Consider the following 55,961-nt stretch of genomic DNA (forward strand, 5'->3'; position numbering starts at 1 on the left):
GGCCCAAGGCGCGAAACCGAAAATGAACATCACCCCTGCCGACACCAGCAGGCCGAAGGGCAGGAAGTAGCGCGGGTTGGAGCGGTCGGACACCAGGCCCATGAGGAACTTGGACAGGCCGTACGCAATCGCGATGGCCGACATCGCCAGGCCCAGTTCACCTCGGGTGTAACCCTCGTCGATCAGGTAGGGCATGGCCAGCGAGAAGTTTTTGCGCAGCAGGTAGTAGCCGGCATAACCGAAGAAAATACCGGCGAAGATCTGCCAGCGCAGGCGTCGGTAAGTGCTGTCTATTTTTTCTTCAGGCAGGGGTGCCTGGTGTGCGGCAGGACGAAAGAAAGCAAACATTCAAGAGCTCCAAATTTCTTGTTTTGACTGCGGATGCGAATGTTACAGTTTCGTTACCGAAAATAGCATTGCCTCTTATCCGCAAATACAGGAAATGGGAGCAATCGCATGTTCTCTTACGAACATGTCGCTAATAGATAAGTGATGGTCGGTATCAGGTCTCGAGGCCTAAGGAGATCAACGGTGGGAGCAGGCTTGCCTGCGAGAGTGGTCTCGCAGCTGCATTTGTGTTGGCTGACCCACCGCTATCGCAGGCAAGCCAGCTCCCACATCGGCCACATTTCAATCGGTCAGCGGGTTTGGACCACGACTTTGCCCACCGCCTTGCGCTGCCCCAGGTCATTGATCGCCTGGGCGGCTTGCTCCAGCGGGTACACCTGCGAGACCAGCGGCTTGAGCTTGCCCTCGGCATACCAACTGAACAGTTGCTGGAAGTTCGCCGCATTGTCCTGCGGCTGGCGTTGCGCGAACGAGCCCCAGAACACCCCGACCACTGCCGCGCCCTTGAGCAGCGCCAGGTTGACCGGCAGTTCCGGGATGCGTCCGCTGGCAAAGCCCACCACCAACAGGCGGCCGTTCCAGGCGATGGCGCGGATGGCCTGGTCAAACAGGTCGCCACCCACTGGGTCGTAGATCACATCGGCGCCGTTGCCGTCGGTCAGGCGCTTGATCTCGTCCTTGAGGCTGGCTTCGCTGTAGTTGATCAACTCATCGGCGCCCGCAGCCTTGGCCACGGCCAGCTTGTCGGCGCTGCTGGCGGCGGCGATCACCCGCGCGCCCATGGCCTTGCCGATTTCCACGGCGGCCAGGCCGACGCCACCGGAGGCACCGAGGACCAGCAGGGTTTCGCCGGGTTGCAGGTTGGCGCGCTGTTTCAGCGCGTGCATCGAAGTGCCGTAGGTCATGCTGAAGGCGGCGGCGGTATTGAAGTCCATGCTCGGCGGGATCGGCAGCACGTTATAGCCGGGCACCGCGACCTGTTCGGCAAAGCTGCCCCAGCCGGTCAGCGCCATGACCCGGTCACCGACTTTCAGGTGGCTGACCTTTTCTCCCACTTCACTGACTACGCCCGCCGCTTCGCCACCCGGCGAGAACGGGAAGGGCGGCTTGAACTGGTACTTGCCCTCGATGATCAGGGTGTCCGGGAAATTCACCCCGGCGGCATGCACGTCCAGCAGGATTTCGTTCTTCTTGATCGTAGGGCTTGCGGTCTCTTCCAGCACCAGGGTTTCGGCGGGGCCGAAGGCTTTGCACAGCACAGCTTTCATCGGACTATTCCTTTTGGCATCGTGGCCGATAAGTGTAGGAGGGTACGCCCGTGGGTCAACGAGCATGCCCCGGCCTGATAAGCCGCCATAAGCTTGTACTCAGCCTTGCTAGCGTTATGCTACCGGGCAACCGAATTTGAGGAATGAACTGTGAAAGCGTGGATCCTGTTGATGCTGGCCCTGACCTTGCCGATGGCAGCGCAGGCCGAAGAAGCCAAAGAAGGCGAGGCGCCGAAGGTCAGCTATATCAGCCTGAGCCCGCCGTTCGTGGGCAACTACGGCCTGGACGGCACGGCGAAACTCAAGGTATTCAAGGCCGACATCGCCCTGCGCGTCACTGGCCCCGAGGCTGCCGCAGCGGTCAAAGCCAACGATGCGTTGATCCGTAACCAGCTGGTAGCGCTGTTCACCCAGCAGACCAGCGAGACCATGAGCACCATTGAGGGCAAGGAAAAGCTGCGCCAGGAAGCCCTCAAGCAGACCCAGCAAGTGATGAACGACGAGACGGGCAAACCGGTGGTGGAAGACCTGTTGTTCAACAACCTGATCATCCAGTAACGCGGCAGAACAGGCCTGTTGTGGCGAGCGGGCTTGCCCCGCGTTGGGTGGCGAAGCCGCCCCAAAACCGTACGCCTCGGTTTGTCTGAAGAAATGTGAAACTCGATCAGGGCTGCTGCGCAGCCCAACGCGGGGCAAGCCCGCTCGCCACAACAAGCCCGCTCGCCACGAGAACCGGCTCATAGACGTTACGAGGCCAGGCTTTTACGGAACCTGGCCAACGCCACCGCAAAAAACAGCAAGCCAATCCCCGTCAGCGCCAACAAGTCAGGCCACACCACGCTCACCCCCGCATCCCGAAACAGAATCGCCGCGCTCAGGCTTACAAAGTGTGTCGAAGGCGAGCCCTGCATCACCCACTGCAACCATTCCGGCATGCTGTCCAGCGGCGTGCTACCGCCGGAGAGCAACAGCATCGGGATGATCACCGGGATCGCCAGCAAGCCGAACTGTGGTGTCGAGCGGGCCAGGGTGGCGAGGAAGATACCCAGCGCGGTGCTGGCAAACAGGTACAGCGCCGTCACTAACAGAAACAGACTCAGGGATCCGGCCAGCGGCACGCCGAGCAAGCCTTTGACCACCACCTCCAGCGACAGCCAGGTACACAGCACCACCACCAGCATGTTGCTCCAGATTTTCGCCAGCATGATTTCCAGCGCCGTCAGCGGCAGCACCAGCAGGTGATCAAGGGTGCCGTGCTCGCGCTCGCGCAGCAGTGCGGTGCCGGTCAGGACGATGGCGAGGATGGTGATGTTGTTGACGATCTGGATCACCGCCAGGAACCAGCCGCCCTCCAGGTTGGTGTTGAACAGCGCCCGGGTGGTCAGCAGGGCGGGCGTCTTGCTCGCAGCATCGGTTTGACCGCTGTAGTTGAGCAATTCGCGCTGGAAAATCCGCCCGATGTAGCCCGCGCCCATGAATGCCTGGCTCATCGCCGTGGCGTCGACATTCACCTGCACGCCTGGCTGGCGACCGGCCAACAGGTCGGCCTGGAAGTTTGCCGGCACGTTGATCACGAAGGTGTATTCACCGCTGTCCATGACCTTGTCCAACTGGTTGTAGGCCAGCGGCGCAGGCGTCTGGAACTCCGGTGGTTGCAGGGCTTCGGCCATCTGCCGTGAAAGTGCACTGTGGTCTTCATCGACAAATGCCACGCTGGCGTTGTGCACGCCAATCACCGAGCCGGCGGCGGGCATGTAGATGGCCACGGTAAAGGCGTAGAACAGAAACAGCAGCAGCACGCTGTCGTGACGCAGGCTGGTGAGTTCCTTGAGGCCCAGGCGCAGGATGTGAGAGAGCGTGTGCATCAGGCCTCCTGCTTCTTGAGCATGACCAGGCTCAGCCCGGTGAACCCGACGAAAAACCCGAACAGCGCCAGGCACTGCGGCCACAACTGGCGCAGGTCGAGGGCTTTGGTGAAGGTGCCCACGGCAATATCCAGGAAGTGCCCGGCCGGAAACAGCGTGCCCATCAGGGCGGCCGCACCTTCCAGGGACGAGCGCGGCACGATCAGGCCGGAGAACTGGATGGTCGGCAGGCTGGTGATAATCATCGTGCCGAGGATCGCGGCGATCTGGGTGCGGGTGAATGCAGAAATCAGCAGGCCCATGCTGGTGGTGGCGAGCACGTACAGCAGGCCGCCGAATGCCAGGGTCAGGCCGCTGCCCTTGAATGGCACGCCGAACAGCCAGCGGTTCATCGCCACCAACAGCGCCAGGTTGACCAGGCTCACCGCAAGGTACGGCGCCTGTTTGCCGAGCAGGAATTCCAGGCGGGTCAGCGGTGTGGCGTAGAAGTTGGTGATCGAGCCCAGTTCCTTCTCCCGCACGATGCCCAGGGCGGTGAGCATTGCCGGAATAAACGCCAGGATCAGTGCCATCACTCCAGGACCGATGGCATTCACGCTGACCACGTCCTGGTTATAGCGAAAGCGTGTTTCGAGTTTGACGGCAGCCTGGCTGCTGCGGGGCAGGCTGCTCAGTTCGGCCAGTTGCTGGAGATTGCCCTGGTGCACCGCTTCCACGTAGTTACGGCTGGTTTCCGCCCGAAACGGCATGCCACCGTCGAGCCATGCAGCCACCGTGGGTTGGCGACCGGCGTAGAGGTCGCGCCCGAAACCCGGCGGGATTTCCAGGGCCAGTTTGATTTCCGAACGTTGCAGGCGCCGGTGCAACTCGGTGGCGTCGCGGATGGCGGGTTGTTCGGCGAAATAGCGCGAGCTGCGAAAGGCTTCCAGGTAGGCGCGGCTTTGCGGCGTCTGGTCCTGGTCGTAGACGGCGAAGGCGAGATTTTCCACGTCCAGGGAAATGCCGTAGCCGAAGATCACCATCATGAACATCGCCCCAAGCAGGGCGAACGCCATGCGCACCTTGTCGCGCAGCAGCTCCTTGCCTTCACGACTCGCCACCGCCAACAGACGCGAGAGGCTGAAACCGCGCTTGCTGACCGGCGGCGTGCTGGTTTCGCTGACGGTTTGCGCGGGCGCGGTGGGTTCGGCTTCGCCTTGGGCTTGCTCCAGGCAGGTGACGAATGCGGCTTCCAAGGTGTCGCCGTGGAACTGCCGCTGCAGCGCGTCCGGCGTATCACAGGCCAGCACCTTGCCCGCATGCATCAAGGAGATGCGATCGCAGCGCTGGGCTTCGTTCATAAAGTGGGTGGACAGGAAAATCGTCACGCCTTGTTCGCGCGACAGCTCGACCAACAGCCGCCAGAAATCATCCCGCGCTGCCGGGTCGACGCCCGAGGTCGGTTCATCGAGGATCAGCACTTCCGGGCGGTGCAGCACCGCCACTGCCAAGGACAAACGCTGGCGCAGGCCCAGAGGCAGCTCGCCGGACGGCTGCTCGGCGACGTCACCGAGGTCGAAGCGCTGGATCAGCTCATCGATGCGCGGGCCGCTGTCGGCCTTGGGCAGGTCGAACAATTGCGCGTGCAACACCAGGTTCTGGCGCACGCTGAGTTCGCCGTACAGCGAGAAACTCTGCGACATGAAGCCCACACGCTTGCGGGTGGCCAGGTCCTTGGCATTCACCGGATTGCCCAGCAGCATGGCACTGCCTTCAGTGGCTGGCATCAGCCCAGTGAGGACTTTCATGGTGGTGGTCTTGCCACATCCGTTGGAGCCGAGGAAGCCGAAAATCTCTCCCCGCCCAATCGCGAAGCTGACCTTGTTCACCGCAGTGAAATCCCCAAAGCGCAGGGTCAGGTCGTGGGCTTCGATGGCGATATCAGTGTTGGCGTTTTCCCTCGGCGGGATCACCAGTGGCTGGTTGTTGTGGGCGCTGTCGCCCTGGAAGTGCGTAAAGGCTTCATCCAGTTTGCCGCTGGGTGTCGTCGCCGCCAGGTCCCGGCTCAGGCCATCGGCGATCAGCTTGCCACGGTCGAGCATCAGGCAATGTTCGAACTGCTCGGCCTCTTCCATGTAGGCCGTGGCCACCAGCAATGTCAGTTGCGGGCGCTCTCTGCGCACGGTTTCCACCAGTTCCCAGAAGCGCCGGCGCGACAGCGGGTCGACGCCGGTGGTGGGTTCGTCGAGGATCAACAGGTCCGGGTCGTGGATCAGTGCACAGCACAGGCCGAGCTTCTGTTTCATCCCACCGGAAAGCTTGCCGGCAGGGCGCTCGGCGAAACGGGCGAGGTCGGTGGCCAGCAGCAGGTTGTGCATGCGCTGGTCGCAATCGGCTTTCGACAGGCCGAACAATGTCGCGAAGAAGCGAATGTTCTCGCTGATCGACAGTTCGGGATACAGGTTGCCGCCCAGGCCCTGGGGCATGAACGCGATGCGCGGGTAGAGGCTGTTGCGATGACGACGATCGGCGATGGAGCCGCCGAGCACTTCCAACTGGCCGTCCTGCAGTTTCTTGACCCCGGCGATCAGCCCCAGCAGGCTCGACTTGCCCGCGCCATCCGGGCCGATCAGCCCGCAGCGAGTGCCTGCGGGCAGGCTGAAGGCGATGTCCAGCAGTGCCTGTTGTTTGCCGTAGCGGTGGTTGATCCCGGTCGCGTGCAGCGCCAGGCCGGTCATTGCAGGTTGGCCGGCCAGTCGATATCCGCCGTACGCACATAGCCAGCGCCGGGCATGCCGGGCTTGGCTTGCGGCACGGCGCTGGGTTCGGTCAGGCGCAGTTTGACGCGAAACACCAGTTTCTGGCGTTCGTCGCGGGTTTCGACTTCCTTGGGGGTGAACTGGGATTTGGCCGCGACAAAGCTGATCTTGGCCGGCAGCGGCTGATCGGGCAGGGCGTCGAGCAGCACGCGCGCCTCACTGCCGACGGTCAGGCGCCCGGTGACGGAGGCGGGCAGGTAGAGGTTCATGTACTGGTCCTGCGGATCGATCAGCAACAGCACGCGCCCCCCGGCGCCAAGCACTTCACCGGGCTCGGCCAGGCGCAGCTGGATAATCCCGTCGATGGGCGCGCGCAGGCTGCTGTCATCGATTTCGCTGGTGAGCTGGGCGACCTGGGCCTGGGCGGCGCCAATCGCGGCTTTCACCGAATTGACCTGGGCTTGCGCGGCAATCACGGCAGCATTGCCGGTGTTCTGGCGTGCCTGCTGTTGATCGATCAACTGGCTGCTGGCGAAGCCGCGCTTGTACAACTCCTGGGTCCGCTTGAGTTCCTGGTTGGCGAGCAATTGCTCGCTCTGGCGCAGTTGCACATTGGCCTCGGCGGCGGCGAAGTTTTCCCTGGCGCGCAGCACCTCGGCTTCAGCCTGGGCGCGCTGGGCCTCCAGAGTGCGGGTGTCCATGCGGGCCAGCAGTTGGCCCTTGAGCACTTTGTCGCCTTCATCCACCCGCACTTCGGCGAGGCGCCCGGGGATCTTCGCGGCGATCTGCACTTCAGTGGATTCCAGGCGGCCGTTACCCATGCTCAGGCCTTCGGGCAGGCGGTCCTGGGTGGACTTCCAGTAACCGAAGCCGCCGGCGGCGACCAGTAACAGGATCAGCAACGTGGCAAATAGCTGGGAGGTGCGGTGGTTCGTCGACATGGGTGCATCCTGCGGCGTTAGCGTCCTAGTTTGACCGGTGTTGCCTCAGCGGGCCTTGATACCGGTCAAATGAAGCGCAAGCCTAACCCGGTTACCGTGCAGATGCATGCGCCGGGAACGTGACCGCAGGGTTCTGCTCTATCAGCGCAGTGCGAGTATCGCCGACCATTGCTCGGCAGTGACCGGCATCACCGAGAGGCGGCTGCCTTTTTGCACCAGCGGCAGTTCGGCAAGTGCGGCCTGTTGCTTCAAGTAGCCAAGGCCCAGCACGTTGGCAAACGTTTCGACATGGGCGACGTTGATCGCACTCCACGGATTTTTCTCGGCGCTGGCCTTGGCGTCGAAATAGTGGCTGTCGGGTTCCAGTGCGGTGGGATCCGGGTACGCCGCCGCAACGATTTTGCCGATGCCGGCGATGCCTGGCTCGGGGCAACTGGAGTGGTAGAAGAAGAATTGGTCACCCACCGCCATGGCGCGCAGGAAATTTCTCGCCTGGTAGTTGCGCACCCCGTCCCAGCGGGCTTCGCCAAGCTTTTCCAGGCCTTTGATGGAGAGTTCGTCGGGCTCGGATTTCATCAGCCAGTAGGCCATTTTTGGGCTCCTGAAACAGGCATTGGGAAAGTTGTCAGGCAATTCCATGACAAACCGACAGTCGGTTGGCGCCAAGGTTTGCGTGTTGGTTCACGTTAACGCAGAATGCCGGGATTTTAAGCTTGACGCAGCTGCAACGGACTACTTTGGAACGTTGTTGTCATCGTGTACGAGGTGCCTGAAGGGGGGCAATCGATGCAACGTAAACCGGATTTACTATGGATTTTGGTGATTTTGTTTGGTCTGGGTGTCGTGACCACCGGGTATGCGCAAAGCCTGTGGTCGAACAAGACCGATGCTCCCGTTGAACTGGCTCAACAGCAGCCACAGCCGTTCAAGCGTTAACCCTTCTTTCAAGGCGCCGCTGACTCCAGTGGCGCCTGTGCGATATACCATCCCTTGTCACTGACAGTGCCCGCCAACGGCACGTCCCAGCTCGCCTGCACCAGTCGTTCGACTTTCTGACATTCATGGGCCAGGCCCAGCAGCGTCGGCTTGCGCCAGCTTTGGCGGCGAGCCAGATAGGCCAGGCTGCGGTCGTAGAAACCACCGCCCATGCCCAGGCGTCCGCCCGCGTCGTCGAATCCCACCAACGGCAGCAGCACCAGGTCCAGCGCCCAGACCTTGCGTTGCCGGCTGAGATTGACCCGGGGCTCAAGGATGCGAAAACGGTTGGGCAAGAGTTTCTCCCCAGGCCGCACGCGCTGGAACACCATCTTGGTCCGTGGCCAGGCGCTGAGCACCGGCAGGTACGTGGCCTTGCCCCGGCGCTGTGCGGCACGCAGCAGCGGGCGCGGATCGATTTCACCGTCCGTCGGCAGGTACAAGGAAATATGTTTGGCCCGGCGAAACAGCGGGTGCTGTGCCAGTTGCCGATACAGGCCTTGGGCGGCCCGGCGCTGCTCGCTCGGCGTGAGGGCGCGGCGGGCGTTGCGCAACATGCGTCGAAGTTGCGGACGAGAAAGCGGCGCAGGTTCGGTCATGGTTTTTCGGCTCATAAAACAATGCCAGTCCTGGGACTGGCATTGATTTTGGAATTCAGGCTCCCCGACAGAGCCGCTGTCGACTTAGCCCTTGAACCCGAAAGTTCAAGGTGGAAGAAGCAGTAGGCTTTAAGGCTTTCCGTCTAGCGGACATGCACACCAGCCCAACGTGCAACTTCCAGGGTAGTGCGAATCGGCTCAGGGACATCGCCGACTGGCAAACACGCCAGGGAGTGGGGCGAGTATACCCTAAACCGTCTCGGCAATCAGCCCTTGGGTGCGTCTGAATCGCTGGAAAGCACCAGATCAACACGTTCCAGCAGGTCACGCACCTGCTCGCGCGTCGAGCCGCTGGCCTGCACGTCAGGGCGTTCCTGCTTATGCAGCAAATCGTGGGTGATGTTCAGCGCGGCCATCACGGCGATGCGATCGGCGCCGATGACTTTGCCGCTGCTGCGGATCTCACGCATCTTGCCGTCCAGGTAGCGGGCGGCGCTCACCAGGTTGTTGCGCTCTTCCTGCGGGCAGATGATCGAATACTCTTTGTCGAGGATCTGCACGGTGACGCTATTGCTTGAACTCATGAGTCTTGCTCCAGGGCCTTCAGGCGCGAAATCATCGATTCGACCTTACGCCGGGCGATTTCGTTTTTTTCAATGAGGTGAGCGCGTTCCTCGCGCCAGGTCTTTTCCTGAGCTAATAGGAGTCCGTTTTGACTCTTAAGTTGCTCGACCCGAGTAATTAGCAATTCGAGTCTGGCCATCAGCGCTTGCAGGTCGGTGTCTTCCATTGGGTTCCACTGGATTTGTCTGATGAATGGCAACTGCAGGATAAACGATCTGACGCCCTTGATAGTCTTGGTACGTCTGCCGGTGCTAGGATACAGCGCTCCATTCTAGACATTGCGCCGTCTGGCGCCTAGCTCACCATGCCCATTCAGAACTCCCCGTACGACGCTTTTTCCAAACTGCTGAGCTCCAGCGGCCACCCTTGCTCGCCTGCCGAACTGCACGGCGTGTTGCTCGGTCGCAGCTGCACCGGCGTGGGCTTCGATGCCGACAACTGGCTGGCCGACGTGGCCGAGCTGCTGGAAACCGAACCGACCGAAAACGTGCGTAACGCGCTGATCGGCCTGCAAGAGATGGTCAAGGGCGAATTGACCGGTGATGACGTCACCGTGGTCCTGCTGCTGCCGACCGATGACGCGCCACTCGCCGACCGTGCTGCCGCACTGGGCCAATGGTGCCAGGGTTTCCTGCACGGCTTCGGCGTGAATGCCGGCGGCCTGGACCTGAGCACCGATGCCCAGGAAGTGCTGCAGGACCTGGCGGCCATCTCCCAGGTGCAAGACGCCCTGGAAGAGTCCGAAGACGGCGAAAGCGACTACATGGAAGTCATGGAATACCTGCGCGTCGCGCCGCTGCTGCTGTTCACCGAGACCAAGAAGTCCGCTGAACCGGCCGCCCCCAAGCCGTCGCTGCACTAAGAAAGGACACCCCTCTGCCCATGATCCATATCCCCAAAGCGGAATACACCCGGCGCCGCAAGGCGCTCATGGCGCAGATGGAACCCAACAGCATCGCGATCCTGCCGGCCGCCGCCGTGGCCATTCGCAATCGCGATGTCGAGCATGTCTATCGCCAGGACAGCGACTTCCAGTACCTCAGCGGTTTTCCCGAGCCCGAAGCGGTGATCGTGCTGATGCCCGGTCGCCAGCATGGCGAGTACGTGCTGTTCTGCCGCGAACGCAATGCCGAACGCGAACTGTGGGACGGCCTGCGCGCCGGCACCGAAGGCGCGGTGCGTGACTTCGGCGCCGACGATGCCTTCCCCATCACCGATATCGACGACATCCTGCCCGGCCTGATCGAAGGTCGCGACCGGGTGTATTCGGCCATGGGCAGCAATGCCGAATTCGACCGGCACCTGATGGAGTGGATCAACGTGATCCGCTCTAAAGCGCACCTGGGCGCCCAGCCGCCGAACGAGTTTGTTGCCCTGGATCATCTGCTTCACGACATGCGCCTGTATAAATCGGCGGCAGAAGTGAAGGTGATGCGCGAGGCCGCGCGAATCTCCTGCGCCGCCCACGTGAAGGCGATGCAAGCCAGCCGTGCCGGCCTGCACGAGTTCAGCCTGGAAGCCGAGCTGGATTACGAATTTCGCAAGGGCGGCGCGAAGATGCCGGCCTATGGCTCCATCGTCGCCGCCGGACGCAACAGCTGCATCCTGCATTACCAGCAGAATGATGCGGTGCTCAAGGACGGCGACCTGGTGCTGATCGACGCTGGTTGCGAGATCGATTGCTACGCCAGCGACATCACGCGCACCTGGCCGGTCAATGGCAAGTTTTCCCCGGAACAGAGGGCGATCTACGAGATTGTGCTGGCCTCCCAGGAAGCCGCCTTTGCCGAGATCGCGCCGAACAAACACTGGAACCAGGCCCACGAGGCAACGGTGCAAGTCATCACCGCGGGGCTGGTAAAGCTGGGACTGCTGCAGGGTGACGTCGACGAATTGATCGCCAGCGAAGCCTACAAACCGTTCTATATGCACCGCGCCGGCCACTGGCTGGGCATGGATGTGCATGACGTGGGCGAGTACAAGGTGGGCGGCGAATGGCGCGTGCTGGAAGTTGGCATGGCGTTGACCGTGGAACCGGGCATCTATATTTCACCGGATAACCAGGCCGTGGCGAAGAAATGGCGTGGCATTGGCGTACGTATCGAGGACGACGTGGTGGTGACCAAGCAAGGCTGTGAAATTCTGACCGGCGGCGTGCCCAAGGCTGTCGCCGAGATTGAAGCACTGATGGCGGCTGCCCGATGAGCCGGGTCAACCTGGCGATTATCGGTGGCGGCCTGGTGGGTGCCAGCCTGGCGCTGGCATTGCAGGCCGGGGCCAAGGCGCGGGGCTGGAAGATCGTGCTGATCGAGCCCTTCGCGCCGGGCGACAGCTATCAGCCAAGCTACGATGCGCGCTCTTCGGCGCTGTCGTTCGGGGCCCGGCAGATCTATCAGCGGCTGGGCATCTGGCAGGACATTTCCCGCCGCGCCGAGCCGATCAAGCAGATTCATGTGTCGGACCGTGGGCGGTTCTCCACCGCACGCCTGTCCGCCATGGAGGAGGGGGTCCCGGCCCTCGGCTACGTGGTGGAAAACGCCTGGCTGGGCCAATGCCTGTGGCAGGGCCTGGACAAAGACGTGGTGAGCTGGCGCTGCCCGGCGGAAGTCACGCGCATGGAACCGCTGCCGGATGGCTATCGCCTGACGCTCAATGATGAAACCGTGCTTGAGTGCGACCTGGCGGTGCTGGCCGATGGCGGCCGCTCCGGCTTGCGCGAGCAACTGGGCATCGGCGTGAAAACCCGCCCCTACAACCAGAGCGCGCTGATCGCCAACATCACCCCGAGCGAAGCCCATAACGGCGAAGCGTTCGAGCGCTTTACCGATGAAGGCCCGATGGCCTTGCTGCCGCTGCCGGACAACCGCTGCGCGCTGGTCTGGACCCGCATCGGCATGGACGCACAGCGCCTTGCCAACCTTGATGAGCGCAGTTTCCTGAGCGAACTGCAGGGTGTGTTCGGCTACCGCCTGGGTACCCTGAAGCAAGTGGGCGCGCGGCATCTGTATCCGCTGACCCTGGTGGAAGCCGAAGAGCAAGTACGCTCGCACCTGGCGATCCTCGGCAACGCCGCCCATAGCCTGCATCCGATTGCCGGGCAGGGGTTCAACCTGTCCCTGCGTGATGCGAATGCCTTGGCCGAGGCGCTGTTGGCCGGGCCGGCGGTGCCGGGTGACCTGGCGACCCTGCAAGGCTATCGCGAGCGCCAGCGCCTCGACCAGCAACTTACCGTGGGCTTCTCCGACCAGGTCACGCGGCTGTTTGGCAGTGCGCAGCCGTTGGTCGCGCTGGGCCGTAATATGGGGCTGCTGGGGCTGGATCTGTTGCCCCCGGCCAAGCGCTGGTTCGCCCGTCAGGCCATGGGCCTGGGCACGCGTCCCAATGCGTAGCTGGCTGACCCGGCGCGTGGGCAAGGCGCGGCTGCTGCGCTGGTTCTTGACCCTGTACCCGCCGTACCTCGGCGCGGGCGTGCGCGTGCAGGTGCTCAGTGACGACTTTCGGCATGCCAAGGTGCGCATGGGCCTGGGCTGGTACAACCGCAATTACGTGGGCACGCAGTTTGGCGGCAGCCTGTATTCGATGGTCGACCCGTTCTACATGCTGCTGTTGATGGAAAACCTGGGCCGCGACTATATCTTCTGGGACAAGGCCGCGAGCATCGACTTTGTCTCGCCGGGCAAGGGCCCGGTGTATGCCGAGTTTTCCATCGACGACGCCTTGCTCGATGAGATTCGTCGACAGACCGAGGGTGGCGAGAAGTACCTGCCGCATCTCAAAGTGCAGATTCATGACGGCTCCGGCACCCTCGTGGCGCGGGTCGGCAAAACCCTTTACGTGCGGCGCAAGCCGCCAGCGAGACAGGCTTAAAGCATGGACATGCGCGCAGATGTGCTGATTGTCGGGGCCGGAATGGTCGGAAGCGCCCTGGCGCTGGCGTTGCAAGGCAGTGGCCTGCAGGTGCTGCTGCTGGATGGCAGCCCGCTGAGCGTCAAGCCGTATGACCCCGAAGCGGCCTTCGAGCCACGGGTGAGCGCCTTGTCGACCGCCAGCCAGCGCATCCTTGAGCGCCTGGGTGTGTGGGACGGCATCGTCTCGCGACGTGCCAGCCCTTACGGCGAGATGCAGGTGTGGGATGGCAGCGGCACCGGGCAGATCCACTTTTCGGCGGCCAGCGTGCATGCCGAGGTGCTCGGGCACATCGTCGAGAACCGCGTGGTGCAGGATGCCTTGCTCGATCGCTTGCACGACTGCGACCTGGGCCTGTTGGCCAATGCGCGCCTGGAACAGATGCGCCGCTCCGGCGACGACTGGCTGCTGACCCTGGCCGACGGTCGCAAGCTGCGCGCGCCGCTGGTGGTGGCCGCCGATGGCGCCAACTCCGCGGTACGCCGCCTGACCGGCACCGCGACCCGCGAATGGGATTACCTGCATAACGCTATCGTCACCAGCGTGCGCAGCAGCCAACCGCACCAGCGCACGGCGTGGCAACGCTTTACCGACACCGGCCCGCTGGCGTTCTTGCCGCTGGCGCGCGATGGCCAGGAAGATTGGTGCTCGATTGTCTGGTCGACCACACCGACAGAATCCGAACGCTTGATGGCGCTGGATGACGAAAGCTTTTGCCGTGAACTCGAGCGCGCCTTTGAGGGACGACTCGGCACGGTGATCAGCGCCGACCCGCGCGTCTGCGTGCCATTGCGTCAGCGTCACGCCAAGCGCTATGTGGCCGAAGGCCTGGCGCTGATCGGCGATGCGGCCCACGTGATCCACCCGTTGGCGGGGCAGGGCGTGAACCTGGGCTTTCTCGACGCGGCGGTGCTGGCCGAGGTGCTGTTGTCGGCGACCGAGCGCGGCGAGCGCCTGGCCGATGTGAAAGTGCTGAGCCGCTACGAACGTCGGCGCATGCCCCACAACCTGGCACTGATGGCGGCGATGGAGGGCTTTGAGCGCCTGTTCCAGGCCGACCAACTGCCGTTGCGCTGGTTGCGCAATGCGGGCTTGAAGCTGGTCGACCAGATGCCGGAAGCCAAGGCGGTGTTTGTGCGCCAGGCGTTGGGCCTGACCGGCGATCTCCCGGAACTGGCCAAGCCATGAGCTCAACGCGATCTGTGTAGGCGCCGGCTTGCCGGCGACGAGGCGAGCCTCGTGCAACATCTGGTAACGCCTCCGCCAAGCGCCACCAAATGTGAGTCCTTATCATTTGCCTTCTTTTTGCAAATGAGAGACCGCACCCATGTTGGCACCCAAGCGCCTCCTGACTGCCCTGGCACTCACCCTTGTCGGCAGCACCACCGTGCAGGCCGCCGATGAAGTCGTGGTCTACTCCTCGCGCATCGACGAACTGATCAAGCCGGTGTTCGACGCCTACACCCAGAAGACCGGTGTAAAGGTGAAGTTCATTACCGACAAGGAAGCCCCGCTGATGCAGCGCATCAAGGCCGAGGGCGAGAACGCCACCGCCGACCTGTTGCTGACCGTCGACGCCGGCAACCTCTGGCAGGCCGAGCAAATGGGCATCCTGCAGCCGTTCACCTCCGCGGTAATCGACAAGAACATCCCCCTGCAATACCGCTCCTCAAACCACGCCTGGACCGGTTTGAGCCTGCGCGCACGGACCATTGCCTATTCAACCGACCGGGTCAAACCGGGTGACCTGACCACTTATGAGGCCTTGGCCGACAAGCAATGGGAAGGCCGCCTGTGCCTGCGCACGGCGAAGAAGGTCTACAACCAGTCGCTGACCGCGACCCTGATCGAAACCCATGGTGCGGCCAAGACCGAAGAAATCGTCAAGGGCTGGGTCAACAACCTGTCCACCGATGTGTTCTCGGACGACATCGCGGTACTGGAGGCGATCAACGCCGGCCAGTGCGACGTGGGTATCGTCAACACCTACTATTACGGCCGCCTGCACAAGCAGAACCCGGCGCTCGCGGTGAAGCTGTTCTGGCCAAACCAGGGCGACCGTGGCGTGCATGTGAACCTGTCGGGTATCGGCCTGACCAAAAACGCGCCACACCCGGAAGCCGCCAAGGCCTTGGTGGAGTGGATGACCACGCCTGAGGCGCAGAAGATCTTTGCCGATGTAAACCAGGAATTCCCGGCCAACCCGGCGGTACCGCCGTCGGCCGAAGTGGCGACCTGGGGCAAGTTCGTCGCCGACACCTTGCCGGTTGAAGTCGCGGGCAAGCGCCAGGCCGAGGCGATTCGTTTGATGGATCGGGCGGGTTGGAACTGAGCCCGACCTAAAAGCACCGCAGATCAAATGTGGGAGCTGGCTTGCCTGCGATTGCATCACCTGGGTATCACTGATACATCAAGGTGCCTGCATCGCAGGCAAGCCAGCTCCCACACTAATGTGCGGCGATTTCAAGCTGTTCCTCCACCGAGAATCACCCTTGGCCCACCCCGCCCAACGCCGCTGGTACCTGCCGGTCTTCACCGTCGCTGCCCTGGTGCTGCTGCCGCTGAGCGTACTGTTGCTGTCCTGGCAAAGCATCGATGCGCAAATCTGGTCCCATCTGTGGGAAACCCAGATGCCCCGCCTCTTGGGCAACACCCTGACCCTGGTGCTGGGGGTTGGCGTCGGCGTCACCCTGTTGGGCGTGAGCCTGGCCTGGCTGACCAGCCTCTGCGAATTCCCCGGCAGGCGCTGGCTGGATTGGGCGTTGATGTTGCCCTTCGCCATTCCAGCTTATGTGCTTGCGTTTGTGTTCGTCGGCTTGCTGGACTTCGCCGGCCCGGTGCAAACCCTGCTGCGCGAATGGTTTGGCACCGGCTTGCGCCTGCCGCGAGTTCGATCAACCAGCGGCGTGATCATTGTGTTGGTGCTGGTGTTCTATCCCTACGTGTACCTGCTGGCGCGCACCGCGTTTCTGGCCCAGGGCAAAGGCCTGATGGAAGCCGCGCGGGTGCTGGGGCAGTCGCCCTGGCAAGCGTTCTGGCGTGTCGCTTTGCCCATGGCGCGGCCGGCGATTGGCGCGGGTGTGGCGCTGGCGTTGATGGAGACCCTGGCGGATTTCGGCGCGGTCTCGGTGTTCAACTTCGACACCTTCACCACCGCCATCTACAAGACCTGGTACGGCTTTTTCAGTCTATCCAGCGCGGCGCAGCTGGCCAGCCTGTTGCTGCTGGTGGTGATGCTGGTGCTGTATGGCGAGCGGCGCGCACGGGGTGCCAGCCGCCCAGGCAATGAACGACCACGGGGTAAAGCCCTGTATCACTTGCGAGGGTTCAAGGCGGTTGCGGCCAGCAGTTGGTGTGGCCTGGTGTTTGCCTGTGCCTTTGTGATTCCAATGCTGCAACTGGTCGCCTGGTTCTGGCAGCGTGGCCGCTTCGACCTGGATGAACGTTATTCAGGCCTGATCGTGCATACCCTCTACCTGGGCGGCATCGCGGCGCTGATCACCGTCAGCGTGGCGTTGCTATTGGCGTTCGCCAACCGCCTGGCGCCGACCCGGGCGATTCGCTCCGGCATCAGCCTGGCCAACGTCGGCTACGCCCTGCCGGGCTCGGTGCTGGCTGTGTCGATCATGCTGGCGTTCAGTTACCTGGACCGTGAGCTGGTGGTGCCGCTGTCGACATGGCTCGGCGGCACAGGCAAGCCCTTGCTGTTGGGCAGCCTGTCGGCGCTGGTGCTGGCGTATCTGGTGCGTTTCCTGGCGGTGGCCTATGGTCCGCTGGAAAACAGCCTGGCACGCATCCGCCCGTCCCTGCCGGAGGCGGCGCGCAGTCTCGGGGTGAGTGGCCCACGACTGTTTTGCAAAGTGTATCTGCCGCTGTTGCTGCCCGGGACATTGAGCGCGGCGCTGCTGGTATTTGTCGATGTGCTCAAGGAAATGCCGGCAACCCTGCTGATGCGGCCTTTTGGCTGGGACACCCTGGCCGTGCGGATTTTCGAAATGACCAGCGAAGGGGAGTGGGCGCGGGCGTCATTACCGGCCTTGACCCTGGTGTTGGTGGGCTTGCTGCCGGTGATCGGGCTGATCCGACGCTCTGCCCGGCAAATCGGTTAGGTGCCAGTCCTACGGCTTGAGGCTACAATGCGCGGCATTCGGTGCGGTCCGTCTTTCGGATCGAGTCGCTGTGCGTGGCTGCAGGCCTTGTAAATCAAGGTGTCCAGCGCGGACGGCAACGCTGCGCACCTTCGCCACGCCCGGAAGGAGAAACCCATGGGACAGCGTACGCCTCTGTATGACCTGCATCTCGCCCTAGGCGCGAAAATGGTCGATTTTGGCGGTTGGGATATGCCTCTGCACTACGGCTCGCAAGTTGAAGAACACCATCAGGTGCGACGCGACTGCGGGGTGTTTGATGTATCTCATATGACCGTGATCGATGTCACCGGCCCCCAGGCCAAGGAATGGCTCCAGCACCTGCTGGCCAATGATGTCGATCGTTTGCATGGCTGCGGCCGTGCGCTCTACAGCGCCATGCTCAATGAGCAGGGCGGAGTGGTGGACGACATGATCGTCTACCGTACCGAAACCGGCTATCGCCTGGTGGTCAATGCTGCCACCCGCGACCAGGACATGGCCTGGATGCAGGCGCAGTTGGGCAGCTACCCGGTGCAGCTGCATGAGCGCCCCGAGTTGGCCATGCTGGCCATTCAAGGCCCGCACGCCCGGCAGAAGATCGCCGAACTGGTGACCCAGGCGCGCGCCACCCTGATCCACCAGCTCAAGCCCTTCGAAGGCCAGGCCGATGGCGACTGGTTTATCGCCCGCACCGGTTATACCGGTGAAGACGGCCTGGAAATTGTGCTGCCTGCCGATCAGGCCCCGGGTTTCTTCAATGACCTGGTGGGTGCCGGTATTTCACCCATCGGCCTTGGCGCCCGCGATACGCTGCGCCTGGAAGCCGGCATGAACCTGTACGGCCAGGATATCCACCAGGACGTTTCGCCGCTGGCGGCCAACATGGCCTGGAGCATTGCCTGGGAGCCGGCCGAACGCGAGTTCATCGGGCGCGCCGCGCTGGAAGCTGAACTGGCGGCGGGTGTGCAGTTCAAACTGGTCGGGCTGGTGCTTGAAGAACGCGGGGTTTTACGCGCTCATCAGGTGGTTCGTATCGCCAATGTTGGCGAAGGAGAGATCACCAGTGGTAGTTTCTCTCCTACGCTGAGCAAATCCATTGCCCTGGCGCGTGTACCGACGGCGACAGCCGATCGGGCCGAAGTGGAAATCCGCGGCAAGTGGTACCCGGTTCGAGTGGTCAAGCCGACCTTCGTGCGCCATGGCAAAACCCTGATCTAACTATTTCCGGCAGGCCAAAGGCCGCTGACATTACTTCTTGAGGACACAGATTATGAGCGATATCCCTGCCGACCTGCGTTTTGCTGAAAGTCACGAATGGGCCCGTCTGGAAGCTGACGGCACGGTGACTGTCGGTATTTCCGACCACGCTCAGGAAGCGCTGGGGGACGTGGTGTTTGTTGAGCTGGCCGAGGTTGGCGCCCAGTTTGGCGCGACTGATCAGGCGGGTGTGGTGGAGTCGGTCAAGGCCGCTTCGGATATCTACGCTCCGGTGGCAGGCGAAGTGATTGCCGTCAACGAAGAGCTGAGTGGTAGCCCTGAGCTGCTGAACTCTGACCCGTATGGCGCGTGGATCTTCAAGCTCAAGCCAAGCAACCCGGCTGACCTGGAAAAACTGCTGGACGCCGCCGGCTACAAAGCTGCCATCGGCGAGTAAACCATGTAGGCGCTGGCTTGCCTGCGATGCGGGCACCTCGGTGTATCAGTGATACCCAGGTGATGCAGTCGCAGGCAAGCCAGCTCTCACAGTCGATTGTGACTAGCCGGCTTGCAGCACTGCCTTGACGGCTGCCACCGAACGCTCCACATCTGCCTCTGTCATCGCCGTAAACATCGGCAACGACACGATCAAGCGTCCCACACGCTCAGCTACCGGAAACATGCCTTCCTTGAATCCCTGCGCCCGATACAGGCTCAGCAGGTGGATCGGCGGGTAGTGATAGCCAATGCCGACGCCATGGGCTTGCATCTGCTCCATGAAGGTCGCGCGGGCGGGCAGGCCGTCCTGACGCTCCGGCAGCACCAGCTGGAACAGGTGCCAGTTACTGTTCTCGAAGTCCGCCGGCGGCAATTGCGCGCCATACTTTTCCTCGAAGTCGCTGCCAAAGCACTTGAAGTAGTGTCGCGCCAGATTCTGGCGATGGGCGGTGATCTTCTCGATATGCGCGAACTGCCCCAAGCCGATGGCGGCGGCGATATCGGTCATGTTGAACTTGCCGCCCAGCACATCCACATCCAGGCCGTCGAAACCCGTGCGGGTGACGCCCTGCAGGCGATATTTTTCTGCCAGGCGCGCTTCTTCAGCGTTATTCAGCACCAGGCAACCGCCCTCGGAGGAGGTGATGTTCTTGTTGGCCTGGAAGCTGAACGACACGAAGTCACCCGTGGCCCCAATGCGCTCGCCATCCCAGCTGGAACCCAGCGCCTGGGCCGCGTCTTCAATGATGCGCAAGTTGTACTTGTTAGCCAGGGCATAGAGCATCGGCATATCCAGCGGCAGACCGGCGAGGTACACCGGGATGATCGCCTTGGTACGCGGGGTAATCGCTGCTTCGACCTGGGCCAGGTCGATATTGCGAGTGACCGGGTCGATGTCGGCGAACACCGGCGTGGCGCCCACTTCCAGGATCACGTTGGCCGTCGCAACCCAGGAGATCGGCGTGGTGATGACTTCATCACCTGGGCCGATGCCCGCGATGCGCAGGGCTATCTCCATGGTGCAGGTGCCAGAGTTGAACGTACGCACCGGGCGACCGCCAAAGTATTCCGACAGCTGCGCCTCGAATGCCTGCACTTTTGGCCCGCTGGTGATCCAGCCCGAGCGCAATACGTCGCCCACCGCCGAGATGGTGGCTTCATCAATGGTAGGTTTGGAAAATGGCAGAAAAGGCTGTTGGCTCATGACGACGAAGGCATCCGTTTCAGATTGGCGATGAGTAGGCAAGGTATCAGTACCGGCATGGTTGCACGGCTAGACTGAATATAGCCTGTCATCCGTGAATGAATCGTCGTGTCACGGGCAAAAAAATGCCGCTTTATCAGCGGCATTCTTCAGGGAGTGAAAATCACTCGGTGACAGCGTTTTTCGCGAGGATGGCGTTGGCCAGCTCCATGTCCGTGGCCTGCAGGCCAGGGTTATCGGCGCGGACTTTCTGCATCGCAGCTTCCAGGTATGGGCCACGGATGCCGCCGTCGCTGGCAACAAAGCTGCCGGCGTCGTCTTGTGCGGCGACCACCAGCTTGTGGTCCTTGAAAGTCAGGTACGTCGAGCCGGTGGTGGCGCCCGACGAGATGACATTGCGCCAGAAGCTGTCGGCCATGGCTGAACCGACAGGGAGGGAAAGCACAGCAAGGGTTGCGACAGCATATTTGAGACGCATGATGGGTGACTCCGGGTGGGTTATCTGTACTTTATGATTGTAGTAAGCCCAGCCGAGTTCCATCACTGACTAAACAGTTTCAACCTTCAATACTGCACCTTCCCGACCAATTACCCGTACGTGAGCGCCTACAGGGCTGTCGGGACCGGTGACCATCCACACGCCATCGCCGACTTTTACCTTGCCGCGACCCTCGACAATTGCCTGATGCACCACAAAGGTGCGCCCGACCAGCTCGGAGCCACGTTCGTTCAGCCCTGGTTGGTCACTGACCTTGGCGCTGCTGCGCTGGCGTTTCCACCAATACACCGCCGTGAGGATCGACAATACGGCGAACAGCAGCAGTTGCCATTCCAGTCCCAAGGGCGGGACCAGGAACTTGATCACGCCGACTGCGGCTGCTGCGATGCCCATCCACAGCAGGTAGCCACCAGCGCCGAACACTTCGAGTATCAACAGCACGGTGCCGAGCGCCAGCCAATCCCAGAATGACAAATTCAGCAGGAAATCCCACATGGCGATGGCCTCAGCCTTTCTTGCTGTCGAACGTTGCCTTGACGATCTCACCGATACCGCCGACCGCGCCGATTACTTGGCTGGCTTCCAGCGGCATCAGGATGACCTTGCTGTTGTTGGCCGAAGCCAGCTTGCCCAGGGCGTCGATGTATTTTTGCGCGACGAAGTAGTTGACCGCCTGCACGTTGCCCGATGCGATCGCCTCCGACACCACCTGGGTGGCGCGCGCTTCGGCTTCGGCCTGGCGCTCGCGGGCCTCGGACTCAAGGAAGGCCGCCTGACGGCTACCTTCGGCTTCGAGGATCTGCGCTTGCTTCTTGCCTTCGGCGGTCAGGATCGCCGATGCCCGCAGGCCTTCGGCCTCGAGGATTTGCGCACGCTTGATCCGCTCGGCTTTCATCTGGCCGGACATGGCAGCCATCAGGTCGGCGGGCGGGCTGATGTCCTTGATCTCGATACGGGTGATCTTGATACCCCAGGGGGCGGTGGCTTCATCCACGGTTTTCAGCAGTTTTTCGTTGATGCCGTCACGCTGGCTGAGCATCGCATCCAGCTCCATCGAGCCGAGCACCGTTCGGATATTGGTTTGCAGCAGGTTGCGGATGGCGTGCTCGAGGTTGTTGACCTCGTAGGCGGCCTGGGCGGTATTGACCACCTGGAAGAAGCACACGGCGTCGATCTGCACGGTGGCGTTGTCGGCGGTGATCACTTCCTGCGGCGGGATATCCAGCACGCTTTCCATCACGTTGATCTTGCGACCGATGCGGTCCATGACCGGGATGATGATGTTCAGGCCGGGCTTGAGGGTGTTGGTGTAGCGGCCAAAGCGCTCGACCGTCCACTGGTAGCCTTGGGGCACTACCTTGAAACCCATGAAGAGGATGGCGACGGCCAACCCCACGAAAAGAAGCAGTACGGTTCCGATCTGCATAGCGATTCCTTATCTAAGAATGTCAGTAAAGCGACAGCCGGCCGATTGTAACGGGGTTGTCACCGATAAAGACGCTTTCACCGCGCAACCAGCAAAGGATTTGTTACCGAATCCCCAGGCGTTACCCGTAATACTTCCGCGAGCGAGGTGAGCCCCGCCTTTACCTTGTGCATGCCGGCCATGCGCAGGCTGCACATGCCCTGGGCAATGGCCGCCTGACGCAGGGCGTGCACATCGGCGCCGGGCGTGATCAGGGCCTTGAGGTGTTCAGTCATGACCATCACCTCGTAGACCCCGGCACGGCCGCGGTAGCCGCTGTGTCGGCACTCAACGCAACCGCTGGCCTCGTGGGTGTCATCCATGGCGCGCTTGCAGTGAGGGCATAACAGGCGCACCAGGCGCTGCGCCATGACTCCCAGTAGCGTAGCCTTGATCAAATAATGAGCAATTCCAAGTTCCTGCAGGCGGCTGATGGCACCCGGTGCATCGTTGGTATGCAAAGTCGACAGCACGAGATGTCCGGTCAGCGCAGCCTGGATCGCCATTTCTGCGGTTTCCTGGTCGCGAATCTCGCCGATCATGATGATGTCCGGGTCCTGGCGCAGCAGGGCGCGGATGCCGCTGGCGAAGGTCAGGCCGATGCTGTGCTGCACCTGCATCTGGTTGAACGAAGGCTCAACCATCTCGATCGGGTCTTCCACGGTGCACAGGTTGACCTCGCGGGTCGCCAGTTGCTTGAGCGTGGTGTAAAGGGTGCTGGTCTTGCCTGAGCCGGTCGGCCCGGTCACCAGGATGATGCCATTCGCCTGCCGGGTCATGGCCTGCCAGCGTTGCTGGTCGTCGCTGGAAAGGCCCAATTGGTCAAAATCCCTGAGCAGCACCTGCGGGTCGAAAATCCGCATCACCAGTTTCTCGCCAAACGCGGTGGGCAAGGTCGAGAGGCGCAGCTCAACTTCTGCACCTGTCGGGCTCTTGGTCTTGATCCGACCGTCCTGGGGTTTGCGTTTGTCCGCGACGTTCATGCGGCCCAGGCTTTTCAAGCGGCTGACCACCGCCATCGTGACCTGGGGCGGAAACTGATACACGTCGTGCAACATCCCGTCGATGCGAAAGCGCACCCGGCCCTGGTCGCGGCACGGTTCGACATGGATATCACTGGCCCGTTGGCCGAATGCGTACTGCAACAGCCAGTCGACGATATTGACGATATGCGCGTCATTGGCATCTGCCTCCTGGTCACTGGCACCGAGGTTGAGCAGGTCTGCAGTGCCGGGCGTCGCGACCTTTTGCTCTGCGCCACTGACGGACTTCGCCAATCGATAAAACTCGCCGATGCAGCGTTGGATCTCTTGCGGGTTGGCTACCCTGCGCTGGATCGAGCGCTTGAGTACTTGGGCAAGTCCGGCTTCCCAGCTGGTGATATAGGGCTGGGCGCTGGCGACCGTGACGGTCTGCGCATCCACCGCGACCGCCAGGATGGCGTGGCGTTGGGCGAAGGCGTAGGACATCAGCGGCACAATCGTCGCCACGTCGATCTTCAGCGGGTCGATGCGCAGATACGCTTGCCCGACATGCTCGGCCAGCCACTGGGTCAGGGTTTCCAGGCAGGGGCCTTCGGCAGCGATGCATTCCAGTGGATGCCGGCTGTGACTGGCCGGCAGGGTCGCCAACCGTTGCGCCACCTCGGGTGTGACCAGCCCATCGTCGACCAATGCCGGCAGCAGTTGATGCAGTTCCAATCGACGGTCAAGGGGCATGCGGGTTTCCTGGCTGGCAGCGGATGTAAGCTACACGCTAGCCAGCGCCTGGATATCTTCCTCCCCGCGTGTATTGCAGCCTTTTACCGAATCGCTGCCACCAGCGCCTGAGCCCCTACGCAGTCGGCTTGGTCCACGTGCAGCGAGCACACGCTGATCAGGTTTCGAATCTTTTCACCGATCACTTGGGCGCGGTGCCAGCTCAGGCCATCCATCACGATTTCGATGTACAGCAGGTCTGCCTCGCGGTTCACCGACACCTGCGCGGGGGTGAGGAACTGCAGGGCGAAATAGTTGAGTACCCGGCACACCACATCGGGTTCAGCCTCGGCAACGATCTGATAATGCGCCTGGCAATGGGCGCTGCTGACGGCCCATGCATCGACGCGGGTGGCAGGGTGGGTGGTTTCGACGGCGTGCATGCGGACTCTCCAGATTCGACTGGAGAAATTTTTACATTCGCCACCGGAGATTTCTTATCTAAGATGGGCGAAATTGACGATTAATAAACTCAATCAATTCAAGATAAGCATCAGAACAGGTATTTTTATGCACAACGAATTGGACGCCTACGACCGCCGCATCCTGGCCCTGCTGCAAGAGGATGCCTCGCTTTCCAGCGCGCAGATCGCCGAGCAGGTCGGCCTGTCCCAGTCGCCGTGCTGGCGGCGCATTCAGCGGCTCAAGGAGGAGGGCGTGATCCGTGGCCAGGTCACCCTGCTGGATCGCAAGAAGATCGGCCTCAACACGCAGATTTTCGCCGAGATCAAACTCAACGCCCACGGGCGGTCCAACTTCACCGAGTTCACCGAGGCGATTCGCGGGTTTCCGGAAGTGCTGGAGTGCTATGTGCTGATGGGGGCGGTGGATTTTCTGTTGCGCATCGTGACGGCGGATATTGAGGCGTACGAGCGGTTTTTCTTCGAAAAACTGTCGATGGTGCCGGGGATCCAGGAGGTCAACTCGATCGTCGCGTTATCCGAGATCAAGTCGACCACCAGCCTGCCGGTCCTGCGCTGACCGAGCCGGCCGCATCGCGGCCAAGCCCGGCTCCCACAGGGGAATGCATGCCAATGCAGGCGCCGGCTTGCTGGCGATAGCGCTTACAGACGCAGCAGGGTCTTCCACGCGCGGTTCTGATACACCGCAATCGCCTGGTGCATGCGCGCATCCAGCGATTCATCGGTGATCGGCTGGTTAGCCAGTTGCACCAGCTTGTTCAGCTCACCGTACAGACGGTCCAGTTCCGGAATGTCTACCACCTGGCGGGCATGATGCAGCCAGGCCTGGATGCGTTCGATACGCGGCAGTTGCTCGGCGAGGTCTTCCGGTTGCTGCTGGTAGCGCGGCAGTTGCAGGGCGACGGCATCGTCGGCGAGCAGGCGCGGCAGCCAGTTGGTGATTTGCGCGGCGCCCTGGCGGTTGCCACGCACATTGCGATCGGCCGTCCAGGCACGCGCCAGCAGCCAGCGCGAAGCGTTCAGTGAGAACAGGCCCCAGCGCACGTCGTCCAATTCTTCGATGAACTGCTCCGGCGCGGCTTTGCGAATGTCTTCATCGTCGTCACCGGCCTGCACCAGCGGGCGCCAGTCTTCCAGCAGGGCATCCAGTGCGCTGCGCAGTTCGCTGGTGGATTGACGCGGTGCGGCCTGGCCGAGGCTGCCGATCAGGGCACGCAGTTCGCCGAGGTTGTCGACCCAGTCCTGCAACAGGCGCCAGTGGCCAGTGAAACGGTATTGCTCGGCCAGGCGCTGGCTGCTGCCCAACAGGTGCCACATGATCGCGGCGAACGCGTCATCCAACGGCATTTCGGCGTGCAGCTGCGGCGCCGGCAGGCTCAGGGAGTAGCTGCTGGCGTCGTACAGGCGGTAGCCGCGCTCGGCCTTGCTGATGTCGCACGGCATCAGTGCGAGGGTGGCGGCCAACTCGGCGGCCAGTTCCAACAGGGCCGCCGGTTCGCCTTCGCGCAGTTCCAGTTCCAGCTCGCAGATTTCTTCTTTCTGCTTGCCGACCACCACATGGCCGAGGTCCAGGGCCGCTTCGATCACGACTTTGGCCTTGCCTCGGCCCCAGGCGATTTCGGCGCGCTCACGCACGAAGTCAGTGGTGAAGATTGGCTTGAGGGTCTTTTTATCCAGCTCGGCCAGTTGCTCGGGCCAGCAGTCGCCGTCGAGTTTCTTCACGTCGAGCTTGGCTTTGGGCAATTCCCAGTTGTACTCGTTACGTTCCGACAAACCGGCGACGCTCTGGCCACGGGTCTTGAGGGTCTGGATCACGTCGTCACCGTCCTTGCGCAGGCGCAGCGCGACCTTGGCCTGGGCCAGGTCGCGTTCGGGGGTGTCGAAGTACTGGTTCATCAACTCACGGCGTTCCCAGCCACTTTTGTTGCGTTTTTTCAGTAGCGGGTGCTCACGCAGCGCGGCGAGTGTTTCGCGGCTGACGCGGAGCTTGATTTCGGTTTCTTTCTGCATGGCCGGAAAATCCAGGATCGGGAGCGCAGCCGGGGAAAAGAGTGGCTGCCAAGGCCGTGCAGTGTACAGGACTGAGCCCGGCAACGCGCCGCAACGGTTTATTGTGTCGTGCAGATGGCTCTATAGTGGGGCTCATCCGGGAAGTTGAGAGGCCGCGCATGCCATTACCGTCCATGAAAGAGCAGTTCGCCGCGCTGATTGCCGCGCCTTCGGTCAGTTGTACCCAAGCGTCTCTCGACCAGACCAACCGACCGGTCATCGATTTGCTCGCCGGTTGGCTGGGTGACCTGGGTTTCGCCATCGACATCCAGCAAGTCAGCCCCGGCAAATTCAACCTGCTCGCCAGCTTCGGCAGTGGCCCCGGCGGCCTGGTGCTGGCCGGTCATAGCGATACCGTTCCGTATGACGCTGCGTTGTGGAAGACCGATCCGCTCAAGCTGACGGAAGTCGACGGCCGCTGGGTAGGACTGGGCAGCTGCGACATGAAGGGTTTTTTCGCGCTGGCGATTGAGGCCGTGTTGCCGTTGCTCGATCAGCCGTTCAAGCAGCCGTTGCTGATCCTGGCCACCTGTGATGAAGAAAGCTCCATGTCCGGCGCCCGCGCGCTGGCCGAGGCAGGTCGCCCGTTGGGCCGTGCGGCGGTGATCGGCGAGCCTACCGGCCTCAAGCCGATCCGCCTGCACAAAGGCGTGATGATGGAACGCATCGACATCCTCGGCCAAAGCGGCCATTCGTCGGATCCGAGCCTTGGCCACAGTGCCCTGGAGGCCATGCATGACGCCATCGGCGAACTGCGCGGCCTGCGCCTGGCCTGGCAGCGCGAGTACCGCAACCCGCAATTCAGCGTACCGCAACCGACCATGAACTTCGGCTGCATTCATGGCGGCGACAACCCCAACCGTATCTGCGGCCAGTGCTCCCTGGAATTCGACCTGCGGCCATTGCCCGGCATGGACCCGCAGGTGCTGCGCGCCGCGATCCGGCAGAAGCTCGAACCCTTGGCCGAGCGCCACAAGGTCAAGATCGACTATGCGCCGTTGTTCCCCGAAGTGCCGCCGTTCGAGCAAGCCGAAGACGCCGAGTTGGTGCGGGTTGCGGAACGATTGACCGGTCATCGTGCCGAAGCAGTAGCGTTCGGCACGGAAGCGCCTTATCTTCAGCGCCTTGGTTGTGAAACCCTGGTGCTCGGCCCTGGCGATATCGCCTGCGCCCACCAGCCGGGCGAGTACCTCGAAATGTCACGCTTGACGCCTACAGTGCGTCTATTGCGTGAATTGATCGAACATTACTGCCTGAAACCTGCATAAATTAACCGTTGCCAGTTCGTACTTAGAAGGAGAGCGAGCGTGTCGCCAAGCCTGTTCCGACGATAACCATCAGCCCGCTGTGCGTTTTCACGATTCATCCTTTTTCGGCTGCTTTTTATTACAGGCCCAGGTTTTATGCCCGAATACGTCAATTGGCTTCGTCACGCTTCGCCCTACATCAATGCTCACCGGGACTGCACCTTCGTGGTCATGCTGCCTGGCGACGGTGTGGAACATCCGAACTTCGGCAATATCGTCCACGACCTAGTGCTGCTGCACAGCCTCGGCGTGCGCCTGGTGCTGGTGCACGGTTCGCGCCCACAGATCGAAGCGCGCCTTGAGGCGCGCGGCCTGACCCCGGCTTACCACGAAGGCCTGCGCATCACCGATGCCGCAACCCTGGAGTGTGTGATCGACGCGGTCGGCCACCTGCGCATCGCCATCGAAGCGCGCCTTTCCATGGACATGGCCTCGTCGCCGATGCAGGGCTCGCGCCTGCGGGTGGCCAGCGGCAACCTGGTGACCGCGCGACCTATCGGCGTGCTCGAAGGCGTGGATTACCACCACACCGGCGAAGTGCGCCGCGTCGACCGCAAGGGCATCAATCGCCTGCTGGACGAGCGCTCCATCGTGTTGCTGTCGCCGCTGGGCTATTCGCCCACGGGTGAGATCTTCAACCTGGCCTGCGAAGACGTCGCCACTCGCGCCGCCATCGACCTGGGAGCCGACAAGCTGTTGCTGTTCGGCGCCGACCTCGGCCTGATCGATGAAAATGGTCGCCTGGTCCGCGAGCTGCGTCCGCAGCAAGTGCCAGCGCACCTGCAACGCCTGGGCAGCAACTACCAGGCCGAGCTGTTGGATGCCGCCGCCGAGGCTTGCCGTGGCGGCGTCGGGCGCAGCCATATCGTCAGTTACGCCGAAGACGGCGCGCTGCTCACCGAACTGTTCACCCGGGACGGCGGCGGTACGCTGGTGGCCCAGGAACAATTCGAGCTGGTCCGTGAGGCGGCGATTGAAGACGTCGGTGGCTTGCTGGACCTGATCAGCCCGCTGGAAGAGCAGGGCATCCTGGTGCGTCGTTCACGCGAAGTGCTGGAGCGTGAGATCGAGCAATTCAGTGTGGTCGAGCGCGAAGGCATGATCATCGCCTGTGCGGCGCTATATCAGATCGCGGATTCGGACGCAGGTGAGCTGGCGTGCCTGGCGGTGAATCCGGAATACCGCCACGGCGGGCGCGGTGATGAGCTGCTCGAACGCATCGAAACTCGTGCGCGGGCCCAGGGTTTGAAGACCTTGTTCGTGCTTACCACGCGCACTGCCCACTGGTTCCGCGAGCGGGGCTTTGTGCCGAGCAGTGTTGATCGTCTGCCGTCGGCACGGGCGTCGCTGTACAACTACCAGCGTAATTCGAAGATCTTCGAAAAGGCGCTGTAACCCCCGTTCTGTAGGGGCCGGCAAGCCGGCTCCTACAGGGTCAGGGCTTGATGAACTGGTCGGTCACAAAGGCCGAATAGTCCGGCAGCACCGTCTCGACCTTGCCTTGTTCCTTCAAGAACTTCGCCGTCTCTCCAATCGCCTTCGGCGTGCCGCCTTTGAGCAGTGCGTCGGTCTGCTGCGCCTTGGCGTCCGGGAAGGTGGTACCGGCCAACAGCTCTGGAATGTCGGCGGCGTTTGAACCTGTCAGTTTGGCGATTTTCTGTACCGGCGCGGAGTCCACTGTCCAGGCATCTTTATGGGCGGCGTAGTCAGCGAAAGAGTCCAGTGTGACCTTGGCAAACCTGACCACTACGTCAGGATGTTTTTGCGCAAAATCCTTGCGTGCTACCCACACCTCAAACGTCGGTGCGCCCCACTGACCCACCTGGGCCGCGTCTGTCAGGGTCTTGCCGGTCTTGCGGATCTCTCCGAGCGCAGGTGACCAGACAAAAGCGCCGTCGATATCACCCCGTTTCCACGCGGCGGCAATTTCGGCGGGTTGCAGGTTCACCACTTTGACTTTCCGGGTGTCCAGCCCCCAATGCTTCAATGCACCGAGCAGGCTGTAATGAGAGGTGGAGACAAAGGGCGTGGCGATGGTCTTGCCGACCAGGTCTTCGGGTTTGTCGATGCCGCTGCCGTTGCGCACCACCAATGCTTCAGAAGTATTGATCTGCGCCGATACGATAAACGCGACGATCGGTAGATTGCGCGATGCAGCTGCGGCGAGGGGGCTGGAACCGAGGTTGCCGATTTGCACATCACCCGAGGCGATCGCGGTGACGACTTCCGGCCCGCTGTTGAATCGGCGCCAGGCAATTTTCTCGCCAATGGCCTTTTCATAGAGGCCATCGGCCTGTGGGACTTTGCTGGGATCGATACCCGTTTGGTAGCCGACGGTTAAATCGGCGGCTTTGACACCAAAAGAAAGTATTAGTGACACAAAAACTGTAACAAATTGACGGGAGGATGTGCCTTTGGCCATGATGGCGTCGCCTTTTTGATCGTGGGTGACGTATGAAACGGTACGGCCACACTAATCGATCTAAAAAAGCGCTAACAAATACCCTTTGGGAATTAGCTTATGGAGCGGCTCGTCTATGCTGACCTGTTCGCGCCATGGAAAGTCTTATTCCCGAATCGTATGAAAAAGAATGAAACAATTCTTTTTGGGTGTATGAAAAACTCATTACCCTGCAGGGACCAAATTAACTGCGATTAGACGAAGGTAGTAGACACACAAGGTTACGATTGACTTGGTAGTCACTATCTGGCGCTAATCGCGCATCTGTGGATCGAGGGCGTCAGACCCGAGACCAAAGAAATACAAAAATTAGAAATGAGAGGAGCGGTACATGAAGAAGTCAACATTGGCGTTGGCCGTGGCTGTAGCTGCGATTGCCCAACAGGCAAACTCCGCCGGTTTCATCGAAGATAGCAAGGCAACACTGGGGCTGCGTAACTTCTACATCAACACCGATAACCGTGATGGCGCTGCAAAACCGTCCAAGAACGAAGAGTGGGGCCAAGGCTTCGATCTGCGCTTCATTTCGGGCTATACCCAAGGCACCGTTCAGTTCGGCGTTGACGCAATCGGCCTGTACGGCGTGCGTCTCGATTCCGGCCGTGGCACCAGCGGTAACATTGCCGGTACTTCGTCCGGCGGTACCGTGTTCCCGAGCGACGGCAATCGCGCGGTCAACGATTTCGCGAGCCTGGGCGTAACCGGTAAGGTCAAGATCTCCCAAACCGAACTGAAGCTGGGCACCCTGCAGCCTAAGCTGCCAGTGATCGTGACCAACGACGGTCGTCTGCTGCCGCAAACCTTCCAAGGTGGCCAGATCACCACCAACGACATCAAGGACTTGACGCTGGTTGCCGGTCAGGTCGAAAAGGCCAAGGGTCGTAACTCCAGCAACAACGAGAACCTGTCGATTGCCGGTGCCAACGGCGGCTCCAACTACAATGCTGGCAAATTCAGCAACAAGTTCTACTACGCCGGTGGCGATTACAAGATCACCAAAGACCTGACTGCCCAGTACTACTACGGCAACCTGGAAGACTTCTACAAGCAGCACTTCCTGGGTCTGACCCACAACTGGGCTATCGGTCCGGGCGTATTGAAGTCTGATCTGCGTTATTTCAACAGCTCTGACGACGGTAAGAACGGTGACACCGCTGCCTACTTCTCCAGCGGTAACTACAACAATTTCAACGCCGGTAAAGGCAAGGTCGACAACAACCTGTACAGCGGCTTGTTCCTGTACACCGTTGGCGGTCACACCTTCGGTGGTGGTTACCAGGTCAGCAATGGCAGCAGCGACTTCCCTTGGCTGAACCAGGGTGACGGTTCGTCGGCTTACATCACTACTGACATGCAGATCCAGAAGTTCGCCCGTGCCGGCGAGCGTACCTGGCAGGCACGTTACGCCTACGACTTCGCCAAGGTTGGCGTACCGGGCCTGACGGCCGGTGTTGTATACCTCAAAGGCAGCGACATCGACACCATCGCCAACAACGCTGGTCGCGCTGAAACCACCGGCCAGTCCGAGTGGGAACGCGACATCACCGTTGCCTACGTGATTCCAGAAGGCCCGTTGAAAAACCTCGGCTTCGCCTGGAAAAACGCTATGTGGCGTACCGACCTGGCGAACACCCGCTCCCAGGACGAAAACCGCCTGATCGTCAGCTACTCGCTGCCACTGTTCTAGTAGCGTGAAGCTGTAGTAAGACTGTAAACCTTGCCCGGCGCTACGCCGGGCAAGGTGTCTTGCGTTTCAAGTCGGGCCAAACCCCCGCAGGCCCTTCCTGAACCCCTCTTTTTACAGCGTCTCAAGGCCTTCTCGAACCTTGAAGCGGATGTTGCTCCTCGCCCGTTGCGGCGTCCAATGAACAGATTTTTAATATTCCTTTATCGTCTAGATAAATCGATATTTATTCTTTTTAAATAATCGTCAATCCATGCACAGTGGGCTCCATAAGCACTCACCAGGAGCCACACCATGAGCCTAAGACTGGGCGATATCGCCCCCGACTTCGAACAGGATTCCAGCGCCGGCAAGATTCGTTTCCACGAATGGCTGGGCGATAGCTGGGGTGTGTTGTTTTCCCACCCGGCGGACTTCACCCCGGTGTGCACCACCGAGCTGGGCTTCACTGCCAAGCTCAAGGATGAGTTCGCCAAGCGCGGCGTCAAGGCCATCGCCCTGTCCGTAGACCCGGTGGACTCGCACCACAAGTGGATCGAGGACATCAACGAAACCCAGAACACCATCGTCAACTTCCCGATCCTGGCGGATGCCGATCGCAAGGTGTCGGACCTTTATGACCTGATCCACCCGAACGCCAGTGACACCCTCACCGTGCGCTCCCTGTTCGTGATCGATCCGAACAAAAAGATTCGCCTGACCATCACCTACCCGGCCAGCACCGGCCGCAACTTCCACGAAATCCTGCGGGTCATCGACTCGTTGCAGCTGACCGACAACCACAAGGTCGCCACCCCCGCCAACTGGCAGGACGGTGATGAAGTGGTGATCGTGCCTTCGCTCAAGGACGAGGAAGAAATCAAGAAGCGCTTTCCGAAGGGTTACCGGGCGGTGAAGCCGTATCTGCGCCTTACCCCTCAGCCTAATCGTTAAGGCTGACACCGCCATCGCCGGCGAGCCGGTTCCTACAGGTGATCGCATTCCATTTGTAGGCGCTGGCTTGCCGGCGATAGCAATAGTTCCGACGACTCACATAGCAAGGGTTTTCAGGCCGTTTCGACGGCCTTTTTTTTCGCCTGGGATTTGATAACGCTCATATGCATTTAAAGAATAAACACATGAAAAAATAAGATTTAAAGATATATAAATCTGCTGATAAGGTCTGTTCCATCTTGGCGCCATCGTCACACAGCGAACCGCCGACACCTGCTCAAGGAATTCCTGCATGTTGGTCGTAACACTTGGAGGCAGTCCCAGCCAGCGTTCCCGCTCCGGGGTCTTGCTGGATAAAACCCGTCAGTGGTTGCAAGACAAAGGGGTGGAAGTGGTGAGTTACCAGATACGGGACTTCCCGGCTGAAGACTTGCTGCACGCGCGCTTCGACAGTCCCAAGGTCATTGACCTGTTGCAGCAAGTGGCTAACGCCGATGGCCTGGTGATCGCCACGCCGGTGTACAAGGCGTCGTTCTCGGGCGCGCTGAAGACCGTGCTCGACCTGCTGCCCGAACGCGCCCTGGCTCACAAGATTGTGTTGCCGATGGCTACCGGCGGCAGCATCGCCCACATGCTGGCGGTGGATTACGCCTTGAAGCCGGTTTTGTCAGCCCTCAAGGCGCAGGAATTGCTTCACGGCATCTTTGCCGAAGACAGCCAGATCGCCTATGGCGAAGGCAGTGCCCAGGCGCAACTGGTGCCTGTGCTCGAACACCGTTTGCACGAGGCCCTGGAGACGCTTTACGGCGCCATGGCCCGTCGCCCGAAACCGCTTGACCCCCATGTGTTGAATGAACGTTTGTTGAGTGCTCGCTGGAGCATCTGAGCCTCAGCCAGCCATTTAGAAGTACTCACCTTACTCAGCCGCCAACGGCCAAGCAGGTGCAGCCAACCCCCTAATCGCACTATTTGGAGAGAGCGCCATGCGCACTGTCATCTTGCGTCGTGGTCTGGTCGCACTGTTTGCTGCGGCTGTGTCCTTCGGCGCCATGGTTCAAGCCCAGGCTGCCGAAACCTTGCGTATCGGTTACCAGAAATACGGCACCCTGGTGCTGCTCAAGGCCAAGGGCACCCTGGAAAAACGCCTGGCCGCCGAGGGCGTGCAGGTGCAGTGGACCGAGTTTCCCGGCGGCCCGCAATTGCTCGAAGGCCTGAACGTCGGCTCGATCGACTTTGGCGTCACGGGCGAAACCCCACCAGTGTTCGCCCAGGCGGCCGGTGCCGATCTGGTCTACGTGGCCTATGAGCCTCCAGCGCCGACCAGTGAAGCGATCCTGGTGCCGAAAGACTCGACGATCAAATCGGTGGCCGAGCTCAAGGGCAAGAAAATCGTGCTGAACAAAGGCTCCAACGTGCACTACCTGCTGGTGCGTGCGCTGGAAGATGCCGGCCTCAAATACACCGACGTGCAGACCGTCTTCCTGCCGCCCGCCGATGCGCGTGCCGCGTTCGAGCGTGGCAGTGTCGATGCGTGGGTGATCTGGGACCCCTACCAGGCGGCCGCCGAGAAACAGCTGCAAGCGCGCACCCTGCGTGACGGTACCGGCATCGCCGACAACCATCAGTTCTACCTGGCGACCAAGCCCTACGCCGAAAAACACCCTGAAGTGGTCAAGGCGCTGATTGAAGAAGTGCGCGCCGTGGGCGAATGGTCCAAGGCCAACCCGCAGGAAGTCACTGAACAAGTGGCGCCGCTGCTCGGCCTGCCGGCTGACATCACCCTGACCTCGGTGAAACGCCAAGGCTACGGTGCGCATTTCCTGACGCCGGAAGTGGTGGCGGCCCAACAGAAAATCGCCGACAGCTTCTACCAACTCAAATTGATCCCCAAACCCTTGAACATCAAGGACGTGATCTGGACGCCACCTGCCGCTGTGGCCAAAGCGCCGTAATCCGACTTCTTCAGGAGACAACTCCATGAGCCTCAATATTTTCTGGTTCCTGCCTACCCACGGCGACGGCCATTACCTTGGCACCGCCGAAGGCGCTCGCGCCGTTGATCACGGTTATCTGCAGCAAGTGGCCCAGGCGGCGGACCGCCTCGGGTTCGGTGGGGTGCTGATCCCTACCGGTCGCTCCTGCGAAGATTCGTGGCTGGTGGCGGCTTCGCTGATTCCGGTGACCCAGCGTTTGAAATTCCTTGTCGCACTGCGCCCCGGGATCATTTCCCCGACGGTGGCCGCGCGCCAGGCCGCGACCCTGGATCGCCTGTCCGGTGGCCGTGCACTGTTCAACCTGGTGACGGGCGGTGATCCGGAAGAGTTGGCCGGCGACGGTTTGTTCTTGAGCCATGAAGAGCGCTACCAGGCCTCGGTGGAGTTCACGCGGATCTGGCGGCGTGTGCTGGAAGGCGAAACCGTCGATTACGACGGCGAGCACATCAGTGTCAAAGGCGCGAAATTGCTCTACCCGCCGATCCAGCAGCCGCGTCCGCCACTGTACTTCGGCGGTTCCTCCGAAGCGGCCCAGGACCTGGCAGCCGAACAAGTGGAAATGGTGCTGACCTGGGGCGAGCCGCCGACGGCTGTCGCGGAAAAAATCGCGCAGGTGCGGGCCAAGGCCGCGAAGCTGGGGCGCACCGTGCGCTTCGGTATTCGCCTGCATGTGATCGTGCGTGAAACCAACGAAGAGGCGTGGAAAGCCGCCGACAAACTGATCTCCCACCTGGACGACGACACCATCGCCCGTGCCCAGGCCTCCCTGGCGCGCTTCGATTCCGTCGGCCAGCAACGCATGGCTGCCTTGCATGGCGGCAACCGTGACAACCTGGAAGTCAGCCCCAACCTGTGGGCTGGCGTCGGCCTGGTACGCGGCGGCGCAGGCACCGCGCTGGTGGGCGATGGCCCAACCGTGGCAGAACGCGTGAAGGAATACGCCGCACTGGGCATCGACACCTTTATCTTCTCCGGTTACCCACACCTGGAAGAGTCGTATCGCGTCGCGGAACTGCTGTTTCCCCACCTGGATATCGAACGTCCCGAGCTGCCGAAAAGCGCCGGTTACGTCAGCCCGTTTGGCGAGATGGTCGCCAACGACATCCTTCCCAAAGCTGCGTCACAGAGTTGAGGCGCTGCCATGAACTTTGAAAAATTGAGCCATCGCGTGGCACCGTGGGTGCTACCGATTCTTTTGCTGGCGGTGTGGCAGTTGTCGGTGTCGGCGGGCTGGTTGTCGACGCGCATTCTGCCGGCGCCGAGCGCGGTGATTGAGGCCGGGATCAACTTGGTCCGCAGCGGCGAAATCTGGACGCACCTGGCCATCAGTGGCTGGCGTGCCGGCCTGGGCTTCGTGATCGGCGGCAGTATCGGCCTGGCCCTGGGCTTTATCACTGGCCTGTCGACGTGGGGCGAACGGCTGCTGGACAGCTCGGTGCAGATGATCCGCAACGTGCCGCACCTGGCGCTGATCCCGCTGGTGATCCTGTGGTTCGGCATCGACGAAACCGCGAAGATTTTCCTGGTCGCCCTCGGCACGCTGTTCCCGATCTACCTGAACACCTACCACGGCATCCGCAACGTCGATCCGGCGCTGGTGGAAATGTCGCGCAGCTATGGTTTGTCCGGCTTCAGCCTGTTCCGTCAAGTGATCCTGCCGGGCGCGTTGCCTTCGATCCTGGTGGGCGTGCGTTTCGCACTGGGCTTTATGTGGCTGACGTTGATCGTGGCGGAAACCATCTCGGCCAGCTCCGGCATCGGCTACCTGGCGATGAACGCCCGCGAATTCCTGCAAACCGACGTGGTGGTCCTGGCCATTGTCATGTACGCCATCCTCGGCAAGCTCGCCGACCTGGCCGCCCGCGGCCTGGAGCGTGTGTGGCTGCGTTGGCACCCGGCTTACCAAGTAAATAAAGGAGGTGCGGCATGACCGCTCAACAACCTCCACGCCTGTTGAAGGGTATCCCGCTGGCGGTGCGCAAATTGCGCAAGGCCTTTGGTGCGCGGGAAGTGCTCAAGGACATCGACCTGCACATTCCGGCCGGCCAGTTCGTGGCCGTGGTCGGCCGCAGCGGCTGCGGTAAAAGTACTTTGCTGCGCTTGCTTGCCGGCCTGGACAAAGCCAGCGGCGGCGAGCTGCTGGCCGGCTCCGCGCCGTTGAGCGAGGCGATTGAGGACACGCGGTTGATGTTCCAGGAAGCGCGCCTGCTGCCGTGGAAAAAGATCATCGACAACGTTGGCCTGGGCCTCAAGGGCAACTGGCGTCCCAAGGCGCTGGAAGCCCTGGAAGCGGTGGGCTTGGCCGAACGTGCCAATGAATGGCCAGCGGCCTTGTCCGGTGGCCAGAAGCAACGCGTGGCCCTGGCCCGTGCGCTGATCCACCAACCGCGCCTGTTGCTGCTGGATGAGCCGCTGGGCGCGCTGGATGCCCTGACCCGTATCGAGATGCAGCAGCTGATCGAGAACCTCTGGCAAAAGCACGGTTTCACCGTGTTGCTGGTGACCCACGATGTCAGCGAAGCCGTGGCGATTGCCGACCGGGTGATCCTGATCGAAGACGGCGAAATCGGTCTCGACCTGATCGTGGACCTGCCGCGCCCACGGGTGCGGGGCTCACATCGCCTGGCCGCGCTGGAAGCCGAAGTATTGAACCGTGTGTTGTCGTTGCCCGGCACGCCGCCGGAACCCGAACCTGTTTCACCGCTGCCTACGCAACTGCGTTGGGCGCAATAAAGCAGCGGCAAGCTTTCAGCTTCAAGCTGCAAGGGAAAGCAAAGTGCTTTGACTTGCAGCTAGTAGCTAACAACTTGCAGCTATTTCGACCCCAGGAGAAATCGCATGACTATTAAAGCCATCAACGTACGTAACCAATTCAAAGGCACCATCAAGGAAATCGTCGAAGGCGACGTGCTGTCGGAAATCGACGTACAGACCGCGTCCGGCATCGTCACTTCGGTGATCACCACGCGCTCGGTCAAAGAGTTGGAGCTGGTGATCGGCAGCGAAGTGATTGCCTTCGTGAAATCCACCGAGGTGTCGATCGCCAAGTTGTGATTGGCGCCCTCGAAATCGCTATCGCAGGCAAGCCAGCTCCCACATTTAACGGCATTCCAATCTAGGAATGCGGTCAATGCGGGAGCGGGTTTGCTGGCGAAAAGGCCGGCCCCGCCAATACAAGGCTTATCGTTTGGGCAGGTAGGGCGGCAGGTAAAGGCCCACATAGGCATCGAACACCCGCATGCCTTCCTCGGCCATGCGCGCAGTGATCTGCCCATGCTGATGCACCGAACGTGCGTACACGCGGTCGCTCAGCTCCAGCGCCAGGGCAAACACATCCACGTCCGTGGGCAGTGTCGGCACCTCGAAGTGGCGATTGAATACTTCGAGCATCAAATCCCCCAACTCCAGATCATGCTGGCGGTCCGCCTGGGTCACTTCGGTCAACCCGTGCTGGGCGAGGATCAGCTGACGTGCTGCTGCGTCGTTGCTGTAGATGGTGAGCATGCGTTGCTCGACGATGCAGGACAGGTCACGCCAGTGCTGGAGTGACTCATGCTCGATGGGCGCCTGGATGGCCGCCCGGAAGGCTGCGTGCACGTCTGCCGTGAGCGCCTCGAGCAGCGCCGGCACACTCGCAAAAAAGTGATACACCGATGACGGTGGAATCTGCGCACGCTCGGCCACGCTGTAGATCGACAGACTCGCCACGCCTTCGGCGGCCAGCAGGGTGCGGGCGGCATCGAGAATCGCGTCGATCCGTGCCTGGCTGCGGGCGCGGGGTTTGCGAGGGGTGGCGGGGCGGGTGGTCATGGATGTCTCCTACAAGGCAGAGCGCATTGTACGCAGAGCTTAAGGATGATCCATACCTGTGAGGCGACTGTGTAGGTGTGGCAAGTGAGCCTGTTGTGGCATGCAGTCAAGCAAGCAGACACCAACCAAAAAGTCAGACAGGCAAACCAAGCAGGCAAGCAGACAGACAACCAAGCAGACAGGCACACCCAGTGTGGCGAGCAGGCTTGCCCTGCGTTGGGCTGCGAAGCAGCCCCCTTCAAGCAGAACCCGATGCACCAGGTACACCAAGTCGCCCATTCCAGGACCGCTTCGCAGCCCAACGCAGGACAAGCCTGCTCACCACAACCGTCAGACGGTATGCAGGTACCAGTTGTACTCAAGGTCGGAGATGGAGTGTTCGAACTCTTCCAGCTCACTTTCCTTACAGGCGACGAAGATATCGATGTATTTAGGATCGATGTACTTGGCCATCACCTCGCTATCGTCCAACTCACGCAGTGCATCACGCAGGTTGTTCGGCAGGCTTTGTTCGTTCTGCTCGTAGCTGTTGCCTTCCACCGGTGCGCCAGGTTCGATCTTGTTGGTCAGACCGTGGTGCACGCCTGCCAGGACCGAAGCCATCAGCAGGTAAGGGTTGGCATCGGCGCCGGCCACGCGGTGCTCGATACGTACGGCGTCGGACGAGCCGGTCGGTACGCGAATCGCCACGGTGCGGTTATCCAGGCCCCAGCACGGCGAGTTCGGCACGTAGAACTGTGCGCCGAAACGACGGTAGGAGTTGACGTTGGGGCACAGGAACGCCATTTGGGCGGGCAGGGTCTCGAGCACACCGCCGATCGCGTGACGCAATGCGGCGTTCTGCTCGGGATCCTCGCTGGCAAAGATATTCTTGCCGTCCTTGTCCAGGATCGAAATGTGTACGTGCAAACCGTTGCCTGCCTGGCCTGGGTAAGGCTTGGCCATGAAGGTGGTGTCCATCTCATGGTCGTAGGCGATGTTCTTGATCAGGCGCTTGAGCAGTACCGCGTAGTCGCAGGCCTTGATCGGGTCGGCCACGTGGTGCAGGTTCACTTCGAACTGTGCCGGGGCACTTTCCTTGACGATGGCGTCGGCCGGGATGCCTTGCTCTTTTGCACCTTCCAGAATGTCCTGGAGGCAGTCGACGTATTCGTCGAGGTCGTCGATCAGGTAGACCTGTGTCGAGTGCGGGCGTTTGCCGGAGATCGGCGAGCGGGGCGGTTGTGGGCGGCCGTTCACGTTCTCCTGGTCGATCAGGTAGAACTCGAGTTCGAAGGCAGCGCAGATGGTCAGACCGAGGTCGTCAAATTTGCTTACAACTTGGCGGAGCACTTCGCGCGGATCGGCGAAGAAAGGTTCACCTTCAAGTTCGTGCATGGTCATCAGCAATTGCGCGGTAGGACGCTTTTGCCAGGGTTCATTGCACAGGGTGTCGGGGATCGGATAACAGATTCGGTCAGCATCACCGATGTCCAGGCCCAGGCCGGTGCTTTCCACCGTAGAGCCGTTGATATCCAGGGCAAATAAAGAGGCAGGCAGGTTAATGCCCTTCTCGTAAACCTTGTGGAGGCTGGTGCGTTCGATGCGCTTGCCGCGCACCACACCATTCATATCCGCAATTAGAAGGTCTACGTACAGAACCTCAGGATGATCCTTAAGGAACGCGTTCGCTTCGTTAAGCTGAACGGCACGCGGGGGTACCGACATGATGCAACACCTTTGTTGTTAAAAATATCAATCATTGATCTTTTCTGGTTTCAGTCAACCCGAACGGCATGCCGAAGTCAAGCGAGGCCTTTTTTGCCCTAAAAAAGCGCCACGGAGGCTTTTTTGGGGCTTTTTGGGGCGGTTTTTTGGGTTTGAAGGGCTTGGGACTCGCAGGCTTGAGCGGGCCGTGTTGTATTTTTTACGGGGGTGTTGTGTAAAAAAATGAACAAGGCTAAGCTCGATTCAAACCCATAACAGCAATAATACCGGGGTGCTTCATGTGTTTCCTGCCGCCACTTGGCGTCTCGGCCTGCTCCACGCAGGCGTTGTCATCCGTTCATTCATCCTGTGTGAACGCCCGCGCCCCGGCCAATATTCTTGACGCCTGGGCGGACCTCTTCTTTGCCCCTTTGCTGCCCTCGAATTTGCCTGTGAACGGTGCCTGCGCCAGGTGCTGCTCATGATTCTGCACGACTTTGGCTTGAGGAATGCAACGCTGCAGCAAATGGCAGGTAAGCTCCTACCCTGAACGAAGAGACGACGCGGATGCTGCGTCAACCAACGCCTGACCTTTTAATGGATGTCAGGAAACCCAGCCCAGAGGCATTTATGAGTAACAACCTCGACCAGCTCACCGATTGGTTGAAAGACCACAAGATCACAGAAGTCGAATGCATGATTGGCGACCTGACGGGGATCACCCGGGGCAAGATCTCGCCGACCAACAAGTTCATCGCCGAAAAAGGCATGCGCCTGCCCGAGAGCGTTCTGTTGCAGACCGTGACCGGCGACTATGTCGAAGACGACATCTATTACGAATTGCTCGACCCGGCCGACATCGACATGATCTGCCGCCCCGACCAGAACGCGGTGTTCCTGGTGCCCTGGGCCATCGAGCCCACCGCCCAGGTGATCCACGATACCTACGACAAGCAAGGCAACCCGATCGAGCTGTCGCCGCGCAACGTGCTCAAGAAAGTCCTCAAGCTCTACGCCGACCGCGGCTGGCAGCCCATCGTGGCGCCGGAGATGGAGTTCTACCTGACCAAGCGCTGCGAAGACCCGGACTTCCCGCTGCAACCGCCGATCGGCCGTTCCGGTCGCCCAGAGACCGGTCGTCAATCCTTCTCTATAGAAGCGGCGAACGAATTCGACCCCTTGTTCGAAGACGTCTACGACTGGTGCGAGCTGCAGGAGCTGGACCTCGACACGCTGATCCACGAGGACGGCACCGCGCAGATGGAAATCAACTTCCGTCACGGCGATGCGCTGTCCCTGGCCGACCAGATCCTGGTGTTCAAGCGCACCATGCGCGAAGCCGCGCTCAAGCACGACGTGGCCGCCACCTTCATGGCCAAGCCGATGACCGGCGAGCCCGGCAGCGCGATGCACCTGCACCAGAGCATCATCGACATCGCCACCGGCAAGAACGTCTTCTCCAATGAAGACGGGACCATGAGCCAGCTGTTTCTCAACCACATTGGCGGCCTGCAGAAATTCATCCCTGAATTGCTGCCGCTGTTCGCTCCCAACGTGAACTCGTTCCGTCGCTTCCTGCCGGACACCTCGGCGCCGGTGAACGTGGAGTGGGGCGAAGAAAACCGCACCGTCGGCCTGCGTGTGCCGGATGCCGGCCCGCAAAACCGCCGCGTGGAAAACCGCCTGCCGGGCGCCGATGCAAACCCGTACCTGGCGATTGCCGCCAGCCTGCTGTGCGGCTACATCGGCATGGTCGAAGGCCATAACCCGAGTGCGCCGGTGGTGGGCCGTGGTTACGAGCGCCGCAACCTGCGCCTGCCGTTGACCATCGAAGACGCCCTGGAACGCATGGAAAACAGCAAGACCATCGAGAAATACCTGGGTCAAAAATTCATCACAGGCTACGTCGCGGTCAAGCGGGCCGAGCATGAAAACTTCAAGCGCGTGATCAGTTCGTGGGAGCGGGAATTCCTGCTCTTCGCCGTCTGATGCGCCGGGCGCGCCGTGGGAACGGCGCGCCCTCACCTGAAATGTCTAGGAGATTGGTATGTCCAGCAACAACCCGCAAACCCGTGAATGGCAAGCCTTGAGCAGCGATCATCACCTGGCGCCGTTCAGCGACTTCAAGCAATTGAAAGAGAAAGGCCCACGGATCATCACCAAAGCCCACGGCGTTTACCTGTGGGACAGCGAAGGCAACAAGATCCTCGACGGCATGGCCGGCCTGTGGTGCGTGGCGATCGGTTACGGTCGCGATGAACTGGCTGATGCCGCCGCCAAGCAGATGAAAGAACTGCCGTACTACAACCTCTTCTTCCAGACCGCTCACCCGCCGGTGCTGGAGCTGGCCAAGGCCATTTCCGACATCGCCCCCGCCGGCATGAACCACGTGTTCTTCACCGGTTCCGGCTCCGAAGGCAACGACACCATGTTGCGCATGGTTCGCCACTACTGGGCGATCAAGGGCCAGCCGAACAAGAAAACCATCATCTCGCGCAAGAATGGCTATCACGGCTCCACCGTGGCCGGTGCCAGCCTGGGCGGCATGACCTATATGCATGAGCAGGGCGACCTGCCGATCCCGGGCATCACCCACATCGCCCAGCCGTACTGGTTCGGTGAAGGCGGCGACATGAGCCCGGAAGAGTTCGGCGTGTGGGCGGCCAACCAGCTGGAAGAGAAGATTCTGGAGCTGGGCGTGGACAACGTGGGTGCGTTTATTGCCGAGCCGATCCAGGGCGCCGGTGGCGTGATCGTGCCGCCAGCCACCTACTGGCCGCGCATCAAGGAAATCCTCGCCAAGTACGACATCCTGTTTATCGCTGATGAAGTGATCTGCGGTTTCGGCCGTACTGGTGAGTGGTTCGGCAGCGATTTCTATGACCTCAAGCCGCACATGATGACCATCGCCAAGGGCCTGACCTCGGGCTATATCCCGATGGGTGGCCTGATCGTGCGCGACGAAGTGGTCGCGGTGCTGAACGAAGGCGGCGATTTCAACCACGGCTTCACCTATTCCGGTCACCCGGTGGCGGCAGCAGTCGCCCTGGAAAACATTCGCATCATGCGCGATGAACAAATTGTTAAGCGTGTGCATGACGAAACGGCACCCTATTTGCAAAAGCGTTTGAGGGAGCTGGCTGATCACCCGTTGGTGGGTGAAGTTCGCGGTGTCGGCATGCTCGGTGCAATCGAGCTGGTGCAGGACAAGGCGACGCGCAAGCGATACGAAGGCCGTGGTGTGGGCATGATCTGCCGCACGTTCTGCTTCGAGAATGGCCTGATCATGCGCGCCGTGGGCGACACCATGATCATTTCGCCGCCGCTGGTGATCAGCAAGGCTGAAATCGACGAGCTGGTGACCAAGGCGCGGCAGTGCCTGGACCTGACTTTGGCGGCATTGCAGGGCTAAGTGCTAGGCTCAGTGCGCAGCGGCTTCGGGCGCTGCGTCTGGGTTGTTATAAAAACGGGGCTTTGGTTGAAAGCCGGCCCCGGAACTTGCCAGACTGTCGCCCTGTTTTGTTGCCCTTTCGAAGGGCTGCCAGACACAAGAGCTGTGGCCCAAAAAAGAAAAAATTGGAGCATCACCAAATGAAGGCATTAGGTTTGAAGAACGCTGGCAAGACTCTCCTCGCCTTGTCCCTGATGGGCGCAATGGCGGGCGCGGCCCAGGCAGACGATAAAGTGCTGCACGTCTACAACTGGTCCGACTACATTGCACCGGACACCATCGCCAACTTTGAAAAAGAGTCGGGCATTAAAGTGGTGTACGACGTTTTTGACAGCAACGAGACCCTGGAAGCCAAGTTGCTGGCAGGCAAGTCCGGCTACGACATCGTCGTACCGTCGAACAACTTCCTCGCCAAGCAGATCAAGGCCGGCGTCTACCAGGAGCTGGACAAGTCCAAGCTGTCCAACTACGGCAACCTGAACAAGTCCCTGCTCAAAGCCGTGTCGGTCAGCGACCCGGATAACAAGCATGCCTTCCCGTACATGTGGGGCTCGATCGGCATCGGCTACAACCCGGAGAAGGTCAAGGCCGCGCTGGGCGTCGACAAGATCGATTCCTGGGACGTGCTGATGAAGCCGGAAAACATCGCCAAGCTGAAAAGCTGCGGCGTGAGCTTCCTCGACTCGCCAACCGAAATGCTGCCGGTGGCGCTGCACTACCTGGGCCTGCCGACCGACACCCAGAAGAAAGAAGACCTGAAGAAAGCCGAAGAGCTGTTCCTCAAGCTGCGTCCTTCGATCGGCTACTTCCACTCGTCCAAGTACATTTCGGACCTGGCCAACGGCAACATCTGCGTCGCCGTGGGTTACTCGGGTGACATCCAGCAGGCCAAGTCCCGCGCGGCTGAAGCCGGTGGCAAGGTCAAGGTTGCCTACGACATTCCTAAAGAAGGCGCCGGCAGTTTCTATGACATGGTCGCCATCCCTAAAGATGCCGAGAACGTCGACGCCGCCTACAAGTTCATGAACTACCTGCTCGAGCCGAAAGTAATGGCGGCGATCACCGACAGCGTACGTTTCCCGAACGGTAACGAGAAAGCCACCGCACTGGTCGACAAAGACATCACCAGCGACCCGGGCATCTACCCGCCAGCGGATGTGCAGGCCAAGCTCTACGCCATTGCAGACTTGCCGGCAGCTACACAGCGTGAAATGACACGCAGCTGGACCAAGATCAAGTCGGGCAAGTAAGCCTTAAAACCTGTGGGAGGGGGCTTGCCCCCGATGGCGTTGTATCAGAAACACCTGTGCAAGCTGACACACCGCCATTGGGGGCAAGTCCCCCTCACACACATTAAATGACAGAAAGTTTTGCCGGATCGGTTTATCGAGGGTAAGTTGCGCGCCGGTTTTGTTGCCGGGCAACAACTTTGGGCCCAACTATTTAAGAGGACCTCCACTTGCCATTTTCTTTATTTCGCAAAGCCTTGCTGGTAGGTGCAGGTATCACGCTGGCTGTCAGCGTGCAGGCCGCACCGACTGTGCATGTTTATAACTGGTCGGACTACATCGGCCCGGACACCCTGGCCAACTTCGAGAAGGCCACCGGTATCAAGCCGGTGTATGACGTGTTTGATTCCAACGAAACCCTGGAAGGCAAGTTGCTCGCCGGGCGTACCGGCTACGACGTGGTAGTGCCGTCCAACCACTTCCTGGGCAAGCAGATCAAGGCCGGGGCGTTCCAGAAGCTCGACAAGTCATTGCTGACGAACTACGCCAACCTCGACCCGGTGTTGCTCAAGCGCCTGGAAAAGAACGACCCGGGTAACCAGTACTCCGTACCGTACCTGTGGGGCACCAACGGCATTGGTTACAACGTCGATAAAGTGAAGGAAGTGCTGGGCGTCGACCATATCGATTCCTGGGCCGTGCTGTTCGAACCGGAAAACATGAAGAAGCTGGCGACCTGCGGTGTGTCGTTCATGGACTCGGCGGATGAAATGCTGCCGGCGGTGCTCAACTACATGGGCCTGAACCCCAACAGCACCAACCCCGAGGACTACAAGAAGGCCGAAGAGAAGCTGCTGAAAGTGCGGCCCTACGTGACCTACTTCCATTCTTCCAAATACATCTCGGACCTGGCCAACGGCAACATCTGCGTGGCAGCCGGTTTCTCCGGTGATGTGTTCCAGGCCAAGGCGCGTGCGGCCGAGGCGGGCAAAGGCGTGAACATCGCCTACGCGATTCCGAAAGAAGGCGGCAACCTGTGGTTTGACGTGCTGGCGATCCCCAAGGATGCGACCAACGTCAAAGAGGCCCACGCCTTTATCAACTATTTGCTGCAACCTGAGGTGATCGCCCAGGTCAGTGATTACGTCGGTTACGCCAACCCTAACCCGGGGTCGGACAAACTGATGAAGCAATCGATACGCACCGACGAAGCGGTTTACCCACCGCAGGCGGTTCTCGACCGGACATTCGTCAACTTCGAGCTACCCCCGAAAGTGCAACGTTTAATGACCCGTAGCTGGACCAAGGTCAAGACGGGCAAGTAAGGCTTAAAGCTCAAACTATCCAAGGTTCGCCCGCCACGGGTGAACCGCACTCTTTTTTTCTGGGAGTTTCGTAAATGGCAGTTGCCTCCGGCGCCTATAAGAAAGCCCTCGAGGGCGACCAGACACCGAAAAAGGTGCTGGTCAAAATCGACCGGGTCACGAAGAAGTTCGACGAGACGATTGCCGTGGACGATGTGTCCCTGGAAATCAAGAAGGGCGAGATCTTCGCCCTGCTCGGCGGTTCGGGTTCGGGCAAGTCCACCTTGCTGCGCATGCTCGCGGGTTTCGAACGCCCGACCGAGGGGCGCATCTACCTCGACGGCGAAGACATCACTGACATGCCCCCCTACGAGCGGCCGATCAACATGATGTTCCAGTCCTACGCCCTGTTCCCGCACATGACCGTCGCGCAGAACATCGCCTTCGGCCTGCAGCAGGACAAGATCCCCAAGGCCGAGGTCGACGCCCGCGTGGCCGAAATGCTCAAGCTGGTCCAGATGAGCCAGTACGCCAAGCGCAAGCCGCACCAGCTCTCCGGTGGCCAGCGCCAGCGGGTGGCGTTGGCGCGTTCGCTGGCCAAGCGTCCGAAACTGCTGCTGCTCGATGAGCCGATGGGTGCACTCGACAAGAAGCTGCGCTCGCAGATGCAGCTGGAGCTGGTCGAGATCATCGAGCGCGTCGGCGTGACCTGCGTGATGGTGACCCACGACCAGGAAGAGGCCATGACCATGGCCGAGCGCATCGCGATCATGCACCTGGGCTGGATCGCCCAGATCGGCAGCCCGATCGACATCTACGAGACCCCTACCAGCCGCCTGGTGTGCGAGTTCATCGGCAACGTGAACATCTTCGATACCGTGGTGGTGGATGACGCAGAAGGCCACGCGGTGCTCAAGTGCGCCGACCTGGACCGCGATATCTACGTGGGCTACGGCATCGCCACGTCGGTGGAAGACAAGTCGGTGACCTACGCCATTCGCCCGGAAAAACTGCTGGTCACCACCGAAATGCCGACCTGCGAGCACAACTGGTCCAGCGGCAAGGTGCACGACATCGCCTACCTCGGCGGGCACTCGGTGTTCTACGTGGAACTGCCAAGCGGCAAGCTGGTGCAGTCCTTCGTGGCAAACGCCGAGCGCCGTGGCCAACGACCGACCTGGGGTGACCAGGTCTACGTTTGGTGGGAAGACGACAGCGGCGTGGTACTTCGCTCATGAATATGAAGAAGCTCAAGCGCCGCCTGCAACGAATAACCCCCAGTGGCCGTCATGCGGTCATTGGCATTCCCTTCCTGTGGCTGTTCCTGTTCTTCATGCTGCCGTTCTTCATCGTCCTGAAGATCAGCTTTGCCGAAGCCGACGTGGCGATCCCGCCTTACACCGAGATCTACACCTTCGTTGAGCAGAAACTGCAGTTGGTGCTCAACCTGGCCAACTACGCGATGCTCGGCGACGACGAGTTGTACATCGCCGCGTACCTGGGCTCGCTGAAAATGGCGTTCTTCAGCACGCTGCTGTGCCTGCTGATCGGCTACCCGATGGCCTACGCGATTGCCAGCGCGCGCAAAGAGATGCAGACCGTACTGGTGCTGCTGATCATGATGCCGACCTGGACTGCGATCCTGATCCGCGTGTATGCGTGGATGGGCATCCTCAGCAACAACGGGCTGCTCAATGGCTTCCTGATGTCCATCGGGCTGATCAACGAGCCGCTGCAGATCCTCAACACCAACATCGCGGTGTACATCGGCGTGGTCTATTCGTACCTGCCGTTCATGATCCTGCCGCTGTACGCCAACCTGGTGAAACACGACCAGAGCCTGCTGGAAGCCGCTTCGGACCTGGGTTCGAGCACCTTCAACAGTTTCTGGAAGATCACTGTGCCGCTGTCCAAGAACGGCATCATCGCCGGCTGCATGCTGGTGTTTATCCCGGTGGTGGGCGAGTTCGTGATTCCGGAACTGCTGGGCGGCCCGGAAACCCTGATGATCGGTAAAGTGTTGTGGCAAGAATTCTTCAACAACCGTGACTGGCCGGTGGCGTCTGCCCTGGCGGTGGTGATGCTGGCGATCCTGATCGTGCCGATCATCCTGTTCAACCGCAGCCAAGCCAAAGAGATGGAGGGCAAAATATGAAGCGCTTCAGTTTCTCAAGCTTCATGCTGGTGGCGGGGTTGTTGTTCATCTACCTGCCGATGCTGATCCTGGTGATCTACTCGTTCAACGAATCCAAACTGGTGACGGTGTGGGGCGGTTGGTCGATCAAGTGGTACGTGGGCCTGCTGGACAACACCCAGTTGATGGGCTCGGTAATGCGCTCGCTGGAAATCGCCTGCTACACGGCGGTGGCGGCAGTGGCGTTGGGTACGTTGGCGGCATTCGTGCTGACACGCATCAGCCACTTCAAGGGCCGCACGCTGTTCGGCGGCCTGGTGACGGCGCCGCTGGTGATGCCGGAAGTGATCACCGGTCTGTCGCTGTTGCTGTTGTTCGTGGCCATGGCGCAGATGATCGGTTGGCCTCAGGAGCGTGGCATCGTCACGATCTGGATCGCCCACACCACCTTCTGTGCGGCGTACGTGGCGGTGGTGGTGTCGGCGCGTCTGCGGGAGCTGGACCTGTCGATCGAAGAAGCGGCGATGGACCTCGGCGCGCGGCCGTGGAAGGTGTTCTTCCTGATCACCATCCCGATGATCGCGCCGTCATTGGCGGCGGGTGGGATGATGTCCTTCGCGCTGTCGCTGGATGACCTGGTACTGGCCAGCTTCGTGTCGGGCCCGGGATCGACCACGTTGCCGATGGAAGTGTTCTCGGCGGTACGCCTGGGGGTCAAACCCGAGATCAACGCCGTGGCCAGCCTGATTCTGCTGGCGGTGTCGCTGGTGACCTTCCTGGTGTGGTTCTTCAGCCGCCGTGCCGAAGAGCTGCGCAAGAAGGCGATCCAGCAGGCGATTGAAGAGGCGGCGGCCGATGGCTGGCAGCAGCCTGACAAGCGCCGGGCGCCGGCTCCGGTCTAAAACCCGGCGCGGTCGAAATGTGCGAGCTTTGTGGTGAGGGGGCTTGTCCCCCGTTGGGCTGCGCAGCTGCCCCAAAACCGGAAACCGCATTGCGTCTGAAAGAATGCGGTGGCCGAAGGGGGCCGCTGCGCGGCCCAACGGGGGACGAGCCCCCTCGCCACAGGGTTCGGGGTGTTATGCCACCCAGGGCGATTTGCGAATCACCTCGACAAAATTCATCGGCTTGAACTCCGGCTCCTGATCCACCAGCACATCGGTCTTCACGTTGCCAAACGTGGTCTGCGGACGATGGCGCAAGCCGTCGGCAAACGCGCAGATGATGCACTCCTTGAACCCTTCACCCCGTGGATGCGCATGCACCACCGCTTCGCGCTGCACAGTGCTGAATGCGGCGTAGTCCATGCCCAGCACGTCCATTTCCACGCCGGCGGTGACCAGCGCCACGGTCGGGCGCAGGTGTTGCGGCACGCCCGGCGTAGTGTGCAGGGCGATCGACAGCCACACTTGTTCGATATCGTCATCGCTCAGGCCGTAGGGCTTGAGGAACGCGGCGGCGGCATTGGCGCCATCGACTTCGAAACGCTCGTCGTCACTGCGATGGCCCTCGACCAGGCCCAGGTCGTGGAACATCGCGCCGACGTACAACAGCTCCGGGTTGTAGGCCAGCTGTTTGCGTTCACCGCTCAATGCGCCGAAGAGGAATACCCGGCGGGAGTGGTGGTAGAGCAGGTCGGATTCGATGTCGCGGATGTATTCGGTAGTGGCCTTGGCCAAGGCGCTGTCCGGGATCTTGATGCCGGCGATGGTGGTGCTCATGGTCGTTCTCCTCAGGCAAGCGCCGGGGTTGGCGCCGAGGTGCCCAGTGTGGTCGCGCACCCGCGAACGGGCCATCGCGGCGAGGATGCGATCCCGGCCAATGTGCTGCCACATCGTGCCAAGACAAAATCGGCTAGGGTGTAGCTGGCGATTGATCCATCGAAGCCTGCGAAAATCAAAATGTGGGAGCGGGCTTGCTCGCGAATGCGGTGATTCAGTCAACACCTGTATCAACTGACATACCGTATTCACGAGCAAGCCCGCTCCCACAGGGGATTTGTGTTCATTCAGTTAATCAAGGCTTACCACCCATGGGCAAAACCGTCGCCATCCTGATCTTCCCCGGCGTCCAGTCTCTGGACGTGACCGGCCCCATGGATGTGTTCTGCGAGGCCAACCGTTTTCTGGCGCCGCCGGATCACTACCAACTGGAAGTCATCGGTTTTGGCCACGGCATGATGGCCGCCTCCAACGGCCTCTCTTTGCAGGCCCACCGGCATTACAGCGAGGCGCTGCAGGCCTATGACCTGCTGCTGGTAGCCGGTGGCCCGCAATTGCCGTTCGAGGATTTCGGCCCGGCGTTCGATGATTGGCTGCGCGCCGCCGCTGGCCGGGCGCAACGCTACGGTTCGATCTGCAATGGTGCGTTCATGCTGGCCCGCGCCGGATTGCTGGAGGGCAAGACCGTCACCACCCACTGGAATGATGCCGCCGACCTGGCGCGGTTGTGCCCCTCGGCCCAGGTCGAGGCCGATCGGCTGTATGTGCAGGATGGCAACCTCTACACCTCGGCCGGGGTCACGGCGGGTATCGATTTGTCGTTGTACCTGCTGGCCCAGGACCACGGCCCGGAGGTGGCCTTGAGTGTGGCCAAGCGCCTGGTGGTGTTCACCCAGCGTTCTGGCGGGCAGTCGCAGTTCAGCCCGTTCCTGACGCCTCACGCTGAAAGTACCTCGGCGGTGGCGCTGGTGCAGCTGTACGTGCTGGCCAACCTGACCGGAGACCTGGGCATCGCCGACCTGGCCAAGGCTGCCAACATGAGCGCGCGCAATTTCTCACGGGTGTTCGCCCGTGAAGCGCGGATCACTCCGGCGGAGTTTGTCGAGCGGGCGCGGGTGGATGCGGCGCGGGTGATGCTTGAAAGCAGCCCGGCGCCGTTGAAGACGGTCGCCTACCAATGCGGGTTTCGCGACGCGCAGCACATGCGCAGTGTGTTCAACCGCCGGCTGGGCGTGACGCCGCAACAGTTCCGGCTCAACTTTGCGGCGCCGGTTTGAGGGGGTTGAGCGTGGGTCGACCTGTGGGAGCTGGCTTGCCTGCGATACAGGCACCTCGGTCCCTCGCTGAAACCGAGGTGATGCAATCGCAGGCAAGCCAGCTCCCACAGTGATCGCGGTTATCTGGCTGGGAGCAGCTTCAACGTGCCGCGCGTATTCGCGGTGACTTCCTCGTCACTGAAATGCGCCTGCTCGTAGCCCCCTTCGATGTAGGTTTCTGCCTGGTCGCCGTAGTGCTTGTCGAACGGCACGCCGCTTTGCCCGACCGGGTTGATGGTGAGGGCGTGGGCCACGTCGGCGAAGTCGATCAGGCGACGGGTCGACGGGCCGTACGTGACTGGCCACGGCGCCGGGCCGATGTTCGCCGACTGGTTGTTCGGCACTTCGTGGGTGCCGGGTGCCGGGAAGGGGCCGACGTTGACGATCAGGTCCAACGGCTTCTGCGAGCCCAGCGGGTGGCCATGGGTGAGGGTGTGCGCCTTGCCCCACTGCCACTGGCTCGGGTCATCGCCGAAGGTCGCCTTGAGGTGCGCGAGGCTGTTGTCCCAGGCGAGCTTGACCGTGTCGGCGCGCTTGCCGTCCCACCACGGCGAGTCGGCACTGGCCGCGAGGCGAGGCAAGGCGGCGTCGATCACGCGGGTGCCGAGCAGGGTCTTGAACATGCCATCGCCCAGTTTCGGGTGGAAGGTGGCGTCGGCCAGGTTGAACAGGAACTGGTTGAACAGGGTGGCACTGGTGGAGTCCAGCGGGTAATCGCCTTTCCACGTGGCCAACTGCTCCACCAGTTTCAGCTGCGCCGGATCCTTGACCACTTCACGCAGTACCGGCAGCAGCGGTGCCAACAGGCGTGGGCCGAAGGCGGTGGTGGTGCCGAGCTGCAAGGCCTGGCTGTTGTTCACGTCCCACTTCACGCTCTTGTCGCTCAACTGCGTGTTCAACTGCTGGCCACGGTCGGCGAGGTTGTAATAACCGGCGATCTCCATGCCGGTGGGCGATACCGGCTGGGCGTTGGCGGACACCACATAACCGCGCGCCGGGTTTTCTTCCTGGGGGTTGGCGCTGAAGGGGTAGAACCACAGCTTGTCGGCCTGTGCCGTGCTGCCGTCGAGGATAAACCCAGGATTGACCCCGGCCGGGCGAATCGGCAATTGCGCCGCCGCCCACCAGCCGATATCACCCTTGGCATTTGCCCACACGATATTCAGCCCCGGCGCCGAGACCTTGGCCGCCGCCGCGCGCGCCTTGGCCAGGGTGTCGGCGCGGTTGAGCTGGTAGAAGCCTTCGAGGATCGGGTTCTGGGTATCGAGGAACGCCCACCACATGGCGATCGGCGTGTTGCCGCCGTTCTCGCCAAGCACGTCATTGATGATCGGGCCGTGGGGCGACTGGCGCAGCGTCAGTGTCACGGGCGCCTGGCCCTTTACGGCGATCTGTTGCTCACTGTGGGTCATGTCGACCCACTGGCCGTGGTACCAGACCTGGTTGGCGTTGTCCGGGTTGACCTTCTCGGCGATCAGGTCGAGGTCATCGTTCTGGAACATGGTCAGGCTCCAGCCGAAGTCCAGGTTGTGCCCCAGGAAGGCCACCGGCACCAGCGCGTTGTGATAACCGTACAACTCGAAGCCCGGCGCGGAGAGTTGCGCCTCGTACCACACCGACGGCACCGAGAAGCGGATATGCGGGTCACCCGCCAGCAGCGGTTTGCCGCTCTTGGTGCGGCTGCCGCTGATGGCCCAGGCGTTGCTGCCTTCGAATTGCGGCAGGCCATTGTCCGCCAGGGCCTGCTCGCTCAGGGAGGCGAGGGCGCCGAGGGTCTTCCAGTCGCTGTCGGCCAGGTTGAGCGCACCCTTGGGTTGCCAGTCCAGGTCGAAGACCTTGAGGTAGTCGCTGCCCAACTGGTCGCGTACGTAAGTCAGCAAGGGCTCGGTACGAAAGGCAGCGGCAAAGCTGTAGGCCATGTACCCGGCGACGCTGATGGTGTCTTCCGCGGTGAACGGCCGCTTGGGGATGCCCAGCACGTCGAATTCCATCGGACTGGCGTGGCTGTCCTGATACTGGTTGATGCCGTCCAGATAGGCTTGCAGTGCCTTCCAGTGCGCCGACTCATGGTCCAGCTGCGCCACGTAGGTGGCAGCACGGTCGCGAATGCGCAGGCTGCGAAACAGCTTGTCGGTCTCCAGCACCTTGGGGCCGAGCACCTCGGCCAGCTCGCCGCGCGCCAGGCGTCGCATGATTTCCATCTGGAACAGACGGTTCTGGGCATGCACGTAGCCGAGGGCGCGGTACAGGTCGGTCTCGTTCTCGGCGCGAATGTGTGGCACGCCACGGTCGTCGTAGCGCACGGTGACCGTGCCTTGCAGGTTCGCCAGTGTTTCGGTGCCCTGGCGGGTCGGCTGCTTGCTGTAGACATACCAGCCGGCGCCGGCCAGGAGGGCGGCAATCAGGATAGCGAGCACGGTCAGGCTGCGTTTCATGGACGGTCCTTGAGTCATTCACCTTGAAGGTCAAGGGAGTCTAATCGGTTTGGTGGACACTGCGGGAAATGCTGGTATTGCATCTTGATGCGTCTCGCCGACAGCCGAGGTTCAAGTGGGGAACACCCCGAAGCGGCTATTATTGCACCTGTCATCTTTGAGCTTTTTGCCATGACTTGCGCCATGCAACCGATGCCCGACTCCAGCCGTCCCCAGGTTGCCTACGCGTGCAGCCTGGAAGCGCAGTCACTGATCGGGCGCTTTTTGCAGCACCCGCCGGTGGGTTTTGATGCACGGCTATCGGACCAGGGCCTGCCCTATTTCTTTACCCCGTTCGACCTGTTGACCACCGCCGACGATGCGTTCGTCAAGCGTGTGCGCGGTTGGCCCGGCTATCGCTTCTGGAACCGCTGGCTGCGAATCGACAGCTGCTTCGTGGGTACCACCGTCAGTGAATACTCACCGCTGCCCCAGGGGGTGGCGCCCGAGGACCTCGCGCAGTGGCTGCAACATGAGTGTGCGCCGCAGCGCAAACTCACCATCGTCAAAGACGTGCCGTGCAACTCCCCACTGCTCAGCGAGGCGGACAACCGCTACGCGCAAGCGCTGATCGATGACTGCGCCCGACGTGGCTTTATCAGCCTCGAGGGCCAGGCGCTGGCGTATGTACCGATCAACTTCACCACGATTGATGAGTACCTGGCGCGTTTGTCCCACAGCCGTCGTCGCAATATCCGACGCAAGCTGCGCAGTCGTGAGGCGTTGCGCGTGGAGATCCTCGACACCGGCGATGCGCGCTTCAACGATGAAGCCTGGCTGGCGCATTTGTATGGGCTGTACCGGGCGGTGTACGACCAGAGCGAGATCCATTTCGACCTGCTCACCCCTGAGTTCTTCAGCAGCCTGCTGAGGGACGCCGACAGCAACGGGCGCGTGTTCTGCTATTGGCACTGCGATGAACTGATCGGCTACAACCTGTGCTACGTGGAGGGCGACAAGCTGCTCGACAAGTACATTGGCCTCAACTACCCGCAGGCGCTGGAGTTCAACCTGTACTTCGTCAGCTGGTTCGTGAACCTGGAGTACGCCGTGGCCAATGGCCTGAAGTTTTATGTGGCGGGCTGGACCGACCCGCAGGTCAAGGCCAGCCTCGGCGCGGACTTCACCTTGACCCGCCACCTGGTGTGGATACGCAACCCACTGTTGCGCACGCTCGGCAAGCGATTGCGCCATCACTTTGAAGGCGAGGGGCAGTGGCACCAGGAGAAAACCGAATGAACCTGGACCGAGCCCCGCTGATTCTGGACTTCGATGGCGCCGTCAGTGATATTCCCGGCGCCATCACGCTGGCGCTGCAGGACTGGCAGGAAAAGATCCGTTTTGGCTGTCGCTGGGCGCAATTCAATGCGCTGGAAACGGCCTTGGGCGCGCAGATGCCCAGCGATTACGGCTGTGTGTTCACCGGCAGCGGCGACTATCACCACCTCAGCCAACTGTTGCTGAACCGCCTGCCGACGCAGCAGAAATTCCAGCTGATCATTTGTGACAATCACCCGGACAACATGCGCTACCCGTTCGGTATCCACTGCGGCTCATGGGTCTACTGGGCCAGCCGTTTGCCCCAGGTCGAGCATGTGCATGTACTCGGCATTGGTTCGCAGGACATCGGCCTGGGCCATGCCTGGGAAAATCACTGGTCGCCGCTGCTCAAGCGCAAGTTGACCTACTGGAACGTCAACGTCGATACCCGTTGGATGAACTGGATCGGCGCCGGTCGCAGCAATCGCGCCTTCGGCAACCCGGATGAGCTGATGCGTGCGTTCCTGGCGCAGTTTGACCGCTCGCTGCCGGTGTACCTGTCCATCGATAAAGACGTGCTGAGCCCGCAGGTGGTGAACACCAACTGGGATCAGGGTGAGTTTCTGGAGCACCATTTGACCGACCTGATCAGCGCCTGCCAGGGCCAGGTCATCGGTGCAGACATCACCGGCGATGTGTCGGCCTACCACTATGA

53 protein-coding genes and 1 other RNA gene (2 of these 54 only partly in view) are annotated in these 55,961 nt (G+C 61.2%); 32 read left to right on the plus strand and 22 right to left on the minus strand.

From position 1 onward, the window contains the following. Both glpT and AC07OJ_RS12825 read right to left on the minus strand, forming a co-directional pair. On the minus strand, positions 1 to 348 hold the beginning of the coding sequence (glpT, locus tag AC07OJ_RS12820; protein ID WP_065902361.1) for a glycerol-3-phosphate transporter. The gene continues 990 nt to the left of window position 1, outside the view; only the first 348 of its 1,338 coding nucleotides appear in the window; its start codon is at positions 346 to 348; its stop codon lies beyond the left edge, outside the window. A gap of 290 nt (positions 349 to 638) precedes the next feature. Beyond that, positions 639 to 1,616 (minus strand): NADPH:quinone oxidoreductase family protein, encoded by a 978-nt coding sequence (locus AC07OJ_RS12825; protein ID WP_106802333.1) that lies wholly within the window; start codon positions 1,614 to 1,616, stop codon positions 639 to 641. 150 nt (positions 1,617 to 1,766) lie between these two features. Here AC07OJ_RS12825 and AC07OJ_RS12830 point away from each other — a divergent pair, with 150 nt between their 5' ends. Further along, the gene (locus AC07OJ_RS12830; RefSeq protein ID WP_065902358.1) at positions 1,767 to 2,174 is read left to right on the plus strand and encodes a flagellar basal body-associated protein FliL; all 408 of its coding nucleotides are present in this window, start codon (positions 1,767 to 1,769) and stop codon (positions 2,172 to 2,174) included. 188 nt (positions 2,175 to 2,362) lie between these two features. On the opposite strand, the gene AC07OJ_RS12835 is transcribed toward AC07OJ_RS12830, so the two are convergent. From AC07OJ_RS12835 to AC07OJ_RS12850, 4 genes are all read right to left on the minus strand, one after another. After that, on the minus strand, positions 2,363 to 3,481 hold the full coding sequence (locus AC07OJ_RS12835; protein ID WP_495094613.1) for an ABC transporter permease: 1,119 nt from the start codon (positions 3,479 to 3,481) through the stop codon (positions 2,363 to 2,365). Continuing rightward, positions 3,481 to 6,198: a ribosome-associated ATPase/putative transporter RbbA gene (gene rbbA, locus AC07OJ_RS12840; RefSeq protein WP_495094614.1), complete on the minus strand. Its 2,718-nt coding sequence runs from the start codon at positions 6,196 to 6,198 to the stop codon at positions 3,481 to 3,483. The genes AC07OJ_RS12835 and rbbA overlap by 1 nt, the downstream gene beginning before the upstream one ends. Then, positions 6,195 to 7,160 (minus strand): HlyD family secretion protein, encoded by a 966-nt coding sequence (locus AC07OJ_RS12845; protein WP_106802336.1) that lies wholly within the window; start codon positions 7,158 to 7,160, stop codon positions 6,195 to 6,197. The genes rbbA and AC07OJ_RS12845 overlap by 4 nt, the downstream gene beginning before the upstream one ends. Before the next feature lie 141 nt (positions 7,161 to 7,301). Further along, positions 7,302 to 7,751: an EVE domain-containing protein gene (locus AC07OJ_RS12850; RefSeq protein ID WP_106802337.1), complete on the minus strand. Its 450-nt coding sequence runs from the start codon at positions 7,749 to 7,751 to the stop codon at positions 7,302 to 7,304. Positions 7,752 to 7,946: 195 nt separating this feature from the next. Between AC07OJ_RS12850 and AC07OJ_RS12855 the strand changes: the two genes are divergently transcribed. Next, positions 7,947 to 8,096, plus strand: coding sequence for a hypothetical protein (locus AC07OJ_RS12855; protein ID WP_010207387.1), 150 nt, complete (start codon positions 7,947 to 7,949; stop codon positions 8,094 to 8,096). An 8-nt stretch (positions 8,097 to 8,104) separates the two neighbouring features. Here the strand turns inward: AC07OJ_RS12855 and AC07OJ_RS12860 are convergent, their stop codons facing one another. From AC07OJ_RS12860 to AC07OJ_RS12875, 4 genes are all read right to left on the minus strand, one after another. Then, positions 8,105 to 8,734 (minus strand): 5-formyltetrahydrofolate cyclo-ligase, encoded by a 630-nt coding sequence (locus tag AC07OJ_RS12860; protein ID WP_065902348.1) that lies wholly within the window; start codon positions 8,732 to 8,734, stop codon positions 8,105 to 8,107. A gap of 57 nt (positions 8,735 to 8,791) precedes the next feature. Further along, positions 8,792 to 8,970: non-coding RNA, 6S RNA (gene ssrS, locus AC07OJ_RS12865), on the minus strand. Between the two features lie 30 nt (positions 8,971 to 9,000). Then, a complete protein-coding gene (locus AC07OJ_RS12870) occupies positions 9,001 to 9,318 on the minus strand; it encodes a cell division protein ZapA (RefSeq protein ID WP_003176812.1) in 318 nt (105 codons plus the stop codon). Next, complete coding sequence (locus tag AC07OJ_RS12875) at positions 9,315 to 9,524, minus strand: TIGR02449 family protein (protein WP_007982902.1); 210 nt, start codon at positions 9,522 to 9,524, stop codon at positions 9,315 to 9,317. Before AC07OJ_RS12875 ends, AC07OJ_RS12870 begins: the two co-directional genes overlap by 4 nt. Before the next feature lie 138 nt (positions 9,525 to 9,662). Between AC07OJ_RS12875 and AC07OJ_RS12880 the strand changes: the two genes are divergently transcribed. From AC07OJ_RS12880 to gcvH, 9 genes are all read left to right on the plus strand, one after another. Beyond that, on the plus strand, positions 9,663 to 10,220 hold the full coding sequence (locus AC07OJ_RS12880; RefSeq protein WP_065902346.1) for a YecA/YgfB family protein: 558 nt from the start codon (positions 9,663 to 9,665) through the stop codon (positions 10,218 to 10,220). A gap of 20 nt (positions 10,221 to 10,240) precedes the next feature. Continuing rightward, the gene (pepP, locus tag AC07OJ_RS12885; RefSeq protein ID WP_065902344.1) at positions 10,241 to 11,563 is read left to right on the plus strand and encodes a Xaa-Pro aminopeptidase; all 1,323 of its coding nucleotides are present in this window, start codon (positions 10,241 to 10,243) and stop codon (positions 11,561 to 11,563) included. Next, on the plus strand, positions 11,560 to 12,747 hold the full coding sequence (gene ubiH, locus AC07OJ_RS12890) for a 2-octaprenyl-6-methoxyphenyl hydroxylase (RefSeq protein WP_065902342.1): 1,188 nt from the start codon (positions 11,560 to 11,562) through the stop codon (positions 12,745 to 12,747). The genes pepP and ubiH overlap by 4 nt, the downstream gene beginning before the upstream one ends. Continuing rightward, positions 12,740 to 13,225, plus strand: coding sequence for a DUF4442 domain-containing protein (locus AC07OJ_RS12895; protein ID WP_495094615.1), 486 nt, complete (start codon positions 12,740 to 12,742; stop codon positions 13,223 to 13,225). The genes ubiH and AC07OJ_RS12895 overlap by 8 nt, the downstream gene beginning before the upstream one ends. 9 nt (positions 13,226 to 13,234) lie before the next feature. Continuing rightward, the gene (locus AC07OJ_RS12900) at positions 13,235 to 14,452 is read left to right on the plus strand and encodes a 2-octaprenyl-3-methyl-6-methoxy-1,4-benzoquinol hydroxylase (protein ID WP_495094714.1); all 1,218 of its coding nucleotides are present in this window, start codon (positions 13,235 to 13,237) and stop codon (positions 14,450 to 14,452) included. A gap of 139 nt (positions 14,453 to 14,591) precedes the next feature. Next, entirely contained in the window at positions 14,592 to 15,596 is a 1,005-nt protein-coding gene (locus AC07OJ_RS12905) for an extracellular solute-binding protein (RefSeq protein WP_065902336.1), read from the plus strand. A 160-nt stretch (positions 15,597 to 15,756) separates the two neighbouring features. Further along, on the plus strand, positions 15,757 to 17,373 hold the full coding sequence (locus tag AC07OJ_RS12910; protein WP_495094616.1) for an ABC transporter permease: 1,617 nt from the start codon (positions 15,757 to 15,759) through the stop codon (positions 17,371 to 17,373). A gap of 156 nt (positions 17,374 to 17,529) precedes the next feature. Further along, entirely contained in the window at positions 17,530 to 18,612 is a 1,083-nt protein-coding gene (gcvT, locus tag AC07OJ_RS12915) for a glycine cleavage system aminomethyltransferase GcvT (protein ID WP_106802342.1), read from the plus strand. A 52-nt stretch (positions 18,613 to 18,664) separates the two neighbouring features. Next, a complete protein-coding gene (gene gcvH / locus AC07OJ_RS12920; RefSeq protein WP_065902330.1) occupies positions 18,665 to 19,048 on the plus strand; it encodes a glycine cleavage system protein GcvH in 384 nt (127 codons plus the stop codon). Positions 19,049 to 19,150: 102 nt separating this feature from the next. Here the strand turns inward: gcvH and AC07OJ_RS12925 are convergent, their stop codons facing one another. The 6 genes from AC07OJ_RS12925 to AC07OJ_RS12950 all read right to left on the minus strand — a co-directional run bounded on the left by AC07OJ_RS12925 (position 19,151) and on the right by AC07OJ_RS12950 (position 24,397). Further along, positions 19,151 to 20,293: a DegT/DnrJ/EryC1/StrS family aminotransferase gene (locus tag AC07OJ_RS12925; RefSeq protein WP_065902328.1), complete on the minus strand. Its 1,143-nt coding sequence runs from the start codon at positions 20,291 to 20,293 to the stop codon at positions 19,151 to 19,153. Positions 20,294 to 20,456: 163 nt separating this feature from the next. Beyond that, on the minus strand, positions 20,457 to 20,771 hold the full coding sequence (locus tag AC07OJ_RS12930) for a DUF2388 domain-containing protein (RefSeq protein ID WP_003176799.1): 315 nt from the start codon (positions 20,769 to 20,771) through the stop codon (positions 20,457 to 20,459). Between the two features lie 69 nt (positions 20,772 to 20,840). Further along, positions 20,841 to 21,287 carry an NfeD family protein gene (locus tag AC07OJ_RS12935; RefSeq protein WP_065902326.1) on the minus strand — a complete coding sequence of 149 codons (447 nt, stop codon included), beginning with the start codon at positions 21,285 to 21,287 and terminating at the stop codon, positions 20,841 to 20,843. A gap of 10 nt (positions 21,288 to 21,297) precedes the next feature. Beyond that, positions 21,298 to 22,218: an SPFH domain-containing protein gene (locus tag AC07OJ_RS12940; RefSeq protein WP_065902324.1), complete on the minus strand. Its 921-nt coding sequence runs from the start codon at positions 22,216 to 22,218 to the stop codon at positions 21,298 to 21,300. A 77-nt stretch (positions 22,219 to 22,295) separates the two neighbouring features. Continuing rightward, the gene (locus AC07OJ_RS12945) at positions 22,296 to 23,975 is read right to left on the minus strand and encodes a GspE/PulE family protein (RefSeq protein ID WP_495094617.1); all 1,680 of its coding nucleotides are present in this window, start codon (positions 23,973 to 23,975) and stop codon (positions 22,296 to 22,298) included. Positions 23,976 to 24,058: 83 nt separating this feature from the next. Then, positions 24,059 to 24,397 (minus strand): ACT-like domain-containing protein, encoded by a 339-nt coding sequence (locus tag AC07OJ_RS12950; RefSeq protein WP_495005794.1) that lies wholly within the window; start codon positions 24,395 to 24,397, stop codon positions 24,059 to 24,061. A 127-nt stretch (positions 24,398 to 24,524) separates the two neighbouring features. On the opposite strand from AC07OJ_RS12950, the gene AC07OJ_RS12955 reads away from it, so the two are divergent. Next, a complete protein-coding gene (locus tag AC07OJ_RS12955) occupies positions 24,525 to 24,995 on the plus strand; it encodes an Lrp/AsnC family transcriptional regulator (protein ID WP_495094618.1) in 471 nt (156 codons plus the stop codon). Positions 24,996 to 25,078: 83 nt separating this feature from the next. On the opposite strand, the gene AC07OJ_RS12960 is transcribed toward AC07OJ_RS12955, so the two are convergent. Next, positions 25,079 to 26,446 carry a CYTH domain-containing protein gene (locus AC07OJ_RS12960; RefSeq protein WP_495094619.1) on the minus strand — a complete coding sequence of 456 codons (1,368 nt, stop codon included), beginning with the start codon at positions 26,444 to 26,446 and terminating at the stop codon, positions 25,079 to 25,081. A 158-nt stretch (positions 26,447 to 26,604) separates the two neighbouring features. On the opposite strand from AC07OJ_RS12960, the gene argE reads away from it, so the two are divergent. Continuing rightward, complete coding sequence (argE, locus tag AC07OJ_RS12965) at positions 26,605 to 27,753, plus strand: acetylornithine deacetylase (protein WP_065902314.1); 1,149 nt, start codon at positions 26,605 to 26,607, stop codon at positions 27,751 to 27,753. A gap of 135 nt (positions 27,754 to 27,888) precedes the next feature. Next, a complete protein-coding gene (gene argA / locus AC07OJ_RS12970) occupies positions 27,889 to 29,187 on the plus strand; it encodes an amino-acid N-acetyltransferase (RefSeq protein ID WP_065902312.1) in 1,299 nt (432 codons plus the stop codon). 40 nt (positions 29,188 to 29,227) lie between these two features. On the opposite strand, the gene tauA is transcribed toward argA, so the two are convergent. Next, positions 29,228 to 30,214 (minus strand): taurine ABC transporter substrate-binding protein, encoded by a 987-nt coding sequence (gene tauA / locus AC07OJ_RS12975; protein WP_495094620.1) that lies wholly within the window; start codon positions 30,212 to 30,214, stop codon positions 29,228 to 29,230. 370 nt (positions 30,215 to 30,584) lie between these two features. Here tauA and AC07OJ_RS12980 point away from each other — a divergent pair, with 370 nt between their 5' ends. From AC07OJ_RS12980 to AC07OJ_RS13015, 8 genes are all read left to right on the plus strand, one after another. Next, positions 30,585 to 31,940 carry an OprD family porin gene (locus AC07OJ_RS12980; RefSeq protein WP_495005795.1) on the plus strand — a complete coding sequence of 452 codons (1,356 nt, stop codon included), beginning with the start codon at positions 30,585 to 30,587 and terminating at the stop codon, positions 31,938 to 31,940. Between the two features lie 291 nt (positions 31,941 to 32,231). Continuing rightward, a complete protein-coding gene (locus tag AC07OJ_RS12985; protein ID WP_003213910.1) occupies positions 32,232 to 32,870 on the plus strand; it encodes a peroxiredoxin in 639 nt (212 codons plus the stop codon). A gap of 292 nt (positions 32,871 to 33,162) precedes the next feature. Further along, positions 33,163 to 33,756, plus strand: coding sequence for an NADPH-dependent FMN reductase (gene ssuE / locus AC07OJ_RS12990; RefSeq protein ID WP_015886424.1), 594 nt, complete (start codon positions 33,163 to 33,165; stop codon positions 33,754 to 33,756). 97 nt (positions 33,757 to 33,853) lie between these two features. After that, on the plus strand, positions 33,854 to 34,822 hold the full coding sequence (locus AC07OJ_RS12995) for a sulfonate ABC transporter substrate-binding protein (RefSeq protein WP_120450412.1): 969 nt from the start codon (positions 33,854 to 33,856) through the stop codon (positions 34,820 to 34,822). Positions 34,823 to 34,847: 25 nt separating this feature from the next. Further along, positions 34,848 to 35,996, plus strand: a complete 1,149-nt coding sequence (gene ssuD / locus AC07OJ_RS13000) for an FMNH2-dependent alkanesulfonate monooxygenase (protein ID WP_495094621.1) — start codon at positions 34,848 to 34,850, stop codon at positions 35,994 to 35,996. Positions 35,997 to 36,005: 9 nt separating this feature from the next. Beyond that, entirely contained in the window at positions 36,006 to 36,794 is a 789-nt protein-coding gene (ssuC, locus tag AC07OJ_RS13005; protein ID WP_065902302.1) for an aliphatic sulfonate ABC transporter permease SsuC, read from the plus strand. Beyond that, entirely contained in the window at positions 36,791 to 37,597 is an 807-nt protein-coding gene (gene ssuB / locus AC07OJ_RS13010; protein WP_065902300.1) for an aliphatic sulfonates ABC transporter ATP-binding protein, read from the plus strand. Before ssuC ends, ssuB begins: the two co-directional genes overlap by 4 nt. A 105-nt stretch (positions 37,598 to 37,702) precedes the next feature. Continuing rightward, a complete protein-coding gene (locus AC07OJ_RS13015) occupies positions 37,703 to 37,918 on the plus strand; it encodes a TOBE domain-containing protein (protein ID WP_003213899.1) in 216 nt (71 codons plus the stop codon). Between the two features lie 126 nt (positions 37,919 to 38,044). Here the strand turns inward: AC07OJ_RS13015 and AC07OJ_RS13020 are convergent, their stop codons facing one another. After that, complete coding sequence (locus AC07OJ_RS13020; RefSeq protein WP_120450410.1) at positions 38,045 to 38,674, minus strand: TetR/AcrR family transcriptional regulator; 630 nt, start codon at positions 38,672 to 38,674, stop codon at positions 38,045 to 38,047. Between the two features lie 330 nt (positions 38,675 to 39,004). Continuing rightward, positions 39,005 to 40,381, minus strand: coding sequence for a glutamine synthetase family protein (locus tag AC07OJ_RS13025; RefSeq protein ID WP_003213894.1), 1,377 nt, complete (start codon positions 40,379 to 40,381; stop codon positions 39,005 to 39,007). Positions 40,382 to 40,990: 609 nt separating this feature from the next. Between AC07OJ_RS13025 and AC07OJ_RS13030 the strand changes: the two genes are divergently transcribed. The 7 genes from AC07OJ_RS13030 (at position 40,991) to AC07OJ_RS13060 (ending at position 49,380) form a co-directional block, all read left to right on the plus strand. Then, complete coding sequence (locus AC07OJ_RS13030; protein WP_065902296.1) at positions 40,991 to 42,349, plus strand: glutamine synthetase family protein; 1,359 nt, start codon at positions 40,991 to 40,993, stop codon at positions 42,347 to 42,349. A 58-nt stretch (positions 42,350 to 42,407) separates the two neighbouring features. Further along, the gene (locus tag AC07OJ_RS13035) at positions 42,408 to 43,772 is read left to right on the plus strand and encodes an aspartate aminotransferase family protein (RefSeq protein ID WP_065902292.1); all 1,365 of its coding nucleotides are present in this window, start codon (positions 42,408 to 42,410) and stop codon (positions 43,770 to 43,772) included. A 194-nt stretch (positions 43,773 to 43,966) separates the two neighbouring features. After that, positions 43,967 to 45,061, plus strand: coding sequence for a polyamine ABC transporter substrate-binding protein (locus tag AC07OJ_RS13040; RefSeq protein WP_495094715.1), 1,095 nt, complete (start codon positions 43,967 to 43,969; stop codon positions 45,059 to 45,061). A gap of 209 nt (positions 45,062 to 45,270) precedes the next feature. Then, positions 45,271 to 46,365, plus strand: a complete 1,095-nt coding sequence (locus tag AC07OJ_RS13045; RefSeq protein ID WP_106802349.1) for a polyamine ABC transporter substrate-binding protein — start codon at positions 45,271 to 45,273, stop codon at positions 46,363 to 46,365. A gap of 74 nt (positions 46,366 to 46,439) precedes the next feature. Continuing rightward, positions 46,440 to 47,582: an ABC transporter ATP-binding protein gene (locus tag AC07OJ_RS13050; protein ID WP_065902288.1), complete on the plus strand. Its 1,143-nt coding sequence runs from the start codon at positions 46,440 to 46,442 to the stop codon at positions 47,580 to 47,582. Then, a complete protein-coding gene (locus AC07OJ_RS13055) occupies positions 47,579 to 48,499 on the plus strand; it encodes an ABC transporter permease subunit (protein WP_065902286.1) in 921 nt (306 codons plus the stop codon). The genes AC07OJ_RS13050 and AC07OJ_RS13055 overlap by 4 nt, the downstream gene beginning before the upstream one ends. Continuing rightward, positions 48,496 to 49,380, plus strand: coding sequence for an ABC transporter permease subunit (locus tag AC07OJ_RS13060; protein WP_065902284.1), 885 nt, complete (start codon positions 48,496 to 48,498; stop codon positions 49,378 to 49,380). Before AC07OJ_RS13055 ends, AC07OJ_RS13060 begins: the two co-directional genes overlap by 4 nt. A 174-nt stretch (positions 49,381 to 49,554) precedes the next feature. Here AC07OJ_RS13060 and AC07OJ_RS13065 read toward each other — a convergent pair whose 3' ends face one another. Beyond that, complete coding sequence (locus AC07OJ_RS13065) at positions 49,555 to 50,196, minus strand: HD domain-containing protein (RefSeq protein ID WP_495094622.1); 642 nt, start codon at positions 50,194 to 50,196, stop codon at positions 49,555 to 49,557. A 311-nt stretch (positions 50,197 to 50,507) separates the two neighbouring features. Here AC07OJ_RS13065 and AC07OJ_RS13070 point away from each other — a divergent pair, with 311 nt between their 5' ends. After that, positions 50,508 to 51,473 carry a GlxA family transcriptional regulator gene (locus AC07OJ_RS13070; protein ID WP_065902281.1) on the plus strand — a complete coding sequence of 322 codons (966 nt, stop codon included), beginning with the start codon at positions 50,508 to 50,510 and terminating at the stop codon, positions 51,471 to 51,473. 119 nt (positions 51,474 to 51,592) lie between these two features. Here the strand turns inward: AC07OJ_RS13070 and AC07OJ_RS13075 are convergent, their stop codons facing one another. Then, on the minus strand, positions 51,593 to 53,947 hold the full coding sequence (locus AC07OJ_RS13075) for a penicillin acylase family protein (RefSeq protein WP_495094623.1): 2,355 nt from the start codon (positions 53,945 to 53,947) through the stop codon (positions 51,593 to 51,595). A gap of 171 nt (positions 53,948 to 54,118) precedes the next feature. Here AC07OJ_RS13075 and AC07OJ_RS13080 point away from each other — a divergent pair, with 171 nt between their 5' ends. After that, positions 54,119 to 55,225 (plus strand): GNAT family N-acetyltransferase, encoded by a 1,107-nt coding sequence (locus AC07OJ_RS13080; protein ID WP_083221347.1) that lies wholly within the window; start codon positions 54,119 to 54,121, stop codon positions 55,223 to 55,225. Further along, on the plus strand, positions 55,222 to 55,961 hold the 5' portion of the coding sequence (locus AC07OJ_RS13085) for a hypothetical protein (protein WP_495094624.1). 139 nt of this gene lie beyond the right edge of the window; only the first 740 of its 879 coding nucleotides appear in the window; its start codon is at positions 55,222 to 55,224; its stop codon lies beyond the right edge, outside the window. Before AC07OJ_RS13080 ends, AC07OJ_RS13085 begins: the two co-directional genes overlap by 4 nt.

It is taken from the genome of Pseudomonas sp. GW821-FHT09C08, from assembly GCF_059418125.1.

Coding starts and splice junctions, on each gene's coding strand:
- ssuB (WP_065902300.1), top strand. CDS start 36,791: ATGACCGCTCAACAACCTCCACGCCTGTTGAAGGGTATCCCGCTGGCG.
- AC07OJ_RS12925 (WP_065902328.1), bottom strand. CDS start 20,293: ATGAGCCAACAGCCTTTTCTGCCATTTTCCAAACCTACCATTGATGAA.
- gcvT (WP_106802342.1), top strand. CDS start 17,530: ATGGGACAGCGTACGCCTCTGTATGACCTGCATCTCGCCCTAGGCGCG.
- tauA (WP_495094620.1), bottom strand. CDS start 30,214: ATGGCCAAAGGCACATCCTCCCGTCAATTTGTTACAGTTTTTGTGTCA.
- AC07OJ_RS12980 (WP_495005795.1), top strand. CDS start 30,585: ATGAAGAAGTCAACATTGGCGTTGGCCGTGGCTGTAGCTGCGATTGCC.
- AC07OJ_RS12850 (WP_106802337.1), bottom strand. CDS start 7,751: ATGGCCTACTGGCTGATGAAATCCGAGCCCGACGAACTCTCCATCAAA.
- AC07OJ_RS12935 (WP_065902326.1), bottom strand. CDS start 21,287: ATGTGGGATTTCCTGCTGAATTTGTCATTCTGGGATTGGCTGGCGCTC.
- argE (WP_065902314.1), top strand. CDS start 26,605: ATGCCATTACCGTCCATGAAAGAGCAGTTCGCCGCGCTGATTGCCGCG.
- AC07OJ_RS13070 (WP_065902281.1), top strand. CDS start 50,508: ATGGGCAAAACCGTCGCCATCCTGATCTTCCCCGGCGTCCAGTCTCTG.
- ubiH (WP_065902342.1), top strand. CDS start 11,560: ATGAGCCGGGTCAACCTGGCGATTATCGGTGGCGGCCTGGTGGGTGCC.
- gcvH (WP_065902330.1), top strand. CDS start 18,665: ATGAGCGATATCCCTGCCGACCTGCGTTTTGCTGAAAGTCACGAATGG.
- AC07OJ_RS13025 (WP_003213894.1), bottom strand. CDS start 40,381: ATGTCGGTACCCCCGCGTGCCGTTCAGCTTAACGAAGCGAACGCGTTC.
- AC07OJ_RS12860 (WP_065902348.1), bottom strand. CDS start 8,734: ATGACCGAACCTGCGCCGCTTTCTCGTCCGCAACTTCGACGCATGTTG.
- AC07OJ_RS12960 (WP_495094619.1), bottom strand. CDS start 26,446: ATGCAGAAAGAAACCGAAATCAAGCTCCGCGTCAGCCGCGAAACACTC.
- AC07OJ_RS13030 (WP_065902296.1), top strand. CDS start 40,991: ATGAGTAACAACCTCGACCAGCTCACCGATTGGTTGAAAGACCACAAG.
- pepP (WP_065902344.1), top strand. CDS start 10,241: ATGATCCATATCCCCAAAGCGGAATACACCCGGCGCCGCAAGGCGCTC.
- ssuC (WP_065902302.1), top strand. CDS start 36,006: ATGAACTTTGAAAAATTGAGCCATCGCGTGGCACCGTGGGTGCTACCG.
- AC07OJ_RS13050 (WP_065902288.1), top strand. CDS start 46,440: ATGGCAGTTGCCTCCGGCGCCTATAAGAAAGCCCTCGAGGGCGACCAG.
- AC07OJ_RS12835 (WP_495094613.1), bottom strand. CDS start 3,481: ATGCACACGCTCTCTCACATCCTGCGCCTGGGCCTCAAGGAACTCACC.
- AC07OJ_RS12945 (WP_495094617.1), bottom strand. CDS start 23,975: ATGCCCCTTGACCGTCGATTGGAACTGCATCAACTGCTGCCGGCATTG.
- argA (WP_065902312.1), top strand. CDS start 27,889: ATGCCCGAATACGTCAATTGGCTTCGTCACGCTTCGCCCTACATCAAT.
- AC07OJ_RS13060 (WP_065902284.1), top strand. CDS start 48,496: ATGAAGCGCTTCAGTTTCTCAAGCTTCATGCTGGTGGCGGGGTTGTTG.
- AC07OJ_RS13015 (WP_003213899.1), top strand. CDS start 37,703: ATGACTATTAAAGCCATCAACGTACGTAACCAATTCAAAGGCACCATC.
- AC07OJ_RS13065 (WP_495094622.1), bottom strand. CDS start 50,196: ATGAGCACCACCATCGCCGGCATCAAGATCCCGGACAGCGCCTTGGCC.
- ssuD (WP_495094621.1), top strand. CDS start 34,848: ATGAGCCTCAATATTTTCTGGTTCCTGCCTACCCACGGCGACGGCCAT.
- AC07OJ_RS12870 (WP_003176812.1), bottom strand. CDS start 9,318: ATGAGTTCAAGCAATAGCGTCACCGTGCAGATCCTCGACAAAGAGTAT.
- AC07OJ_RS12825 (WP_106802333.1), bottom strand. CDS start 1,616: ATGAAAGCTGTGCTGTGCAAAGCCTTCGGCCCCGCCGAAACCCTGGTG.
- AC07OJ_RS12875 (WP_007982902.1), bottom strand. CDS start 9,524: ATGGAAGACACCGACCTGCAAGCGCTGATGGCCAGACTCGAATTGCTA.
- AC07OJ_RS12985 (WP_003213910.1), top strand. CDS start 32,232: ATGAGCCTAAGACTGGGCGATATCGCCCCCGACTTCGAACAGGATTCC.
- AC07OJ_RS12880 (WP_065902346.1), top strand. CDS start 9,663: ATGCCCATTCAGAACTCCCCGTACGACGCTTTTTCCAAACTGCTGAGC.
- AC07OJ_RS12905 (WP_065902336.1), top strand. CDS start 14,592: ATGTTGGCACCCAAGCGCCTCCTGACTGCCCTGGCACTCACCCTTGTC.
- AC07OJ_RS12940 (WP_065902324.1), bottom strand. CDS start 22,218: ATGCAGATCGGAACCGTACTGCTTCTTTTCGTGGGGTTGGCCGTCGCC.
- AC07OJ_RS12995 (WP_120450412.1), top strand. CDS start 33,854: ATGCGCACTGTCATCTTGCGTCGTGGTCTGGTCGCACTGTTTGCTGCG.
- AC07OJ_RS12895 (WP_495094615.1), top strand. CDS start 12,740: ATGCGTAGCTGGCTGACCCGGCGCGTGGGCAAGGCGCGGCTGCTGCGC.
- rbbA (WP_495094614.1), bottom strand. CDS start 6,198: ATGACCGGCCTGGCGCTGCACGCGACCGGGATCAACCACCGCTACGGC.
- AC07OJ_RS13020 (WP_120450410.1), bottom strand. CDS start 38,674: ATGACCACCCGCCCCGCCACCCCTCGCAAACCCCGCGCCCGCAGCCAG.
- ssuE (WP_015886424.1), top strand. CDS start 33,163: ATGTTGGTCGTAACACTTGGAGGCAGTCCCAGCCAGCGTTCCCGCTCC.
- AC07OJ_RS13080 (WP_083221347.1), top strand. CDS start 54,119: ATGACTTGCGCCATGCAACCGATGCCCGACTCCAGCCGTCCCCAGGTT.
- AC07OJ_RS12955 (WP_495094618.1), top strand. CDS start 24,525: ATGCACAACGAATTGGACGCCTACGACCGCCGCATCCTGGCCCTGCTG.
- AC07OJ_RS12845 (WP_106802336.1), bottom strand. CDS start 7,160: ATGTCGACGAACCACCGCACCTCCCAGCTATTTGCCACGTTGCTGATC.
- AC07OJ_RS13075 (WP_495094623.1), bottom strand. CDS start 53,947: ATGAAACGCAGCCTGACCGTGCTCGCTATCCTGATTGCCGCCCTCCTG.
- AC07OJ_RS12950 (WP_495005794.1), bottom strand. CDS start 24,397: ATGCACGCCGTCGAAACCACCCACCCTGCCACCCGCGTCGATGCATGG.
- AC07OJ_RS13035 (WP_065902292.1), top strand. CDS start 42,408: ATGTCCAGCAACAACCCGCAAACCCGTGAATGGCAAGCCTTGAGCAGC.
- AC07OJ_RS12900 (WP_495094714.1), top strand. CDS start 13,235: ATGCGCGCAGATGTGCTGATTGTCGGGGCCGGAATGGTCGGAAGCGCC.
- AC07OJ_RS13055 (WP_065902286.1), top strand. CDS start 47,579: ATGAATATGAAGAAGCTCAAGCGCCGCCTGCAACGAATAACCCCCAGT.
- AC07OJ_RS12855 (WP_010207387.1), top strand. CDS start 7,947: ATGCAACGTAAACCGGATTTACTATGGATTTTGGTGATTTTGTTTGGT.
- AC07OJ_RS12930 (WP_003176799.1), bottom strand. CDS start 20,771: ATGCGTCTCAAATATGCTGTCGCAACCCTTGCTGTGCTTTCCCTCCCT.